This is a genomic window from Streptomyces sp. NPDC002324, from assembly GCF_053593335.1.
Window position 1 is genome coordinate 1 of record NZ_JBSFCF010000024.1, and the last position, 54,221, is coordinate 54,221.

58 protein-coding genes (1 of these 58 running past the window's edge) are annotated in these 54,221 nt (G+C 71.6%); 27 read left to right on the plus strand and 31 right to left on the minus strand.

Features of this window, described 5'->3' with window-relative positions; translation table 11 throughout:
- Window positions 1-519: 519 nt before the first annotated feature.
- Window positions 520-1,161: a DNA-3-methyladenine glycosylase gene (locus tag ACWCRJ_RS27560; RefSeq protein ID WP_450941835.1), complete on the minus strand. Its 642-nt coding sequence runs from the start codon at window positions 1,159-1,161 to the stop codon at window positions 520-522.
- Window positions 1,162-1,368: 207 nt separating this feature from the next.
- Between ACWCRJ_RS27560 and ACWCRJ_RS27565 the strand changes: the two genes are divergently transcribed.
- The 3 genes from ACWCRJ_RS27565 to ACWCRJ_RS27575 all read left to right on the plus strand — a co-directional run bounded on the left by ACWCRJ_RS27565 (window position 1,369) and on the right by ACWCRJ_RS27575 (window position 3,392).
- Window positions 1,369-2,151: a sporulation protein gene (locus tag ACWCRJ_RS27565; protein ID WP_450941836.1), complete on the plus strand. Its 783-nt coding sequence runs from the start codon at window positions 1,369-1,371 to the stop codon at window positions 2,149-2,151.
- A gap of 42 nt (window positions 2,152-2,193) precedes the next feature.
- Complete coding sequence (locus ACWCRJ_RS27570) at window positions 2,194-2,733, plus strand: YbhB/YbcL family Raf kinase inhibitor-like protein (RefSeq protein ID WP_450941837.1); 540 nt, start codon at window positions 2,194-2,196, stop codon at window positions 2,731-2,733.
- A gap of 152 nt (window positions 2,734-2,885) precedes the next feature.
- Window positions 2,886-3,392 (plus strand): HNH endonuclease, encoded by a 507-nt coding sequence (locus tag ACWCRJ_RS27575; protein ID WP_005477596.1) that lies wholly within the window; start codon window positions 2,886-2,888, stop codon window positions 3,390-3,392.
- 74 nt (window positions 3,393-3,466) lie between these two features.
- Here ACWCRJ_RS27575 and ACWCRJ_RS27580 read toward each other — a convergent pair whose 3' ends face one another.
- From ACWCRJ_RS27580 to ACWCRJ_RS27590, 3 genes are all read right to left on the minus strand, one after another.
- Entirely contained in the window at window positions 3,467-4,414 is a 948-nt protein-coding gene (locus ACWCRJ_RS27580) for an SPFH domain-containing protein (RefSeq protein WP_005477598.1), read from the minus strand.
- A gap of 158 nt (window positions 4,415-4,572) precedes the next feature.
- Window positions 4,573-5,004: an NfeD family protein gene (locus ACWCRJ_RS27585; RefSeq protein ID WP_450941838.1), complete on the minus strand. Its 432-nt coding sequence runs from the start codon at window positions 5,002-5,004 to the stop codon at window positions 4,573-4,575.
- Between the two features lie 145 nt (window positions 5,005-5,149).
- Window positions 5,150-5,941: an ABC transporter ATP-binding protein gene (locus tag ACWCRJ_RS27590; protein WP_046912565.1), complete on the minus strand. Its 792-nt coding sequence runs from the start codon at window positions 5,939-5,941 to the stop codon at window positions 5,150-5,152.
- Between the two features lie 150 nt (window positions 5,942-6,091).
- Here ACWCRJ_RS27590 and ACWCRJ_RS27595 point away from each other — a divergent pair, with 150 nt between their 5' ends.
- Window positions 6,092-6,877: a hypothetical protein gene (locus ACWCRJ_RS27595; protein WP_450941839.1), complete on the plus strand. Its 786-nt coding sequence runs from the start codon at window positions 6,092-6,094 to the stop codon at window positions 6,875-6,877.
- A 90-nt stretch (window positions 6,878-6,967) separates the two neighbouring features.
- On the opposite strand, the gene ACWCRJ_RS27600 is transcribed toward ACWCRJ_RS27595, so the two are convergent.
- The 4 genes from ACWCRJ_RS27600 to ACWCRJ_RS27615 form a co-directional block, all read right to left on the minus strand.
- Window positions 6,968-7,207, minus strand: a complete 240-nt coding sequence (locus ACWCRJ_RS27600) for a chaplin family protein (protein ID WP_450941840.1) — start codon at window positions 7,205-7,207, stop codon at window positions 6,968-6,970.
- 220 nt (window positions 7,208-7,427) lie between these two features.
- Entirely contained in the window at window positions 7,428-7,676 is a 249-nt protein-coding gene (gene chpE / locus ACWCRJ_RS27605) for a chaplin ChpE (protein ID WP_086805209.1), read from the minus strand.
- Between the two features lie 157 nt (window positions 7,677-7,833).
- Complete coding sequence (locus tag ACWCRJ_RS27610) at window positions 7,834-8,475, minus strand: response regulator (RefSeq protein WP_450941841.1); 642 nt, start codon at window positions 8,473-8,475, stop codon at window positions 7,834-7,836.
- Window positions 8,468-9,613, minus strand: a complete 1,146-nt coding sequence (locus ACWCRJ_RS27615; RefSeq protein ID WP_450941842.1) for a GAF domain-containing sensor histidine kinase — start codon at window positions 9,611-9,613, stop codon at window positions 8,468-8,470. Before ACWCRJ_RS27615 ends, ACWCRJ_RS27610 begins: the two co-directional genes overlap by 8 nt.
- 243 nt (window positions 9,614-9,856) lie before the next feature.
- On the opposite strand from ACWCRJ_RS27615, the gene ACWCRJ_RS27620 reads away from it, so the two are divergent.
- The 3 genes from ACWCRJ_RS27620 (at window position 9,857) to ACWCRJ_RS27630 (ending at window position 12,651) form a co-directional block, all read left to right on the plus strand.
- A complete protein-coding gene (locus ACWCRJ_RS27620; RefSeq protein WP_450941843.1) occupies window positions 9,857-10,552 on the plus strand; it encodes an SDR family NAD(P)-dependent oxidoreductase in 696 nt (231 codons plus the stop codon).
- On the plus strand, window positions 10,549-11,688 hold the full coding sequence (locus ACWCRJ_RS27625) for an S-adenosylmethionine:tRNA ribosyltransferase-isomerase (RefSeq protein WP_450941844.1): 1,140 nt from the start codon (window positions 10,549-10,551) through the stop codon (window positions 11,686-11,688). Before ACWCRJ_RS27620 ends, ACWCRJ_RS27625 begins: the two co-directional genes overlap by 4 nt.
- A 297-nt stretch (window positions 11,689-11,985) precedes the next feature.
- The gene (locus ACWCRJ_RS27630) at window positions 11,986-12,651 is read left to right on the plus strand and encodes a transglycosylase SLT domain-containing protein (protein ID WP_450941845.1); all 666 of its coding nucleotides are present in this window, start codon (window positions 11,986-11,988) and stop codon (window positions 12,649-12,651) included.
- Between the two features lie 91 nt (window positions 12,652-12,742).
- Here the strand turns inward: ACWCRJ_RS27630 and ACWCRJ_RS27635 are convergent, their stop codons facing one another.
- Window positions 12,743-15,244 carry an FHA domain-containing protein gene (locus ACWCRJ_RS27635; RefSeq protein WP_450941941.1) on the minus strand — a complete coding sequence of 834 codons (2,502 nt, stop codon included), beginning with the start codon at window positions 15,242-15,244 and terminating at the stop codon, window positions 12,743-12,745.
- A gap of 242 nt (window positions 15,245-15,486) precedes the next feature.
- Here ACWCRJ_RS27635 and ACWCRJ_RS27640 point away from each other — a divergent pair, with 242 nt between their 5' ends.
- Together ACWCRJ_RS27640 and serB are read left to right on the plus strand one after the other, a co-directional pair.
- On the plus strand, window positions 15,487-17,352 hold the full coding sequence (locus ACWCRJ_RS27640) for a streptophobe family protein (RefSeq protein ID WP_450941846.1): 1,866 nt from the start codon (window positions 15,487-15,489) through the stop codon (window positions 17,350-17,352).
- A 161-nt stretch (window positions 17,353-17,513) separates the two neighbouring features.
- Window positions 17,514-18,722 carry a phosphoserine phosphatase SerB gene (serB, locus tag ACWCRJ_RS27645; RefSeq protein WP_450941847.1) on the plus strand — a complete coding sequence of 403 codons (1,209 nt, stop codon included), beginning with the start codon at window positions 17,514-17,516 and terminating at the stop codon, window positions 18,720-18,722.
- 87 nt (window positions 18,723-18,809) lie between these two features.
- Here serB and ACWCRJ_RS27650 read toward each other — a convergent pair whose 3' ends face one another.
- The 4 genes from ACWCRJ_RS27650 to ACWCRJ_RS27665 form a co-directional block, all read right to left on the minus strand.
- Window positions 18,810-19,328: a SixA phosphatase family protein gene (locus tag ACWCRJ_RS27650; RefSeq protein WP_450941848.1), complete on the minus strand. Its 519-nt coding sequence runs from the start codon at window positions 19,326-19,328 to the stop codon at window positions 18,810-18,812.
- A 97-nt stretch (window positions 19,329-19,425) separates the two neighbouring features.
- Window positions 19,426-19,644 (minus strand): hypothetical protein, encoded by a 219-nt coding sequence (locus ACWCRJ_RS27655; RefSeq protein ID WP_450941849.1) that lies wholly within the window; start codon window positions 19,642-19,644, stop codon window positions 19,426-19,428.
- A gap of 179 nt (window positions 19,645-19,823) precedes the next feature.
- Window positions 19,824-19,940: an SGM_5486 family transporter-associated protein gene (locus ACWCRJ_RS27660; RefSeq protein ID WP_005477623.1), complete on the minus strand. Its 117-nt coding sequence runs from the start codon at window positions 19,938-19,940 to the stop codon at window positions 19,824-19,826.
- A gap of 92 nt (window positions 19,941-20,032) precedes the next feature.
- Entirely contained in the window at window positions 20,033-21,403 is a 1,371-nt protein-coding gene (locus ACWCRJ_RS27665; RefSeq protein WP_450941850.1) for a CynX/NimT family MFS transporter, read from the minus strand.
- A gap of 70 nt (window positions 21,404-21,473) precedes the next feature.
- On the opposite strand from ACWCRJ_RS27665, the gene ACWCRJ_RS27670 reads away from it, so the two are divergent.
- The gene (locus tag ACWCRJ_RS27670) at window positions 21,474-22,169 is read left to right on the plus strand and encodes a FadR/GntR family transcriptional regulator (RefSeq protein ID WP_450941851.1); all 696 of its coding nucleotides are present in this window, start codon (window positions 21,474-21,476) and stop codon (window positions 22,167-22,169) included.
- Here the strand turns inward: ACWCRJ_RS27670 and ACWCRJ_RS27675 are convergent.
- The 3 genes from ACWCRJ_RS27675 to fabG all read right to left on the minus strand — a co-directional run bounded on the left by ACWCRJ_RS27675 (window position 22,144) and on the right by fabG (window position 24,151).
- On the minus strand, window positions 22,144-22,494 hold the full coding sequence (locus ACWCRJ_RS27675) for a hypothetical protein (protein WP_450941852.1): 351 nt from the start codon (window positions 22,492-22,494) through the stop codon (window positions 22,144-22,146). The genes ACWCRJ_RS27670 and ACWCRJ_RS27675 overlap by 26 nt on opposite strands.
- A 179-nt stretch (window positions 22,495-22,673) precedes the next feature.
- Window positions 22,674-23,441 (minus strand): enoyl-ACP reductase FabI, encoded by a 768-nt coding sequence (gene fabI, locus ACWCRJ_RS27680; RefSeq protein WP_005477633.1) that lies wholly within the window; start codon window positions 23,439-23,441, stop codon window positions 22,674-22,676.
- Window positions 23,442-23,446: 5 nt separating this feature from the next.
- Window positions 23,447-24,151, minus strand: coding sequence for a 3-oxoacyl-[acyl-carrier-protein] reductase (gene fabG / locus ACWCRJ_RS27685; protein WP_450941853.1), 705 nt, complete (start codon window positions 24,149-24,151; stop codon window positions 23,447-23,449).
- Between the two features lie 252 nt (window positions 24,152-24,403).
- Here fabG and ACWCRJ_RS27690 point away from each other — a divergent pair, with 252 nt between their 5' ends.
- Genes ACWCRJ_RS27690 through tyrS form a run of 3 tightly spaced genes read left to right on the plus strand, consistent with a single transcriptional unit; the run spans window position 24,404 to window position 28,630 of the window.
- Window positions 24,404-25,927 carry a TldD/PmbA family protein gene (locus ACWCRJ_RS27690; RefSeq protein ID WP_450941854.1) on the plus strand — a complete coding sequence of 508 codons (1,524 nt, stop codon included), beginning with the start codon at window positions 24,404-24,406 and terminating at the stop codon, window positions 25,925-25,927.
- Entirely contained in the window at window positions 25,924-27,318 is a 1,395-nt protein-coding gene (locus ACWCRJ_RS27695; protein ID WP_450941855.1) for a metallopeptidase TldD-related protein, read from the plus strand. The genes ACWCRJ_RS27690 and ACWCRJ_RS27695 overlap by 4 nt, the downstream gene beginning before the upstream one ends.
- 43 nt (window positions 27,319-27,361) lie before the next feature.
- On the plus strand, window positions 27,362-28,630 hold the full coding sequence (gene tyrS / locus ACWCRJ_RS27700) for a tyrosine--tRNA ligase (protein ID WP_450941942.1): 1,269 nt from the start codon (window positions 27,362-27,364) through the stop codon (window positions 28,628-28,630).
- 87 nt (window positions 28,631-28,717) lie between these two features.
- Here tyrS and ACWCRJ_RS27705 read toward each other — a convergent pair whose 3' ends face one another.
- Window positions 28,718-28,996, minus strand: a complete 279-nt coding sequence (locus ACWCRJ_RS27705) for a GlsB/YeaQ/YmgE family stress response membrane protein (RefSeq protein ID WP_381198530.1) — start codon at window positions 28,994-28,996, stop codon at window positions 28,718-28,720.
- Window positions 28,997-29,241: 245 nt separating this feature from the next.
- Between ACWCRJ_RS27705 and ACWCRJ_RS27710 the strand changes: the two genes are divergently transcribed.
- On the plus strand, window positions 29,242-29,664 hold the full coding sequence (locus ACWCRJ_RS27710) for a DUF3099 domain-containing protein (protein ID WP_450941856.1): 423 nt from the start codon (window positions 29,242-29,244) through the stop codon (window positions 29,662-29,664).
- Between the two features lie 208 nt (window positions 29,665-29,872).
- A complete protein-coding gene (locus ACWCRJ_RS27715; protein ID WP_450941857.1) occupies window positions 29,873-30,112 on the plus strand; it encodes a hypothetical protein in 240 nt (79 codons plus the stop codon).
- An 18-nt stretch (window positions 30,113-30,130) separates the two neighbouring features.
- Here the strand turns inward: ACWCRJ_RS27715 and moaA are convergent, their stop codons facing one another.
- The 3 genes from moaA to ACWCRJ_RS27730 all read right to left on the minus strand — a co-directional run bounded on the left by moaA (window position 30,131) and on the right by ACWCRJ_RS27730 (window position 33,282).
- Window positions 30,131-31,120 carry a GTP 3',8-cyclase MoaA gene (gene moaA, locus ACWCRJ_RS27720; protein WP_450941858.1) on the minus strand — a complete coding sequence of 330 codons (990 nt, stop codon included), beginning with the start codon at window positions 31,118-31,120 and terminating at the stop codon, window positions 30,131-30,133.
- Between the two features lie 183 nt (window positions 31,121-31,303).
- Complete coding sequence (locus ACWCRJ_RS27725; RefSeq protein ID WP_450941859.1) at window positions 31,304-32,929, minus strand: solute symporter family protein; 1,626 nt, start codon at window positions 32,927-32,929, stop codon at window positions 31,304-31,306.
- Window positions 32,926-33,282 carry a DUF485 domain-containing protein gene (locus ACWCRJ_RS27730; protein ID WP_028796642.1) on the minus strand — a complete coding sequence of 119 codons (357 nt, stop codon included), beginning with the start codon at window positions 33,280-33,282 and terminating at the stop codon, window positions 32,926-32,928. The genes ACWCRJ_RS27725 and ACWCRJ_RS27730 overlap by 4 nt, the downstream gene beginning before the upstream one ends.
- A gap of 387 nt (window positions 33,283-33,669) precedes the next feature.
- On the opposite strand from ACWCRJ_RS27730, the gene ACWCRJ_RS27735 reads away from it, so the two are divergent.
- From ACWCRJ_RS27735 to ACWCRJ_RS27745, 3 genes are all read left to right on the plus strand, one after another.
- The gene (locus tag ACWCRJ_RS27735; RefSeq protein ID WP_450941860.1) at window positions 33,670-35,202 is read left to right on the plus strand and encodes a S8 family serine peptidase; all 1,533 of its coding nucleotides are present in this window, start codon (window positions 33,670-33,672) and stop codon (window positions 35,200-35,202) included.
- A 112-nt stretch (window positions 35,203-35,314) separates the two neighbouring features.
- Window positions 35,315-36,703, plus strand: coding sequence for a CoA transferase (locus tag ACWCRJ_RS27740; protein WP_450941861.1), 1,389 nt, complete (start codon window positions 35,315-35,317; stop codon window positions 36,701-36,703).
- 100 nt (window positions 36,704-36,803) lie between these two features.
- A complete protein-coding gene (locus tag ACWCRJ_RS27745) occupies window positions 36,804-37,853 on the plus strand; it encodes a CopD family protein (RefSeq protein WP_450941862.1) in 1,050 nt (349 codons plus the stop codon).
- A 57-nt stretch (window positions 37,854-37,910) separates the two neighbouring features.
- Here the strand turns inward: ACWCRJ_RS27745 and ACWCRJ_RS27750 are convergent, their stop codons facing one another.
- Together ACWCRJ_RS27750 and ACWCRJ_RS27755 are read right to left on the minus strand one after the other, a co-directional pair.
- On the minus strand, window positions 37,911-38,579 hold the full coding sequence (locus ACWCRJ_RS27750; protein ID WP_450941863.1) for a lysoplasmalogenase: 669 nt from the start codon (window positions 38,577-38,579) through the stop codon (window positions 37,911-37,913).
- Window positions 38,576-39,523: a sterol desaturase family protein gene (locus ACWCRJ_RS27755; protein ID WP_450941864.1), complete on the minus strand. Its 948-nt coding sequence runs from the start codon at window positions 39,521-39,523 to the stop codon at window positions 38,576-38,578. The genes ACWCRJ_RS27750 and ACWCRJ_RS27755 overlap by 4 nt, the downstream gene beginning before the upstream one ends.
- Window positions 39,524-39,799: 276 nt before the next feature.
- Between ACWCRJ_RS27755 and ACWCRJ_RS27760 the strand changes: the two genes are divergently transcribed.
- The 3 genes from ACWCRJ_RS27760 (at window position 39,800) to ACWCRJ_RS27770 (ending at window position 42,015) form a co-directional block, all read left to right on the plus strand.
- Entirely contained in the window at window positions 39,800-40,795 is a 996-nt protein-coding gene (locus ACWCRJ_RS27760; protein WP_450941865.1) for a DEDDh family exonuclease, read from the plus strand.
- Between the two features lie 104 nt (window positions 40,796-40,899).
- Complete coding sequence (locus ACWCRJ_RS27765) at window positions 40,900-41,133, plus strand: hypothetical protein (RefSeq protein WP_078531414.1); 234 nt, start codon at window positions 40,900-40,902, stop codon at window positions 41,131-41,133.
- Between the two features lie 81 nt (window positions 41,134-41,214).
- On the plus strand, window positions 41,215-42,015 hold the full coding sequence (locus ACWCRJ_RS27770; RefSeq protein WP_450941866.1) for an SURF1 family cytochrome oxidase biogenesis protein: 801 nt from the start codon (window positions 41,215-41,217) through the stop codon (window positions 42,013-42,015).
- A 24-nt stretch (window positions 42,016-42,039) separates the two neighbouring features.
- On the opposite strand, the gene ACWCRJ_RS27775 is transcribed toward ACWCRJ_RS27770, so the two are convergent.
- The 4 genes from ACWCRJ_RS27775 to ACWCRJ_RS27790 form a co-directional block, all read right to left on the minus strand.
- Entirely contained in the window at window positions 42,040-43,002 is a 963-nt protein-coding gene (locus tag ACWCRJ_RS27775) for a hypothetical protein (protein ID WP_450941867.1), read from the minus strand.
- A 351-nt stretch (window positions 43,003-43,353) separates the two neighbouring features.
- On the minus strand, window positions 43,354-43,542 hold the full coding sequence (locus tag ACWCRJ_RS27780; protein WP_450941868.1) for a YbdD/YjiX family protein: 189 nt from the start codon (window positions 43,540-43,542) through the stop codon (window positions 43,354-43,356).
- Window positions 43,539-45,689 (minus strand): carbon starvation CstA family protein, encoded by a 2,151-nt coding sequence (locus tag ACWCRJ_RS27785; RefSeq protein ID WP_450941869.1) that lies wholly within the window; start codon window positions 45,687-45,689, stop codon window positions 43,539-43,541. The genes ACWCRJ_RS27780 and ACWCRJ_RS27785 overlap by 4 nt, the downstream gene beginning before the upstream one ends.
- A gap of 55 nt (window positions 45,690-45,744) precedes the next feature.
- Complete coding sequence (locus ACWCRJ_RS27790; RefSeq protein ID WP_450941870.1) at window positions 45,745-46,002, minus strand: DUF3311 domain-containing protein; 258 nt, start codon at window positions 46,000-46,002, stop codon at window positions 45,745-45,747.
- A 167-nt stretch (window positions 46,003-46,169) separates the two neighbouring features.
- Between ACWCRJ_RS27790 and ACWCRJ_RS27795 the strand changes: the two genes are divergently transcribed.
- Genes ACWCRJ_RS27795 through ACWCRJ_RS27815 form a run of 5 tightly spaced genes read left to right on the plus strand, consistent with a single transcriptional unit; the run spans window position 46,170 to window position 51,299 of the window.
- A complete protein-coding gene (locus ACWCRJ_RS27795) occupies window positions 46,170-47,726 on the plus strand; it encodes a sodium:solute symporter family protein (RefSeq protein WP_450941871.1) in 1,557 nt (518 codons plus the stop codon).
- Window positions 47,723-48,388, plus strand: coding sequence for a sigma-70 family RNA polymerase sigma factor (locus ACWCRJ_RS27800; protein WP_450941872.1), 666 nt, complete (start codon window positions 47,723-47,725; stop codon window positions 48,386-48,388). Before ACWCRJ_RS27795 ends, ACWCRJ_RS27800 begins: the two co-directional genes overlap by 4 nt.
- A complete protein-coding gene (locus tag ACWCRJ_RS27805; protein WP_450941873.1) occupies window positions 48,385-48,678 on the plus strand; it encodes a hypothetical protein in 294 nt (97 codons plus the stop codon). The genes ACWCRJ_RS27800 and ACWCRJ_RS27805 overlap by 4 nt, the downstream gene beginning before the upstream one ends.
- Window positions 48,679-48,736: 58 nt before the next feature.
- Complete coding sequence (locus tag ACWCRJ_RS27810) at window positions 48,737-50,539, plus strand: glycoside hydrolase family 15 protein (RefSeq protein WP_450941874.1); 1,803 nt, start codon at window positions 48,737-48,739, stop codon at window positions 50,537-50,539.
- Window positions 50,540-50,543: 4 nt separating this feature from the next.
- Complete coding sequence (locus tag ACWCRJ_RS27815; RefSeq protein ID WP_450941875.1) at window positions 50,544-51,299, plus strand: SDR family oxidoreductase; 756 nt, start codon at window positions 50,544-50,546, stop codon at window positions 51,297-51,299.
- A gap of 58 nt (window positions 51,300-51,357) precedes the next feature.
- On the opposite strand, the gene amaP is transcribed toward ACWCRJ_RS27815, so the two are convergent.
- The 5 genes from amaP to ACWCRJ_RS27840 all read right to left on the minus strand — a co-directional run bounded on the left by amaP (window position 51,358) and on the right by ACWCRJ_RS27840 (window position 53,766).
- The gene (gene amaP, locus ACWCRJ_RS27820; protein ID WP_450941876.1) at window positions 51,358-51,936 is read right to left on the minus strand and encodes an alkaline shock response membrane anchor protein AmaP; all 579 of its coding nucleotides are present in this window, start codon (window positions 51,934-51,936) and stop codon (window positions 51,358-51,360) included.
- Between the two features lie 6 nt (window positions 51,937-51,942).
- Window positions 51,943-52,656 carry a DUF6286 domain-containing protein gene (locus tag ACWCRJ_RS27825; protein ID WP_450941877.1) on the minus strand — a complete coding sequence of 238 codons (714 nt, stop codon included), beginning with the start codon at window positions 52,654-52,656 and terminating at the stop codon, window positions 51,943-51,945.
- Window positions 52,653-53,027 (minus strand): hypothetical protein, encoded by a 375-nt coding sequence (locus ACWCRJ_RS27830; RefSeq protein WP_450941878.1) that lies wholly within the window; start codon window positions 53,025-53,027, stop codon window positions 52,653-52,655. The genes ACWCRJ_RS27825 and ACWCRJ_RS27830 overlap by 4 nt, the downstream gene beginning before the upstream one ends.
- Window positions 53,024-53,209, minus strand: a complete 186-nt coding sequence (locus ACWCRJ_RS27835) for a hypothetical protein (protein WP_450941879.1) — start codon at window positions 53,207-53,209, stop codon at window positions 53,024-53,026. Before ACWCRJ_RS27835 ends, ACWCRJ_RS27830 begins: the two co-directional genes overlap by 4 nt.
- A gap of 71 nt (window positions 53,210-53,280) precedes the next feature.
- On the minus strand, window positions 53,281-53,766 hold the full coding sequence (locus ACWCRJ_RS27840) for an Asp23/Gls24 family envelope stress response protein (protein ID WP_450941880.1): 486 nt from the start codon (window positions 53,764-53,766) through the stop codon (window positions 53,281-53,283).
- 86 nt (window positions 53,767-53,852) lie between these two features.
- Here ACWCRJ_RS27840 and ACWCRJ_RS27845 point away from each other — a divergent pair, with 86 nt between their 5' ends.
- Window positions 53,853-54,221, plus strand: partial view of a nucleopolyhedrovirus P10 family protein gene (locus tag ACWCRJ_RS27845; RefSeq protein WP_450941881.1) — the 5' portion only. 357 nt of this gene lie beyond the right edge of the window; the window shows 369 of its 726 coding nt (coding positions 1-369); the start codon lies at window positions 53,853-53,855; its stop codon lies off the right edge, out of view.

The window sequence follows — 54,221 nt, forward strand, 5'->3', positions numbered from 1 at the left end:
ACCACGAGAGCGGAACAGCCAGGCGGAATAAGCCCGGCCGTTCACAGCGTCCTCGCTGTGTTTGTTTCAAAGGAACCTCGACCACCGGAACACTGCCCGGCGGACGGGGTATCAACATATCTGGCGTTGATTTTTGGCACGCTGTTGAGTTCTCAAGGAACGGACGCTTCCTTTGTACTCACCCAAGCTACTCTCGGGCTTTCCTCCGGGCAGTTTCCCTTCGGTCTTGCGTTTCCGACTCTATCAGACCGTTTCCGGTTCCGATTCCCTGTCGGGGGGTTTTGCCTTTCGGCTGTCTTTCGGCCTCTCGGTTTCCCTTGCGGCCTTTCGACATTCACTACGTTAGCCGATTCCCTCGGCAACTCATAATTGAGTCCTGCGGGCTGGAATCAGGGCATGCCTGATTCGCCCCCGCTGAGGGGATGTCGTAGGTAGTGGGTTGGCCGCTCTCGGCTGCTGGCTGATCGCCGTAACCGGTTCAAGCGGCTCGGGCTACGTTACGGACCCCCCAGGGGCGAGTCAAGTTGAGCGCCGGCGGGGGGCATGGGCCCGATACGGGCTGACCGTCGGGTCGTCTGCGATCCAGAAACGCCAGGGGTGCACTCCGCCGTCCCCGGAGACGCCGGTGCGGGGGCCGTTGCGTACCTGGTCAGGACCAACAGGAGTACCGGTCAGGACCGTTATGGGCGCGGTGCCCGACGCGCAGGCGTCCGCACCGTCGAGGGCCCGGTCCACGTCCAGGGCGGTGGCCAGGCGGGCGGGTCCTTTGGCCAGTTCTTTGTCATCTCGGGCTGAGATTCGACGTTTGCGGGCGAGGTCGACGCCTTCGGTGATCTCGCCGGCCCGCAGCAGAACCCCGCTCGCCGTGCCCTCCGGACCGCACACCAGGTTCATGCAGTGCCACATGCCGTAGGTGAAGTAGACGTACACGTGACCGGGTGGACCGAACATCACGTCGTTGCGGGCGGTACGACCCCGATAGGCGTGGGAGCCGGGGTCGTTCGCGCCGTCGTAGGCCTCGACCTCCGTGAGGCGCAGTTCGATCGGTCCGTCCGGGGTGAGGCGTACGAGAACGCGTCCCAGGAGGTCCGGTGCCACCTCCAGTACGGGGCGGTCGAAGAACTCGCGGGCCAGGGGCGTACGGTCGGTGCTCGCGATCATGGCGTCCGAGCGTAGTCCAGACGGGTGCGTGCCGACGGGTGGCGAGAGGGCGTTCTCCTTGGAAGGGTGTGGAGCGGGAGGACGCGGAACCGGTCGACGCCTGTTTGCGTTTGTAGGGATCAAGGATCCACGCCACGCAGAGCGATCCACACCACAAGACACAGAACCACACAGATATGCAGGCATTGCCTGACGGGAGGAACAGACATGGGGTTCAAGCGGCTGCTCGCGAGCCTGGGAGCCGGCGGGGCTTCGGTCGAGACGGTGCTGACCGAGGTCAATGTCGTCCCGGGCGGCGTCGTCCAGGGTGAGGTGCGGATCCAGGGCGGCTCCGTGGACCAGCAGATCGAGGCGCTGTCCGTCGGTCTGCAGGCCAGGGTCGAGGTGGAGGGCCAGGACTCGGAGTACAAGCAGGACATGGTGTTCACCAAGCAGCGGCTCGGGGGTGTCTTCGAGCTGAAGGCCGGAGCGGTCCACACGGTGCCGTTCGGGCTGGAGATCCCGTGGGAGACGCCGATCACGACCATCCAGGGGCAGACCCTGCCGGGCATGAACATCGGCGTCACCACCGAGCTGGAGATCGCGCGTGCGGTCGACTCCGGTGACCTGGACCCGATCAACGTGCACCCGCTGCCGGCGCAGCAGGCCATCCTGGACGCCTTCATCCAGCTGGGCTTCCGCTTCAAGAACGCGGACCTCGAGCGCGGTCACATCCGTGGCACCCGGCAGAAGCTCCCCTTCTACCAGGAGGTCGAGTTCTACCCGCCGCAGCAGTACCACGGCCTCAACCAGGTCGAGTTGAGCTTCGTCGCCGACGACCGCGAGATGGACGTCGTGCTGGAGATGGACAAGAAGCCGGGTCTGTTCAGCGAGGGCAGCGACTCATTCCGTTCGTTCCGGGTAGGGCTGCACGACTACCAGAGCACGGACTGGGCCGCGTATCTGAACCAGTGGCTGTCCGAGGTCGGCAGCAAGCGCAGCTGGTTCTAGGCTCTGAGCACACCTACCCCGGATCCATCAGGAGGTATCGAGGTGACCGAGCCGAAGAGGCCGCCGCTCCCCCACGATTTCCACCCGGTCGTGCCGTCGTTCACCGTCACGAGCGAGGACGTCGAGGCGGGTGCGACGCTCAAGGACGCCCAGGTCTACGCGGAGGGGAACACCTCGCCGCAGCTGAGCTGGGAGGGCTTCCCGCCGGAGACCAAGAGTTTCGCCGTGACGTGCTACGACCCGGACGCCCCCACGGGCAGCGGGTTCTGGCACTGGGTGGTGTTCGACATCCCGGCGTCGGTGACGGAGTTGCCGACGGGCGCGGGCTCGGGGAAGTTCGAGGGACTGCCCGAGGGCGCCGTCCAGGTGCGCAACGACTACGGGACGAAGGACTTCGGCGGGGCCGCGCCGCCGCCCGGGGATCCCGCGCACCGCTATGTGTTCACGGTGTACGCCGTGGATCAGGAGAAGCTCGGTCCGGACTCGGACGCCTCACCCGCCGTGATCGGTTTCAACCTGCGGTTCCACACCCTGGCTCGTGCTCAACTCATCGGCGAGTACGCCGCTGAGGCGGAAAAGTAACGAAGCCGGACGTTCATTGAACGTTTGCCCGTCTCTGGTCTTGGAAGTGATCAGAGACGGGCATTTTTTATTGCGTTGTCCATCTCGGCGTGCCCGGCCAGAGTTGATCCAAGCCCGCCGGGGGGGTGGGCTGGCACAGGAGGTGGGCTGGGATGCGGGACACGCTGGTACTGAACGCGAGCTTCGAGCCGCTGTCGACGGTGACGCTCAACCGAGCCGTCGTGCTGGTACTGCAGGACAAGGCCGTCGTCGAGCAGACCCACCCCGAACTGCGCATGCGCGGAGCCGCGGTCGACATACCGGCGCCCCGGGTGATCAGACTCTGCAGATATGTCAGGGTGCCGTTCCGAAGACAAGCCCCGTGGTCGAGGCGGGGGGTCCTGGTACGGGACAGGCACAGGTGCGCGTACTGCGGTCGTCGGGCGACGACCGTCGACCACGTGGTGCCGCGGTCGCGGGGCGGTGGTGACACCTGGCTGAACACGGTCGCCTCCTGTGCCGAGGACAACCACCGCAAGGCCGACCGGACTCCGGAGCAGGCGGGTATGCCGCTGCTGCGGCAGCCGTTCGAGCCGACACCGGCCGACGCCATGCTGCTGTCGCTGGGACACGAGGACTACGACGCGCTTCCCGCGTGGCTCTCCCAGGGAGCCGCGTAGGGCTTCGCCGGCGCCCGAGACGCAGAAACCAGGGGCCCGCCTTCTCCCTCGAAGGCGGGCCCCTGGTCGTGTGCTCAGTCGATCGCCGGCTTCTCGCGGCGTTCGCCGTTGCCGTCCGCGGGCCTCGGGACCGACGGGCCGCCGCCCAGGTTGCCGAAGTTGCCCATGGCGCCGGAGAGGCCCTTGAGGGCGTCGCCGATCTCGCTGGGGACGATCCAGAGCTTGTTGGCGTCGCCCTCGGCGATCTTCGGGAGCATCTGGAGGTACTGGTAGGAGAGCAGCTTCTGGTCCGGGTCGCCGGCGTGGATGGCCTCGAAGACCGTACGCACGGCCTGGGCCTCGCCCTCGGCACGCAGGGCGGCGGCCTTGGCCTCACCCTCGGCGCGCAGGATCTGGGACTGCTTCTCGCCCTCGGCGGTGAGGATGGCCGCCTGGCGCGTACCTTCGGCGGTGAGGATCGCGGCGCGCTTGTCGCGGTCGGCGCGCATCTGCTTCTCCATCGAGTCCTGGATGGAGGTGGGCGGCTCGATCGCCTTCAGCTCGACGCGGTTGACGCGGATGCCCCACTTGCCGGTGGCCTCGTCGAGGACGCCGCGCAGGGCCGCGTTGATCTCCTCGCGGGAGGTCAGGGTGCGCTCCAGGTCCATGCCGCCGATGATGTTGCGCAGCGTGGTGACCGTGAGCTGCTCGATCGCCTGGATGTAGCTGGCGACCTCGTAGGTCGCGGCGCGGGCGTCGGTCACCTGGTAGTAGATGACCGTGTCGATGTTCACGACCAGGTTGTCCTGGGTGATCACCGGCTGGGGCGGGAACGGCACGACCTGTTCACGGAGATCGATGCGGTTGCGGATCGAGTCGATGAACGGGACGACGATGTTGAGACCCGCGTTGAGGGTGCGGGTGTAGCGGCCGAATCGCTCGACGATCGCCGCGCTGGCCTGTGGGATCACCTGGATGGTCTTGATCAGGGCGATGAAGACCAACACCACCAGAATGATCAGGACGATGATGATCGGTTCCATCGTTGCTCCCCGTGCCCTTCTCCGCCGTGGCGCTTCCGGAAGATCTTATGCCTGTTCGGACTGTTGAAGATCTTGCTGGTCGAGTCTGGCAGAACCCCGCCTGCCAGGTGGGTCGTTCAGGTCATTGCGTCATCGCCTCGTGACCCCGTCGTGCGAGGTCACATGACGATCGCCGTGGCTCCCTCGATCTCCACGACGTCCACTTCCTGACCCACCTCGTAGGCCTGGCCGGTGTCGAGCGCGCGGGCGGACCAGATCTCGCCGGCCAGCTTGATCCGCCCGCCCATGCCGTCGACCCGTTCCAGGACGACGGCCTGTTTGCCCTTCAACGCGTCGATGCCGGTCGCGAGTTGGGGTCGCTGGGACCGGTGCCTGACCGCGATGGGCCGTACGACGGCGATGAGCGCGACCGAGACGACCGCGAAGACGACGACCTGGAGCACGACACCCCCGCCCAGCCCCGCGGTCACGGCGCCGGCGACCGCGCCCAGGGCGAGCATTCCCAACTCGGGCATCGCGGTCACGACGAGGGCGATCCCGAGCCCGGCCGCGCCGATCAGCCACCACACCCATGCGTCGATGCTGTCCACATCGGCCATGGTAGAACCGCGATCGGGCCGCCGAACAGAGCGCACGGTCAAAGATCACGTACAGAGTGGGCCCAAGTCGGTTGCGCCTGGGACCGGTTGTGGTCCCAGGGCATTCGACTGGCGGGGAGCCAAGAGAAGTTGGAGGTCAGGTGAGCGGCAGACCGTGGGCGGTCCAGCGCTCGCCGAGCTGGTCGACGACGAGCGGGAGGCCGAAGCAGAGGGAGAGGTTGCGGGAGGTGAGTTCCAGCTCCAGCGGACCCGCGGCGAGGACCTTGCCCTGACGGATCATCAGGACGTGGGTGAAGCCCGGCGGGATCTCCTCGACATGGTGCGTGACCATGATCATGGAGGGGGCGATCGGGTCGCGGGCGAGGCGGCCGAGACGGCGTACGAGGTCCTCGCGGCCACCGAGGTCGAGGCCGGCTGCGGGCTCGTCGAGGAGCAGCAGCTCGGGGTCGGCCATCAGGGCGCGGGCGATGAGGGTGCGCTTGCGCTCGCCCTCGGAGAGGGTGCCGAACTTGCGGTCGACGTAGTCGGTCATGCCGAGGCGGTCGAGGAAGGCGCGGGCGCGCAGCTCGTCGATCTCCTCGTAGTCCTCGTTCCAGGTGGCCGTCATGCCGTACGCGGCGGTCAGCACGGTCTGCAGGACGGTCTGGCGCCTCGGGAGCTTCTCCGCCATGGCGATGCCGGCCATGCCGATGCGGGGGCGCAGCTCGAAGACGTCGACCTTGCCGAGGGTGTCGCCGAGGATCGTGGCGGTGCCCTTGCTGGGGTAGAGGTAGCTGGAGGCGATGTTGAGGAGGGTGGTCTTACCGGCGCCGTTCGGGCCGAGGATGGCCCAGCGCTCGCCCTCCTTGACCGACCAGGAGACCTGGTCCACCAGAGCCCGGCCCTCGCGGACCACGGATACGTCCTCCAGCTCCAGAACATCGCTCATGAGCGCGCTGTCTCCCCTTGCAGTGTCGGCCTGTCTCGGCTGTCGCGTACGCCTGTGGTCGGAGCCACCGCCGGGTGGGCGCAGCCCTCAGGGAAATCTACGCCACCGGTCGGGCCGTCCATCCCCTCGGTCGGTCCTTAGGGTGGGGGCATGCTTTCCGAACCACGTTCAGGGCGCCTCGCCTCATGGGGAAATGCCCTTCTTGCCGGACTTGTCTCGCCGGATGACGCGGTGCTCGCGATCGTCGGGGAGGACGCGGTGCATCGGGTGGAGGGGTTGCCCGGTGAGACGGGGCCCGTCGGACTGACGCTCGCGCTGGGGCGGTTGCGGGCGCTCGGGGTGAGCGGGCTGCGCATCGCGCTGCCGACGGCGGGGCATCCGCTGGGGCTGAGCGGGCCACCGGAGTTCAACAAGCGGGCGCTGGAGGCGGAGGAGGCGGTCGTCTGCCACGGGGGTGCGCTGGGGCTGGTGCCGGAGGTGTACGCGGCCGGGCCTACGGGCGACGAGCACGTGGAGGTCGTCTGGCACTGCCTGGAGGTGCGGGAGGCCCCGCCGGCCGACGTGCCGTCCCTCGGGGAGGCCGAGCGCGAGCTGGCGGAGGCGTTGCGGGACGCCACCGCCGTGCTGTCCCGGCTGGACGTCGCGGCGTCCGGGCCGGTGGCCGAGGCGGCGATCGACGCGTACCGGGCGCGGGCCGAGCGGGGGGGGGAGGTGTTGGCTCCCGGGTATCCGCCGCGTGCGGTACGGGTGCTGGAGCTGGCGCAGCGGGTGGGGCTGCTGGTCTCGGTGGCCTTCGAGCACGGGGACGGCGGGGCCGTGAGCGCCTCGGAGATGGCCTCGCGGGCGGACGCGCTGCGGCCGGTGGAGCGGACGGCTCGGCGGGCGCAGGTGGCGGCGTACAACGCGTTCGTGGAGGAGCGGGAGCGGGGGCGGTAGGCGGCCGGGCCCCGACCGGGTGGGGCGGCACAGCCGAAGGCCCCGCGAACCCGGCGGGTTCGCGGGGCCCCGGTGGGAGCGCGGGGGTGGTCAGGAGTCGGCCGCGACGTCGCCGAACGTCGGGTTGAGCGCGGCGACGAGGTCGGCACTGAGGCCGGTGACCGTGACGGGGACGTCGACGGGGACCTGGACGTCGAGGCCGGAGGCGACGCCAAGGGAACCGATGGCCGCGCTGTCGGCCGACGAGTCGGCTACGGCGGCGCCGGACGAGGAGCCCGCGGCGAGACCGGCGGCGGTCACGGTCAGGGCGGCCTTCTTCGCGACGTTCATGAGCTGCGTTCCTCCTGCGCCGTACGGGGCCGACCCGCGCACGGATCGCGCACTGGTCGACGCCGGGCGCGGGCACCCTGGCACGGACGGGTCTCGGGAACCGTCCGTTCGGCGCACCGAGACGGCAGAACGGCAGGGGAACAGGGTGGGACGGCAGCCTGACCGGCCTCCCAGGGGCGCCTGGAAGGCCGGTGGTCACTGGTGCTCCGGGGCGGGAACGTCAGTGGTTGACACCCAGGTTGCCGAAGGCCGGGTTCAGGATGCCGATGACGTTCACACTGTTGCCGACCGCGTTCACGGGGATGTGGACCGGGGCCTGGATGACGTTGCCCGAGACGACGCCCGGCGAGCCGATGGCCTTGCCGTCGGCGTGCGCCCCGCCGTCGGTGGCGGAGGCCATGCCGGCACCGGCGGCGACGAGGCCACCGGCCACCATCGTGACAGCCGCGGCCTTCTTCAGGTTCTTCACGTTGAGCCCTTCCTTGCGATCACTGCGGCGGTCGCACGCAGCACGCACTGAAGAACGGCGGGGCTGCCCCGAGGATGCGCCACCCGAGGGACATACACCCGACAGTATGAATCTCAGTCCGGAGTGGAACCCTCCATGTTGCCGGACAATCCGCACATCATCCGGTCACACCATGGCGTACCGCCCACAGTGCGGCCTGGGTGCGGTCCGCCAGGTCGAGTTTCATCAGGATGTTCGAGACGTGGGTCTTGACCGTCTTCTCGGAGAGGACCAGTGCGCGGGCGATCTCGCGGTTGGAGCGCCCGTCGGCTATCAGACCGAGCACCTCGCGCTCCCGCTCGGTGAGGGAACCGCCCCTGCCCTGGCCCGAGTGGGCCCCCTCCTGCGACAGCAGCGCGTCGGCGACCTCCGGCTGCAGGAGGATGTGCCCGGCGTGCACCGAGCGGATGGCGCCGGCGAGGGCGTCGGGGTCCACGTCCTTGTAGACGTACCCGGCGGCGCCGGCGCGCAGGGCCGGGACGACCGTGCGCTGCTCGGTGAAGCTGGTGACGATGAGCACGCGCGCGGGGTTGGCGAGTTCGCGGAGTTTGCGCAGGGCGTCCACGCCGTCCATGCCCGGCATCTTGACGTCCATGAGGACGACGTCGGGCCGGAGTTCCTCGGCGCGGGCGACTCCCTCGGCGCCGTCGGCGGCCTCTCCCACGACCTCTATGTCGTCCTGCACCTCCAGGAAGGTGCGCAGACCGCGTCGGACCACCTGGTGATCGTCGACGAGCAGCACCTTGATTGTCTCAGCCACCGGGGACCTCCATCTCGATCGTGGTGCCCTTTCCGGGCGCCGATTCCACGGTCAGCCGGCCGCCGACGCCGCTCGCCCGGTCGCGCATCGAGACCAGCCCGAGATGGCGTCCCGCGCGGCGCACGATCTGGGTGTCGAAGCCGACGCCGTCGTCCGTGACCCGGAGGACGGCCCCGCCGCCGCGCCGGTCGAGGGTGACGTCGACCCGCTCGGCTCCCGAGTGCCGCAGGGCGTTGTGCAGGGCCTCCTGGGCGACGCGCAGCATGGCCTCCTCCTGGGCGGCGGGCAGCGCGCGGGCGCCGCGGCCGGAGAAGGTGACACGGGCGCTGTGGGCGCGGTCCAGGACGTGGATCTGGGTGCGCAGGGTGGCGGCGAGGCCGTCCTCGTCGAGCCCGGCGGGGCGCAGCTCGACGACGGCGGCGCGCAGCTCGTCCACGGCCTCGGCGGCGAGCGCGGCGACCTGCTGCAGTTCGCCCTTGGCGCGGGAGGGGTCGCGGTCGACCAGGGCGGCGGCGGCCTGGGCGGTCAGGCGCAGGGAGAACAGCTTCTGGCTGACGGCGTCGTGGAGTTCGTGGGCGAGCCGGGAGCGCTCCTCGGCGATGGTCAGCTCGCGGCTGCGTTCGTAGAGGCGGGCGTTGGTCAGGGCGATCGCGGCGTGCTGGGCGAGGATCGACAGCAGGTCCTCGTCCTCCTCGGTGAAGCCGCAGCCGCCCTCGGGCCTCGGGCAGCGTTTGTTGGCGAGGAAGAGGGCGCCGATGACCTCCTCGCCGTCGCGGATGGGCAGGCCCAGGAAGTCGACGAGGTCGGGGTGCGCGCTCGGCCAGCCCTCGAAGCGGGGGTCCTCGCGGACGTCGGCGAGGCGCTCGGGGGTGGCCTCGTGGAGCATGGCGGCGAGGATGCCGTGCTGGCGCGGGAGGGGGCCGATGGCCTTCCACTGGGCGTCGCTGACGCCGTCGACGACGAACTGGGCGAAGCCGCCGTGGTCGTCGGGGACGCCGAGCGCCGCGTACTCCGCGTCGAGCAGCTCACGCGCGGAGGCGACGATCGTCTTGAGGACGTCGCGCACCTCCAGGTGCCTGCTCATGGCCAGCAGCGCGGAGCTGACCGCGGCGAGGCCGGACCGGGGACGGTGACTCATGAACTCACCGTACCGGCGGGGTCCGACACCGCGGATCGGGCCGGTGGGGGTCTCGTCCGGGCCCTCGGACCTAGGCCGGGGACCTACGACCGGACCTAGGACCGCGGGCCCGCCCGGCGGCCTAGGGCAAAGGGCCCCGGCGGTCTGCGGCCCGCGCACGAGGCGGCGGGGGCGGTCCCGTTCCTACGTTGGGATCACCGCCGCCCGGGTCGGGTGGCGGCCGAGGACGAGGGGACGGATGTCATGCCCGTAGTGATCATCACGGGGGCTTCGAAGGGGCTGGGCCGGGCACTGGGCGCGGCGCTGGCGGAGCGCGGGTGGGATCTGGTGCTGGACGCCAGGACCGCCGGGGCCCTGAAGGAGGCGGCGGCGGAGCTGTCGGCGTACGGAACCCGGGTGGAGGCGTTGCCGGGAGACGTCACGGACGCCGGGCACCGGGCCGCGCTGACGGCGGCGGCGCGGGGGCTGGGCGGGGTCGACCTGCTGGTGAACAACGCGAGCGCGCTGGGCGCCGAGCCGCTGGTACGGCTGGAGGAGCTGGCCCTGGACGGACTGCGGCGGGCCCTGGAGGTCAATGTGGTCGCGGCGCTGGGGCTGGTCCAGGAGGCGCTGCCGCTGCTGCGGGCCTCCGGGGCGGGCGCGGTGATCAACGTCAGCTCCGACGCGGCGGCCGAGGCGTACGGGACATGGGGCGGGTACGGGGCCTCGAAGGCGGCGCTGGACCAGATGTCGGCGGTGCTGGCCGAGGAGGAACCGGGGCTGCGGGTGTGGGCCGTCGATCCCGGGGACATGGGCACGGACCTGTACGCCGCGGCCGTACCGGACGACGACGAGCCGCGGCCCGGTCCGGGGAGCGTGGTCCCGGCGTTCCTGCGGTTGCTGGACGAGCGGCCGGTCAGTGGCCGGTACGGGGCGCGGTCCCTGCTGGAGGGGCGATGAGCACGGTGGCGGTGGGCGTCCCGGAGGAGCTGCACGCGCGCGTGCCCGCCGAGCAGCGCGGGCCGGGCCTGGACCGGGACGGCGTACGGCTGCTGGTCTCGTGCGGTACGAGGGTGTCGCACCACGCGTTCGCGGCGCTGCCGGGGCTGCTGAGGGCGGGAGACGTGCTGGTGGTCAACACCTCGCCGACGCTGGCGGCGGCGGTGGACGGGACGGTGGGGCACGCGCGCGTGGTGGTGCATTTCTCCACGCGGGGCGACGACGGGCGGTGGGCCGTCGAGCTGCGGGATCCGGACGGACTCGGCACCACGCGCGCGCGTGCGGGCGGGCCGTCGGGGACGGAGGTACGTCTGCCGGGGGGTGTCCGGCTGGTCCTGGAGGAGCCGCTGAGCGAGCGGGGCGAGCGGCTGTGGTGGGCCCGGGTGTCCGCACCGGACGTCGCGGGGGTGCTGCGGGAGCACGGGCGGCCCATCCGCTACTCCTACACGGAGCGGGACCAGCCGCTCTCGGTGTACCAGACGGTGTTCGCGCTGCCGTCGCGGGACGGGGCGGGGTCCGCGGAGATGCCGAGTGCGGGGCGGCCGTTCACGGCGCGGCTGGTGGCGGAGCTGGTGAGCCGGGGGGTGCAGTTCGCGCCGGTCACGCTGCACACCGGGGTGGCGTCGGCGGAGGCGCACGAGCCGCCGTACCCGGAGCGGTTCGCGGTGCCGGAGACGTCGGCGCGGCTGATCAACGCGGCGCGGGCGAATCGGGAAGGGCGCGAGGCGCTTCCTCGGAGGGGTGGTGGTGGGAGACGGGCGGGCGGGCGGGTGATCGCGGTGGGGACGACGGCGGTGCGGGCCGTGGAGTCGGCCACCGGGCCCGACGGTGTCGTACGGGCCCGGCGCGGCTGGACGGACCTGGTAGTGACTCCGGAGCGCGGGGTGCGGGTGGTGGAGGGGCTGCTGACGGGGCTGCACGAGCCGGAGGCCTCGCATCTGCTGATGCTGGAGGCGGTCGCGGGGCGGCCGGCGGTCGGCCGCGCGTACGAGGCGGCGGCCGAGGGGCGTTACCTGTGGCACGAGTTCGGGGACGTGCACCTCATCCTGCCGGAGGAGGCCCCTCACGCAGAGCATTGCGCCAGCAACTACCGGTGAGCTTGGTGCCCGGACCCTGTGAGCCCGCCCATAGGGTGCGCATCACGTACGAAGCTGCCTAGGAGAGGCATAAGGGTGGTTTGAGCGGGAAGGACGGGTTGTTCTGTCCCGTTTTGCCCTTTCCGGTTCAACTAAGCAGCATCGTACGTCACACCTTTGCCACACGATTTTGCGGCCGCTAAGAATTGCTGCTGTCGCTCGACGCCGCGGGTCGCCCCGCGGCGTTTGTGCTGGAACAGCAATGTCCCCACCCGGCACGAGAGCGACCTCCGCGCTATTCGAAGAGGTCCCTCACTCATGATCAAGAACGTCAAGAAGCCCGGCCACAGTCTCGCTCTGACCAAGACCCACAAGCTCTCGCTCGCCGGAGTGGCCGCCTTCGGCACCGCCGCCCTCGCGTTCTCGCTGGTGCCGGCCGAGGCTCAGACCGCCACGCAGACCGTGTCCGCGGCTCCGGCGGCGTTCAGCCAGAACCCGGCGCAGGCCGCGAAGGCCAGCGTCACGAACCAGGCCGCCGACGCCGACAAGAAGGCCGCCGCGGCCGCCGCGAAGAAGAAGGCCGACCAGGAGCGCGCCAAGAAGGAGGCCGCGAGCCGGTCCGCCCAGCGCGCGAAGATCGCCAAGGCCGCAGCGAAGTCCTACCCGAACAACCTCGACGGCTGGATCCGCGAGGCGCTCGACATCATGAAGAAGCACAAGATCCCGGGCACCTACAACGGCCTGCACAAGAACATCATGCGGGAGTCCTCGGGCAACCCGAACGCCATCAACGACTGGGACATCAACGCCATCAACGGCGTCCCGTCGATCGGTCTGCTGCAGGTCATCAAGCCGACCTTCGACGCCTACCACGTCCCGGGCACGGCGCACAGCCAGTACGACCCGGTCGCCAACCTGACGGCCGCCGCGAACTACGCCGCCGACCGCTACGGCTCGATCGACAACGTCAACAGCGCGTACTGAGGTCGGCGCGGACCTCTGAGAACGTGGAGGGGCGGCACCCGGTGCGGGTGCCGCCCCTCGTACGTCCGTGCCCGGCCCGTGGGCCCTGGGACTACTTGCGCATGACCTCCGGCTCGTGGCGGCGCAGGAAGCGGGCCACGAGGAAGCCGCAGATCACACCCAGCACGATCAGGGCGATCATGTCGAGGCTGTAGGCGCCTACCGTGTGGTCCCACAGCGGGTCGGTGTCGCCGGCCTCCTTGGGCGGGCTGATGTTGTTGAAGTCCAGCGTGGCACCGGCGGCGGCGACCGCCCAGCGCGACGGCATCAGGTACGAGAACTCGTTGACGCCGGGGCTGCCGTGCAGGGCGAAGAGGCAGCCGGTGAAGACGACCTGGACGATCGCGAACATCACCAGCAGCGGCATCGTCTTCTCGGCGGTCTTCACCAGCGAGGAGATGACGAGGCCGAACATCATGGAGGTGAAGCCGAGCCCCATGATCGGGATCGACAGTTCGAGCATGACGGCGACCTTGCCCTCGCCGAAGATCAGGGCCTCGTCCGGGATCGTCCGGCTGGAGAACCCGATCGCGCCGACCATGGCGCCCTGGAACACGGTGACCGCGCCCAGGACGATCACCTTGGACATCAGGTACGCCGAGCGTGACAGGCCGGTGGCCCGCTCCCGCTCGTAGATCACACGTTCCTTGATCAGCTCTCGGACCGAGTTGGCGGCGCCCGCGAAGCACGCGCCGACCGCGAGGATCAGCAGCACCGTGGTGGCCGTGCCGTTCGGGACGGGCAGGCCGGTCGCCTTGTTCACCCCCCGCACCAGCAGGTCCTTGTCCGGGTCGATGAGCAGGCTCACCGCGCCGAGCACGGCCGGCAGGATCACCGTCAGCGCCAGGAAGCCCTTGTCGGACACGATGACGGAGACATAGCGCCGGACCAGGGTGCCGAGCTGCGAGAGCCAGCCCTGCGGCTTCGGCGGGCGCATCGACTGCGGCGGCGGCATGTGCACCGACTGCGGGGCGACGGCGTCGATGTCCGCGGCGTACATCTGGTAGTGCTGCGAGCCCTTCCAGCGGCCCGCCCAGTCGTAGTCGCGGTAGTTCTCGAAGGCGGAGAAGACGTCGGCCCAGGTCTCGTAGCCGAAGAAGTTCAGGGCCTCCTCGGGCGGACCGAAGTACGCCACCGAACCGCCCGGCGCCATCACCAGGAGCTTGTCGCAGATCGCCAGCTCAGCGACCGAGTGGGTGACCACCAGGACCGTGCGGCCGTCGTCGGCGAGGCCGCGCAGCAGCTGCATGACGTCACGGTCCATGCCCGGGTCGAGGCCGGAGGTCGGCTCGTCCAGGAAGATCAGCGACGGCTTGGTCAGCAGCTCCAGGGCGACCGAGACGCGCTTGCGCTGGCCGCCGGAGAGCGAGGTGACCTTCTTGTCCTTGTGGATGTCGAGCTTCAGCTCGCGCAGCACCTCGTCGATGCGGGCGTCACGCTCGGCGGCCGTGGTGTCGGCCGGGAAGCGCAGCTTGGCCGCGTACTTGAGGGCCTTCTTGACGGTCAGCTCCTTGTGCAGGATGTCGTCCTGCGGGACCAGACCGATGCGCTGACGCAGCTCGGCGAACTGCTTGTACAGGTTCCGGTTGTCGTAGAGGACGTCGCCCTGGTTGGCCGGGCGGTAGCCCGTGAGCGCCTTCAGCAGGGTGGACTTGCCGGAGCCCGAGGGGCCGATGACCGCGATGAGCGACTTCTCCGGGACACCGAAGGAGACGTCCTTCAGGATCTGCTTGCCGCCGTCGACGGTGACCGTCAGATGGCGCGCGGAGAAGGAGACGTCACCGGTGTCGACGAACTCTTCCAGGCGGTCGCCGACGATACGGAACGTCGAGTGGCCGACGCCCACGATGTCGTTCGGGCCGAGGAGGGCCGTGCCGCCCTTGGCGATCGGCATACCGTTGACGAACGTGCCGTTGTGCGAGCCGAGGTCGCGGATCTCGAAGCGCCCGTCGGGCGTCGCGTGGAACTCGGCGTGGTTGCGCGAGACCTGGAGGTCGGAGACGACCAGTTCGTTCTCCAGGGCACGGCCGATGCGCATGACACGGCCGAGCGAGAGATGGTGGAACGTGGTCGGGCTGCGGTCGCCGTAGACCGGCGGCGCCCCCGCGCCACCACCGGGGCCCTGCTGGTGCGGGACCTGTGCCTGCGGCTGCTGCCAGCCCGCCTGCGGCGCCTGCGGCTGCGGGGCCTGCTGGCCGGCGTATCCGGCGTTCGCGCCCTGCGCCGCGTACGGCTGCTGCTGGGGCTGCGCGACGGACGCGGCACTGCCGGAGAGGTTGAGTCTCGGGCCGTCGGTCGCGTTGCCCAGGTGCACGGCCGAACCTGGACCGATCTCCAGCTGGTGGATCCGCTGCCCCTGCGCGAAGGTGCCGTTGGTGCTGCCGTGGTCCTCGATCACCCAACCACGGCCGCTGAAGCTGATCGTGGCGTGACGCCAGGACACCCTGGCGTCGTCGAACACGATGTCTCCCTGCGGATCACGTCCGAGGGTGTATGCCCTGGACGGATCGAGCGTCCAGGTTTGTCCGTTCAATTCCAGTACGAGTTCCGGCACTCCATGCCCCACTGAGTTGTCCCCCGATTTACCCCCATCACAGGGAGTCTAGGGATGTCGAACATCGGGGGGAACTATTTCAGGCTCGGCCCCCTGACCGAAAGTCGGGCCTTGTGAAGAGTGCGTACGGGGGTATCGGCCGGTCCCGTTGACGGGGTTGAAACCGGGCCGGAGAGTGGTAATCCCACGCGAGAGGGACATCGGCGGTGCAACGCCGCGATGCGGATCGGGGGGGTCCGACCATGAGCGACCGGAATCTCGGCCGAGGCGGCGGCGTGCCGTGGGGGGACGTCCTGTTCTCCGCGATCGCCGCCGTGAGTTGGGCGTTGATCGGAATGGCGGGTACGGCGGCGCTCGGCCTGCATCTGCTGGGGGCCGACTCGGCGGGCGAACTCGGTCCCATGACCGCGGCGGTCGTGGCGCTGGGGGCAGGTGGGACGGTGACCCCGTCCGGCGCTGTGTCCGCCTTCGGCCTGGAAGGAGCCCAGGCCACCACCGCCATCGACATCGCGCCACTGGGGGTCGGCCTGGTGGGAGCGCTTCTGCTGGCCTGGTTCTTCCTGCGGTCCCTGCGGGGCGCGGGACTTGTGATCTCCCCCGGCGAACTCCTCGCGCGGGCGGGCACGGTGCTCGCTCTCTTCGTGGCGCTGATGGGCGGGCTGGCCTGGGCCGGGAACGCCGTCGTCACCCTGGACGGAACCCGGCTGGGGCTCGACGGACAACTGCCCGGCGGCGGCGGTGCCCTCGACGACGTGGAGATCCCGGGGCTCGGTGACATCGGGGACATCGGCGGCGGTCTGCTGCCGGACCGGCTGGGCGACCTGGCCGACGCGCAGGCCGAGGTCGGCTTCACCGTCGACACCGTGCCGACGCTGCTCGGCGGCCTGGCCTGGTGCCTCGGCGTGCTGCTCATCGCCCTGCTGGCCTCGCGCCGCACCCCCCTGCCGCCCGCCCTGGACGCCCTGCACCGCGTCGTACGGCCCGCCGTGTCCGCCGTGGTCTCCGTGCTGCTGGTGGCGGTCCTGGCCGGGCTCGCGGCGGCGGCGTACGCGGCGATCGGCGACCCCCACCCCCGGCGGATCGCCGGCGCGGCCCTCCTCGGCGCGCCCAACGGCGTCTGGCTGGGCGTCCCCCTCGGCCTCCTCGTCCCCTGGGACGGCAGGGCCACCGGCGCGCTGGCCGACCTCCTGCCCGACCCGCTCGACGAGCTGCTGAGCATCGACACGAGCGAACCCGTCACGCTCGGCCGCCTCGCGGAACTCGACGGCAGAGTCTGGCTGTTGGGCCTCGCGGCGGCACTCATGATGGTGTACGCGGGGGTCCTGACCGCCGTACGTACGCCTTTCGTACGGCGGTCCGCTGCCGCCGCTGCCGGGGGCGGACCCGGTGCGGATGCACGGGGCGCGGGCGCGCTCGGCTTCGTGGGGCGCTGCGCTCTTCGGCTGGGCCTCGCGACGGCGGTGGCGCTGCCGCTGCTGGTACGGCTGACGGAGGTGTCGGTGGACGCCTCGCTCGGTCTGTTCGGCATCGACGCGTTCGACGCGGGCATCGAGCTGCGCGGGCGGGCGGCGACGGCCCTGCTGCTGGGCGCGCTGTGGGGGGCGGGCGCGGGGGCCGTCGGGGCGCTGCTGGCGTGCGGGACGCGGGCCGCCGGGCTGCGGGCCTCGCCGTGGGCACGGGGGGACGCGGACGGCCTCCGGGCGGCGCCCGCCGGGGCCCACACGACCACGGTCGCGGACTCCTCCTCGGGACCGTACACGCCGGGCATGCCGTACCGGCCGCCGAACCCGGACACCAATCCGTATCTGCGGCTGCCGGACGGGCTGCGAGGGGCGCAGCCGCCGGGGGCCCCGGACTCACGGGAGCCCCGGGGGGCACCGCCGCCGGATGTGTACGGCGCGCCGACGGTGGTGCGGCGGTTCACGCCTCCGCCGCGACGGCCGGGGCAGCAGCCCGGGTCGGGGTCCGGGTCGGGGTCGGGGTCCGGGTCGGGGTCCGGGTCGGGGTCGGGGTCGGGGTCGGGGTCGAGCGTCTGGCCGGCTCCGCCGCCGCCACCGGAGGAGGGGCCGCCGCCACCGCCGCCTCCGCGCGGGCCCCGGGGGCGTTGAGACACCGGGAACGGGGGTGGGCGGGGGTGTGATCCAGGGGTCTCTCCGGGGCGTCGTTCGCGGTCCGGGTGCGCTTCAGCCGCCGGTAACCCAGTGTTCTCCGTCCGCTGGGCGGACCTCAGGGGCGAAAGGCACGGGGCGCCGGATACGGTTGGCACATCATGAGCGCTTCGCAGACCTCCTCTGACGTCCCCACTCTCCTCGTCAAGATCTTCGGCAAGGACCGGCCGGGCATCACCGCCGGACTGTTCGACACCCTCGCCGCGTACTCCGTCGACGTGGTCGACATCGAGCAGGTCGTCACCCGTGGCCGGATCGTGCTGTGCGCGCTCGTGACCGAGCCGCCCGCCGGGCAGGAGGGCGACCTGCGGGCGACCGTCCACAGCTGGGCGGAGTCGATGAAGATGCAGGCGGAGATCATCTCCGGCAAGGGCGACAACCGGCCGCGCGGCCTCGGCCGCTCGCACGTGACCGTGCTGGGCCATCCGCTGACCGCCGAGTCCACCGCCCGCATCGCCGCCCGGATCACGGCGACCGGCGGCAACATCGACCGTATCTTCCGGCTCGCCAAGTACCCGGTGACGGCCGTCGAGTTCGCGGTCTCCGGTACGGAACCCGAGACCCTGCGGACCGCGCTGGTCACCGAGTCGGTCGCACTGGGCGTGGACGTCGCCGTGGTCGCGGCGGGGCTGCACCGGCGGGCGCAGCGGCTGGTGGTCATGGACGTGGACTCCACACTCATCCAGGACGAGGTGATCGAGCTCTTCGCCGCGCACGCCGGGTGCGAGAAGGAGGTCGCCGAGGTGACCGAGGCCGCGATGCGGGGCGAGCTGGACTTCGAGCAGTCGCTGCACGCGCGCGTGGCGCTGCTGGAGGGGCTCGACGCCTCGGTGGTGGAGAAGGTGCGCAGCGAGGTGCGGCTCACGCCGGGGGCGCGGACGCTGATCCGCACGCTGAAGCGGCTGGGCTTCCAAGTCGGTGTCGTCTCCGGCGGGTTCACGCAGGTCACGGACGACCTCAAGGAGCGGCTGGGGCTCGACTTCGCGCAGGCCAACACGCTGGAGATCGTCGACGGCAAGCTCACCGGCAGGGTGGTCGGCGAGATCGTGGACCGCGCGGGCAAGGCCCGGCTGCTGCGCCGGTTCGCCGCCGAGGCGGGGGTACCGCTGTCCCAGACCGTGGCGATCGGCGACGGCGCCAATGATCTCGACATGCTGAACGCGGCCGGTCTGGGCGTCGCCTTCAACGCCAAGCCGGTCGTCCGCCGGGCCGCGCACACCGCGGTGAACTTCCCCTTCCTCGACACCGTGCTGTACCTCCTCGGGGTGACCCGCGAAGAGGTCGAGGCGGCGGACACGCACGACGAGTAGCGGGGGCGTACACACGGCGAAGGCCCGGCACCGGAGCGGTGCCGGGCCTCGGTCGTGCCGGGTGCCGGTGGGGTCGCGCGGGCGGGGTTATTCCGTCGGCGCCCAGTACTCGGCCAGCGTGGTGGCGCCCGGCTCCAGGCTCTTCCAGACGCCCTCCAACGAAAGCACGGCGAAGGCGGCGGCCGGGAACCCGTGACGGTTCATACGCGCGCGGGTGTCGCCGTCGGCGCTGCCCGCGAGTATGTCGGCGAGGCCCTGGATCCCGGGGTTGTGCCCGATCAGGACGACGTTGCGCACGTCGTCCGGGGTCTCGTTGAGCAGGGCGATCAGCTCGCCGGGCGAGGCCTCGTAGATCCGCTCCTCATAGACCGTTTTCGGCCGCTCGGGCAGTTCGTGGACGGCCAGCTTCCAGGTCTCGCGGGTCCTGACGGCGGTGGAGCAGAGGGCAAGGTCGAGGGGGATACCGGAGTCGGCCAGCTTGCGCCCGGCGACGGCGGCGTCCATACGGCCCCGGTCGGCGAGCGGCCGCTCGTGGTCGGAGACCTGCGGCCAGTCGGCCTTCGCATGCCGGAAGAGAATGATCCTGCGGGGTTCTGCGACGCTCATGAGTCCCAGCTTCGCACGAAACAGGCCATGGGGCGCTGGGAGTTGAAGTGCGGATACCCGGCACCCGTACATGTGCTTCCGGTGGGCTGGTCACTCGTCACTGCGCGTGGCCCGGCAGCGCCTGCCGTATGAGCTCCAGGAGGTGGGTGATCGCGGGATCTCCGCCGGCCGCCCGGGCCTGAGCGGGGTCGAGAATCAGCAGCAGGAGGGTGACGAAGCCGAGCGCCGGCAGGGCGACCGCCCACCAGGGCAGCCGGATGTCGACACCGGCTGTGGGTGCCGCCGGGTGGGGCCGGGTGTGTGTACGGGCCGACATGCCGCCTCCGTGGTCCGAGAGTCCTCGTGGCCCGGTCCTCCGTGGGCCCTCGCGGGTCCCCTGCGGCCACATCTCGAAGTTACGGACCGCGGGCGCCCCGGCCCATCCGGTGATCCACCCACTTCACCCTGAGACCGACCCCCTAGGGGACGGGGGGTTCTCCCCACCCCTCGGCGGGGTCACGGTGACGCGATGGCCGCGATGATCCCGATGACGACGAAGATGGCGAGGAACGAGCCGAAGACCAGGAGCATCTTCTTCTGGCCGTTCTGGGGGTTCGGGTCGAGCACTGGCATGCTGCCAGTCTCGCACCCCCGCCCCCTGCCGGACTCGCCGGGGCCCTGCCGGCGCCGCCGGGGCCCATGCAGGAGCCGGTCCGGGGGGCGGGTCAGCGGGCCGCCTCGTCCTCGACCACCCGGTCCCGGCCCGCCAGGACGCCCACCGCCATCTGCGGGAGCATGAGGGCGGCCATGAGGCCGAGGGGCAGGCCCCAGCCGCCGCTGTGCTGGTAGAGGACGCCCACGAGGAGCGGGCCGGGGATCGAGATCAGGTACCCCGTGCTCTGCGCGAAGGCGGACAGCTCGGCCACGCCCGCACCGGTCCTGGCCCGCATGCCGACCATGGTGAGCGCGAGCGGGAAGGAGCAGTTGGCGATGCCGATCAGCACGGCCCAGGCCCAGGCCCCCTCGGCCGGGGCGGCATAGAGGCCGCCGTATCCGAGAAGTCCGCAGACGCCCAGGACGACCACGATGGGGCCCTGGCGGGGCAGCCGGGTGGCGAGCCGGGGGATCACGAAGGCCAGCGGCACGCCCATCACCATCGTGACCGCCAGCAGCAGCCCCGCCCTGCCGGCCGGGACCCCCGCGTCCCGGAAGATCTGGGCCATCCACCCCATGGTGATGTAGGCGGCGGTCGCCTGGAGGCCGAAGAACACGGCGAGCGCCCAGGCGGTACGGCTCCGGGTGATCCTCGGGGCCGGCCCCTCCTGGCGCGCGGGAGCGGGCCCGGCCGAGCGCGGGGCGCGGTCCCGGACGAAGGGCAGCCAGGGCAGCACGGCCGCCGCCGCGAGGCCCGCCCACACCGCGAGCCCGGTCTGCCAACTCCCGCCCAGGGCCGACGTCATGGGCACGGTGACGGCCGCGGCCGACGCGGTGCCGAGGGCGAGGGCCATGGAGTAGAGGCCCGTCATGGACCCGACCCGGTCCGGGAACCAGCGCTTGACGATGACCGGCATCAGGACGTTGCTGACGGCGATACCCATCAGGGCGAGGGCGCTCGCGGCCACGAATCCGGCCGTACCGCCGGCGTAGGGCCGCAGCAGCAACCCGCCGGCGATCGCGGCCATGCCGGCGCAGACGACGGCGGCCGGGCCGAACCGGCGGGCGAGCCGCGGTGCCATGACGCCGAAGGCGGCGAAGCAGAGCGGCGGCACGGAGGTGAGCAGTCCGGCGACGCTGCCGCTCATGCCGAGCCCGACGCGCACCTCTTCGAGCAGCGCGCCGAGGCTGGTGATGGCGGGGCGGAGGTTGAGGGCCGTGAGGACGATGCCCACGACGACCAGTCGCGTCGTCCACGCGCGCGTGCTCCGCGCCGGGCGTCCGGCCGCGGACCCTCCGGGCACGGAACTCTCGGACCGCACGGAACGCTCGGACCGCGCGGAACCCGTGGACCGCAGGGAACCCATGGACTGCTCGGACCGGGTTCGTCCACGTGTCGATGCCGGCGTCAAAGTCTCCTCGCTCACCATGACACCCATCATAGAATCATAGGATGATTGGTTGTCCAGGGCCCGGTCTCTCCCGGTCGGCCCGCACATGCGAAGGTGTGCCATGCCGCTGAGCCATCCCCGCCGATCGGTGCTGTCCGAACAGGTCATCGCCGCCCTGCGGAACCAGATCACCTCGGGCGAGTGGCCGGTCGGCTCCCGCATCCCCACCGAGCCCGAGCTGGTCGAGGAGCTGGGCGTCGCCCGGAACACGGTCCGCGAGGCCGTCCGCGCGCTCGCGCACAACGGTCTGCTCGACATCCGCCAGGGCTCCGGCACCTATGTCGTCGCGACCAGCGAACTCGCGGGCGTGATGCACCGCCGCTTCGCGGACGCCGACCCGGCCCACATCGCCGAGCTGCGCTCCGCCCTGGAGTCGAACGCCGCCAAACTGGCCGCCGAGCGGCGCACCGAGAAGGACCTCAAGCAGCTGGACGCGCTCCTCGCCCGCCGTGAGGAGGCGTGGGCGTCCGGCGACACGGAAGCCTTCGTGACCGCCGACGCGACCTTCCACATGGCGGTCGTGGCCGCGTCCCACAACGACGTCGTCACGGCGGTCTACGCGGACCTGGGCGAGGTGCTGCGGGACTGGCTGCGCGGTGACGTGGGCGAGGAGCTGACCCCGGAGACGTACATGGACCACGCCCGCCTGGTGGACGCGATCCGCGCGGGTGACGCCGGGACGGCGGCGGCTGAGGCGGCCGGCTATCCCTTCCACTGCCGCCCGGGCCGGGTCAGCCCTCCGCCCGCTGGTGGCTGAACCACACCGAGCGGACTTCCTTCCAGCAGCGCCCGGCGAGCCGTACGGTCTGCGCCGGTCCGGCCGCGACCGCGGCACTGTCGCTGTCGATGTCCCACCACCGCGCGCACTCGATGTGCAGCCGGACACGGTCGACGGCCACATAGGGGTTGTAGCAGTGCGCGATCACCCGGGAGCCGGTGACGGTGCTGCGGCAGGCCGCCCCGAAGGGGTCGGGCCGGTCGGCCGGACGCGCGTCGGCCGTGCTCGCGTCGGACGGGAGGGCGGGGACGAGGGCCAGGGCGAGGGCGAGGACCGCTGGGGCGATGCTGCGGGAGACGCGCACAAGGGGACCTCCTCAGGCCGAGCGGCTGAGCGGTGTACGTCCAGCGTGCGTGGCACCGGGCCCCGGCGCCCCGCCGGATGAGCCGAACGAGTGATCGTCCCCGCGAAGAGGAGTACGGCAAGGGCGCGCACCCGAATGGATGCGCGCCCTCATGCGCCGGTGGAGCCCAGGCGGCAGTGCTACGCGCCGATCGCGTGCAGTCCGCCGTCCACGTGGATGATCTCGCCGGTGGTCTTCGGGAACCAGTCGCTCAGCAGCGCGACGACACCGCGGCCGGCCGGCTCGGGGTCCTTGAGGTCCCACTCCAGCGGCGAACGGTCGTCCCACACCGCGGCCAGCTCGCCGAAGCCCGGGATGGACTTGGCGGCCATCGAGGCGAGGGGGCCGGCGGAGACGAGGTTGCAGCGGATGTTCTGCTTGCCCAGGTCACGGGCGACGTAACGGCTGGTGGCCTCCAGGGCGGCCTTGGCCGGGCCCATCCAGTCGTACTGCGGCCAGGCGAACTTGGCGTCGAAAGTGAGGCCGACGACCGAGCCGCCGTTCTGCATCAGCGGCAGGCAGGCCATGGTCAGCGACTTCAGGGAGTACGCCGAGACGTGCATCGCGGTGGCGACGGACTCGAACGGCGTGTTCAGGAAGTTGCCGCCGAGGGCGTCCTGCGGGGCGAAACCGATGGAGTGGACCACGCCGTCGAGGCCGCCCAGCTCCTCGCCGACGATGTCGGCCAGCCGCCCGAGGTGCTCGTCGTTGGTGACGTCCAGCTCGATGACCTTGGTGGGCTTGGGGAGCTTCCTGGCGATGCGCTCGGTCAGCGTGGGCCGCGGGAACGCGGTCAGGATGATCTCGGCGCCCTGCTCCTGGGCCAGCTTGGCGGTGTGGAAGGCGATGGAGGACTCCATCAGCACACCGGTGATCAGGACGCGCTTGCCTTCGAGGATTCCGCTCATGGTGATCAGTGACCCATTCCCAGTCCGCCGTCTACGGGGATGACGGCTCCAGTGATGTACGAGGCGTCGTCCGAGGCGAGGAACCGCACCGTCGCGGCGATCTCCTCGGGCTGCGCGTACCGGCCGAGCGGCACCTGCTTCACGATGCCCGCGCGCTGCTCGTCGGTGAGCACCTTGGTCATGTCGGTGTCGACGAAGCCGGGGGCGACGACGTTGAAGGTGATGTCGCGCGAACCCAGCTCACGGGCGAGGGAGCGCGCGAAGCCGACCAGGGCGGCCTTGGAGGCGGCGTAGTTGGCCTGCCCGGGCGAGCCGTAGAGGCCCACGACCGAGGAGATGAGGACGACGCGGCCCTTCTTGGCACGCAGCATGCCGCGGTTGGCGCGCTTGACGACGCGGAAGGTGCCCGTGAGGTTGGTGTCGATGACCGAGGTGAAGTCCTCCTCGGACATGCGCATCAGGAGCTGGTCCTTGGTGACGCCGGCGTTGGCGATCAGGACCTCCACGGGGCCGTGCTGGGCCTCGATCTCCTTGTAGGCCTGCTCCACCTGCTCGGAGTCGGTGATGTCGCACTTGACGGCCAGGAAGCCGGCCGGCGGCTCCCCCGAGCGGTACGTGACGGCGACCTTGTCGCCGGCGTCGGCGAACGCGCGGGCGATGGCGAGGCCGATGCCCCGGTTGCCTCCGGTGACGAGAACCGAGCGGCTCAACGGATCACCCTTTCCTTAGCGGTCGGAACGCCTGCCAGCATGGCTGGACGGTAGGCGCCTTCCCCGAAAACCTATCGGTCCGGTCCGCCGGGCGGGCATTCGAGCTGTGACAGTGGCTCGGGGACGGCGCTGTGGGGTCCCTACAGAATGTGCGGCGTCCGCAGGCGCAAAGATGTGGTCCACGTGCCCGCGGGCGCGACATGATCGGATCCGACAGGCCACGACAACCGCTCGGCAACAGGGAGACCCTCGGTGCCTCATTCCATCGACGAAGCCTTCACGGCACTACCGCTGAGGGCACTGGCCGACGCCGCGCTCGCCCGCGCGCGTGCCCTCGGCGCCGATCACGCGGACTTCCGGTTCGAGCGGGTGCGCAGCGCGTCCTGGCGGCTGCGGGACGCGAAGCCGGCCGGGTCGTCGGACACGACGGACCTCGGGTACGCGGTGCGGGTGGTGCACGGCGGGACCTGGGGGTTCGCCTCCGGGGTGGACCTGACGATGGACGCCGCCGCCAAGGTCGCCTCGCAGGCCGTGGCGATGGCCAAGCTGTCCGCGCAGGTCATCAAGGCAGCCGGGTCGGACGAGCGCGTGGAGCTGGCCGACGAGCCCGTGCACGCGGAGAAGACCTGGATCTCGTCGTACGGGATCGACCCCTTCACCGTCCCCGACGAGGAGAAGACCGCGCTGCTCACCGAGTGGAGCACGCGGCTGCTGGCGGCCGACGGGATCAACCACGTGGACGCCTCGCTGCTCACCGTGCACGAGAACAAGTTCTACGCCGACACCGCCGGGACCGTGACCACCCAGCAGCGCGTACGGCTGCACCCGTCGTTGACCGCCGTGTCGGTCGACGAGTCCAGCGGTGAGTTCGACTCGATGCGGACGCTGGCGCCGCCGGTCGGGCGCGGCTGGGAGTACCTGACGGGCACCGGCTGGGACTGGGACGACGAGCTGGCACGGATCCCGGAACTGCTCGCCGAGAAGATGCGGGCGCCGAGCGTCGAGTCGGGCGTGTACGACCTGGTCGTCGACCCCTCCAACCTGTGGCTGACCATCCACGAGTCCATCGGTCACGCCACCGAGCTGGACCGCGCGCTCGGCTACGAGGCCGCGTACGCCGGCACGTCCTTCGCCACCTTCGACAAGCTCGGCAAGCTGCGCTACGGCTCCGAGCTGATGAACGTCACCGGTGACCGCACCGCCGAGCACGGCCTGGCGACCATCGGGTACGACGACGAGGGCGTGGCGGGCCAGAGCTGGGACCTGGTGAGGGACGGCACCCTCGTCGGATACCAACTCGACCGGCGGATCGCCAGGTTGACCGGTCTCGGCCGCTCCAACGGCTGCGCGTACGCCGACTCCCCCGGACATGTGCCGGTGCAGCGCATGGCCAATGTGTCGCTGAAGCCGGACCCGGCCGGGATGTCCACCGAGGACCTGATCGGCGGGGTCGACCGGGGGATCTACGTCGTCGGGGACCGGTCGTGGTCCATCGACATGCAGCGGTACAACTTCCAGTTCACCGGGCAGCGGTTCTTCAGGATCGAGAACGGCCGGATCACCGGTCAGCTGCGGGACGTCGCGTACCAGGCGACGACGACCGACTTCTGGGGTTCCATGGCGGCCGTCGGCGGGCCGCAGACCTACGTCCTGGGCGGTGCCTTCAACTGTGGGAAGGCCCAGCCGGGCCAGGTCGCCGCGGTGTCGCACGGCTGCCCGTCGGCCCTCTTCAAGGGAGTCAACATTCTCAACACCACGCAGGAGGCCGGTCGATGAGCGCCCGTACCAGCAAGCCGCACGAGATCGTCGAGCGGGCCCTCGCGCTGTCCCGGGCCGACGGCTGTGTGGTGATCGCCGACGAGTACTCGACGGCGAACCTGCGGTGGGCGGGCAACGCGCTGACCACGAACGGGGTCACCCGGGGCCGGTCGGTGACCGTGATCGCCACCGTCGACGGCAAGGAGGGCACCGCCTCGGGAGTGGTGTCGCGGTCCGCCGTCACCGCCGAGGAGCTGGAGCCGCTGGTGCGGGCCGCCGAGGCCGCCGCGCGGGGCGCCGGGCCCGCCGAGGACGCCCAGCCGCTGGTCACGGGCGTGGCGCACTCCCCCGACTTCACGGACGCGCCCGCCGAGACCTCCTCCGCCGTGTTCGCCGACTTCGCGCCGGCACTCGGGGAGTCCTTCGCCCGCGCGCGTGCGGGCGGCCGGGAGCTGTACGGCTTCGCCAACCACGAGCTGGTGTCGAGCTACCTCGGAACGTCCACGGGGCTGCGTCTGCGCCACGACCAGCCGAACGGGACGCTGGAGCTGAACGCCAAGTCCCCGGACCGCAAGCGCTCGGCCTGGGCGGGGCGCTCCACCCGGGACTTCAAGGACGTCGACCCGGCGGCCCTGGACGCCGAGCTGGCCGTACGGCTGGGCTGGGCCGAGCGACGGGTGCCCCTGCCGGCCGGCCGGTACGAGACCCTGCTGCCGCCGACAGCCGTCTCCGACCTGCTGATCTACCAGATGTGGTCGGCGTCGGCGCGGGACGCGGCCGAGGGCAGGACGGTGTTCAGCAAGCCCGGTGGCGGCACGCGGATCGGCGAGCGGCTGACCGACCTGCCGCTGACCCTGCGCAGCGACCCCGGCGAGCCGGGCCTGGAGTCCGCGCCCTTCGTGCTGGCCCACTCCTCCGGCGGCGACAGCTCGGTGTTCGACAACGGCCTGCCGCTGCGGGAGACCGAGTGGATCAGCGGGGGTGAGATCGCGAACCTGCCGACCACCCGGCACAGCGCGGGCCTGACCGGGCTGCCGGTGGTGCCCACGATCGGCAACCTGATCCTGGACGGCGGCGAGGACCACTCCCTGGAGGAGATGGTCGCCGGCACCCGGCGCGGGCTGCTGCTGACCTGCCTGTGGTACATCCGCGAGGTGGACCCGGCGACGCTGCTGCTGACCGGGCTGACCCGGGACGGCGTCTACCTCGTGGAGAACGGCGAGGTCACGGGCGAGGTCAACAACTTCCGTTTCAACGAGTCGCCGGTGGACCTGCTCGGCCGGGCCACCGAGGCCGGGCGCACGGAGAAGACGCTGCCGCGCGAGTGGAGCGACTACTTCACCAGGGCCGCGATGCCCGCGCTGCGGGTGCCGGATTTCAATATGAGTTCTGTCAGCCAGGGCGTATAACCTCGTACCCGATGACCAGCTCAATCAAGGAGACATGAGAACCGTGACGGACATCGTCGACGAGCTGAAGTGGCGGGGGCTGTTCTCCCTGTCCACCGACGAGGACGCTTTGCGCAAGGCGCTCGCGGACGGTCCCGTCACGTTCTATTGCGGTTTCGACCCGACCGCGCCGTCCCTGCACGTCGGACACCTGGTGCAGGTGCTCACCGTGCGCCGGCTCCAGCAGGCCGGGCACCGGCCGCTGGCACTGGTCGGCGGGGCGACGGGCCTGATCGGCGACCCCCGCCCGACGGCGGAGCGCACGCTGAACGACCCGGAGACGGTCGCGGGCTGGGTCGGCAGGCTGCGTGCCCAGATCGAGCCGTTCCTCTCCTTCGAGGGTGAGAACGCGGCCGTCATGGTCAACAACCTCGACTGGACCGAGGGCCTGTCCGCCATCGAGTTCCTGCGGGACATCGGCAAGCACTTCCGCGTCAACAAGATGCTGGCGAAGGACTCCGTCGCCCGTCGGCTGCAGTCCGACCAGGGGATCAGCTACACCGAGTTCAGCTACCAGATCCTCCAGGGCATGGACTTCCTGCAGCTCTACCGCAGGTACGGCTGCACCCTCCAGCAGGGCGGCAGCGACCAGTGGGGCAACCTCACGGCCGGTCTGGACCTGATCCACCGGCTGGAGCCCGGCGTACAGGCGCACGCGCTGGCCACTCCGCTGATGACCAAGGCGGACGGCACCAAGTTCGGCAAGACCGAGGGCGGCGCCGTCTGGCTCGACCCGGAGATGACGACGCCGTACGCGTTCTACCAGTTCTGGCTGAACGTGGACGACCGGGACATCAGCGGGTACATGCGGATTCTGTCCTTCAAGTCCCGTGCGGAGTTGGAGGAGTTGGAGCGGCAGACCGAGGAGCGGCCGCAGGCGCGGGCCGCGCAGCGCGCGCTGGCCGAGGAGCTGACGACGCTGGTGCACGGGGCGGAGCAGACGGCCGCCGTGATCGCCGCGTCCCGTGCCCTCTTCGGGCAGGGCGAGCTGGCGGAGCTGAACGAGAAGACGCTGGCCGCGGCGCTGTCCGAGCTGCCGCACGCGAAGGTGCCCGAGCTGGCGCCGGTCGTGGATCTCCTCGTGGAGGTCGGTCTGGTGCCGAGCAAGTCCGCGGGGCGGCGGACCGTGAAGGAGGGCGGGGCCTACGTGAACAACGTGAAGGTCACCGCCGAGGACGCGGTGCCGGCGTCCGAGGATCTCCTTCACGGACGGTGGCTGGTGTTGCGTCGTGGGAAGAAGAACCTGGCCGCGGTCGAGGTGACCGGGGCCTAGGCGCCGTAGGGGCGTGGGGTGTCCGGCGAGTGCCGCTCGGTCGTGGTCGCTCGCGGATTCCTCGCGCCCCTTGTGGGTCCCTGGGGCTCAGGTCCGCTGCTTCCGCTTGCCCAGGGTCGCCATGTAGGCCATGTCGCCGAACGCCACGATGACGATCGCGGCGACCAGTTGGAAGATGTGGCGGCTCCAGTCGATCCCGGCGGTCTCCTCGACCCCGAAGCCGCGTGCGATCGCGTTGCCGATGACGGCGCCCAGCATGCCGAAGATCGTCGTCAGCCAGAGCGGGCTGTGCTGCTTGCCCGGCAGGATGGCCTTGGCCAGCAGGCCCAGGATGAATCCCACGATGATCGCCCACAACCAGCCCATGGCTGCCTCCTCGTACGGCTCGACGTGAGCAGTACGCCCAGTGTCGGCCCGCCCGCCATACGCCGCATGTCGGGCACGGTCGTACGCGCCGCGGCGCATCTCCTCCACTCCCCGCCCAGGGTGCCCCGGTCTCGTAGGCGTCGCAGTCGCGGCGTACCGTGGGACGTGTCCGGACCGCGTTCCGTGCGGCGGCGCGGGCGGGCACGGACCGGGGAGCGTCCGATACAGGCGGGTGGTGGAGCGTGATGCGGAAGCAGGGAAACGTCGAGGTCTTCCGGATCACGGGCGCCCGGCAGGGTCTCACCGACGACGTCCGCGCCCGGCAGCGTCGCTACATCATCTCGATGTCCGTCCGTACCCTCGCGGTGATCGCCGCCGCGGTGCTCTGGAACGTCGAACGGCACGTCGCGGTCGTCGCACTGGTGCTCGGCGGGGTGCTGCCGTACGTGGCCGTGGTGATCGCCAACGCGGGACGGGAGAACGCGCCCTCGCTGCCGTCCACCTTCGTCCACGCCCCGACACGTCCGATGATCACGCCGCCGCAGGAGACGGACGCCGCGTCCTCGGCCGGTTCCGGGGCCGGGGGGCGCTTCGCGCAATCCGCCCCGGAGGACGTCGCGGCCGATTCCGCGGGCGGCGTTCGCGGTGAGTCGCGCGAGCGGTTCTGAGCGCCGGGGAGCCGGAAGAAGCGGAATCCGGCCACCCGCCAAGCTCAAGAAATGCTCAGATCAATCATGAAGTTCCTGTGCCGGGCAGAGGCCCACCCGTGACATACTTCGTACGCGCTCCGCATCCCCCGTCGGAGCGACAGACCGACGCCGGGCAGCTCCCCCCGTGGCTGCTCGGCGTCGCCTTTTCTGCGGCTAGGGTCGACCTGTGAACATCCTCGACGTCCCCGGTTCCGATCCGTCCTCCCCCCTCTGTTCGGCCAAGGGCTGCCGGGCCGACGCGGTCTGGGTACTCGCCTGGAACAACCCGAAGCTGCACACGCCCGAGCGCCGCAAGACATGGCTCGCGTGCGACGAGCACCGGGAGCACCTCTCGCAGTTCCTGGGTGTGCGGGGGTTCCTGAAGGACGTCGTGAAGCTGGACGAGTGGGAGGAACCGGCGCCGTAGAGCGCGCGGTCCTCCCTGTCAGCCGCCGATCGCCGACATCGGCCGGTCCGGCTGCACGAACGACGGGTCGTCCAGGCCCGCGCCCGCCTTCTTGCCCCACATCGCCAGGCGCCAGATCCGGGCGATCTCCTCGTCGGGCGCGCCGGAGCGCAGCGCGGCACGCAGGTCGGTCTCCTCACGGGCGAACAGGCAGGTGCGGACCTGGCCGTCGGCGGTGAGGCGGGTGCGGTCGCAGGCCGAGCAGAACGGGCGGGTGACGGAGGCGATGACGCCGACGCGGTGGGGGCCGCCGTCGACCAGCCAGCGTTCCGCCGGGGCCGAGCCACGGATCTCGGAGCCCTCCGGGGTGAGGTCGAAGCGGGTGCGCAGGGAGGTGAGGATGTCGCCGGCCGTCACCATGCCGTCGCGCTTCCAGCCGTGCTGGGCGTCCAGGGGCATCTGCTCGATGAAGCGCAGCTCGTAGTCGTGTTCCACGGCCCAGGCCAGGAGGTCGGGGGCCTCGTCGTCGTTCAGGCCCGGCATCAGGACCGAGTTGACCTTGACGGGGGTCAGGCCGGCGTCGCGGGCGGCGGCCAGGCCTTCGAGGACGTCCTTGTGGCGGTCCCGGCGGGTGAGGGTCTTGAAGACGTCCGGGCGGATGGTGTCCAGGGAGACGTTCACCCGGTCCAGGCCGGCCGCCTTCAGGGCCGTCGCCGTGCGCTTGAGGCCGATGCCGTTGGTGGTGAGGGACATCTGGGGGCGGGGGGCGAGGGCCGCCACGCGCTCCACGATGCCGACCAGGCCGGGGCGCAGCAGCGGCTCGCCGCCGGTGAAGCGGACCTCCGTGATGCCCAGGGTGCGGACGGCTATGTCGATGAGGCGGACGATCTCGTCGTCGTCGAGCAGGTCGGGCTTGGCCAGCCACTGCAGGCCCTCCTCGGGCATGCAGTACGTGCAGCGCAGATTGCACCGGTCGGTCAGCGAGACCCTCAGGTCGGTGGCCACTCGGCCGTAGGTGTCGATGAGCACGTGGGCCCCCTCCCTCGTAGCGATCACAGGTTTGACGACACTTGCGAGCCTACGTGACACCGCTGACAACATCACCGGCCCGATCGCACGAGATGCGGCGCGGAATCGCCGTAGGTCCCTACGACCGGACACGGCGCGGGGCCGCCGTAGGGATCTACGACGGCCCCGGGCGGGGTGGCCGGATCAGTGCGCGCCGGTGCCCGTGAGGGACCGGACCTCCAGCTCGGCGTACTTGCCGGTGTCGGGCTTCTCCTTGGACAGGACGGTGCCGAGGAAGCCCATGAGGAAGCCGAACGGGATGGAGATGATGCCCGGGTTCTTCAGCGGGAACCAGTGGAAGTCGACGTCCGGGAACATCGCCTTCGGGTCGCCGGAGACGACGGGCGAGAACAGCACCAGGCCGACGGCGACGATGAGACCGCCGTAGATCGACCACAGCGCGCCCTGGGTGGTGAACTTCTTCCAGAAGAGGCTGTAGAGGATCGTCGGCAGGTTGGCGGAGGCCGCGACCGCGAAGGCGAGGGCGACGAGGCCGGCCACGTTCAGGTCGCGGGCGAGAGCGCCGAGGCCGATGGAGACGATGCCGATGAAGACGGTCGCCCAGCGGGCCGCGCGGACCTCCTCGGCGCCGGAGGCCTTCCCCTTGCGGATGACGTTGGCGTAGATGTCGTGCGCGAAGGAGGACGACGAGGCGAGGGTGAGGCCGGCGACCACGGCGAGGATCGTCGCGAAGGCCACCGCGGAGATGGTGGCCAGCAGGATCGCGCCCCAGGCCGAGTCGACGCCGCCCAGGTGCAGGGCGAGCAGCGGGGCCGCCGTGTTGCCCGACGGGTTGGAGGCGATGATCTCGTCCTGGGAGATCAGCGCGGCGGCGCCGAAGCCGAGGGCGATGGTCATCAGGTAGAAGCCGCCGATGATGCCGATGGCCCAGTTCACGGACTTACGGGCGGCCTTGGCGTTGGGCACCGTGTAGAAGCGGATCAGGATGTGCGGCAGGCCGGCGGTGCCGAGGACCAGGGCGATGCCGAGGGAGATGAAGTCCAGCTTGGAGGTGCCGGTCGCGCCGTACTGGAGGCCGGGCTCCAGGAAGGCGGCGCCCTTGCCGCTGTTCTCGGCGGCGGTGCCGAGCAGATCGGAGATGTTGAAGTTGAACTTCAGCAGCACCAGGAACGTGATGAGGATCGTGCCGCCGATGAGGAGGACGGCCTTGACCATCTGGACCCAGGTGGTGCCCTTCATGCCGCCGATGGAGACGTAGACGATCATGAGGATGCCGACGAGGGCGACGATGAGGATCTTGCCCGCGTCGGAGGTGATGCCGAGGAGCAGCGAGACGAGGACGCCCGCGCCGGCCATCTGGGCCAGCAGGTAGAAGATCGACACGACGATCGTGGAGGTACCGGCCGCGGTGCGGACGGGGCGCTGGCGCATGCGGTAGGCGAGGACGTCGCCCATCGTGTAGCGGCCGGAGTTGCGCAGCGGCTCGGCGACCAGCAGGAGGGCGACCAGCCAGGCGACCAGGAAGCCGATGGAGTAGAGGAAGCCGTCGTAGCCGAAGAGGGCGATGGCGCCGGCGATGCCGAGGAACGAGGCCGCCGACATGTAGTCGCCGGAGACCGCGAGGCCGTTCTGGAAGGCGCTGAACTGGCGGCCGCCCGCGTAGAAGTCGGCGGCGTCCTTGGTCTGGCGGCCGGCCCAGACGGTGATGGCGAGCGTCGCCAGGACGAACAGGCCGAAGAGGGTGATGATGAGCGGCCGGTGCTGGCTGGCCTCGTTGGCCGCGAGGAACGTCTGCTGTGCGGGGCTCATGCGCCGCCCTCCATCCGGGACTTGATCGCCTCGGCCTTGGGGTCGAGCTTCGCGGCGGCGTGCCGCGAGTACCACCAGGCGATGAGGAACGTGGTGACGAACTGGGCGATGCCGAGGACGAAGGCGATGTTGATGTTGCCGAAGAGCTTGGTGCCCATGAAGTCGCCCGCGTAGTTGGAGAGCAGGACGTACAGCAGGTACCAGGCGATGAACGCCACGGTCAGCGGGAAGGCGAACGAGCGGTAGGAGCGGCGCAGTTCGGCGAACTCGGCGCTCTCATGGACCGCGGCGAACTCCTCGGGTGAGGGGAGGTGATGCTCGGTCTTCGAGGGGGGCGGTGCGTCGGTTGCCACGGAGTCTCCTCGCGTCTGCGCCGCCGTCGCGACGGCGGACGGTGGCTTCTTCGCCGTCGGGTCGGGGGTCGGATGGGGTACGGACATGGGGTGGGCTCTGTTCCTTCGGTGGCGGGTGCACGATCGTGCTCGGGCTCCCTGCACAACGTCACGGCGGCGCGGTGGGACCGGTTCAACCGCGTGTGTTTCTTTCGAAAACCGATTCGGAAGCGGCCGGGACGTGCGGTGACTTCGAGGGTTACCCCTCTACTTCGGCCTCCCGCCCGTGAAGTCGTTGCTGGCCGACGACGACCAGGGATAGCTTCGGGCTGCACCACCAACGTCATGTACCTGCCCAGGCACACGTGTGCCCGGGGCCGGTTTCTTTGAAGCTGATGTGGAGATCCCATGGCTCATCTGCGCTCCAGACGACGGCTCGCTCTCGCGGTGCCGGTCGTCCTGTCGCTGACCGCCTCGCTCGGTTTCCTGCCGGGTGTCGCCACGGCGGCCCCGGTCGCGAAGTCCACCGCCGCGACCGCGGAGGGCCCGAACCTCTCGTACGTCGTGAACACGAAGCCGAACAAGCGCACGATAGCCGCCGTGCAGGAGGCGATAGCCGAGGCCGGCGGCAAGATCGTGATCACGTACGACGAGATCGGCGTGATCGTGGTCCACTCGACCGACCCGGCCTTCGGTGCGAAGATCCGCGCCGTGCGCGGTGTGCAGTCGGCCGGTGCCACCCGGACCTCGCCGCTGACGCCGGCCGGTACGACGGACGTGGGTGCCGTCGACTACCTGACGGCCGAAGAGGCCGCGAAGGTGAAGGCCGCCTCGGCGGACATGCCCGGCGCCGAGCCCCTCGAGGCCGACCAGTGGGACCTGCGGGCGATCGGCGCCGACAAGGCCGCGACGATCAACCCGGGGAGCAAGAACGTCACCGTCGCCGTGATCGACACCGGCGTCGACGACACCCACCCGGACCTCGCGCCGAACTTCTCCAAGTCCCAGTCGGCGAACTGCAACGGCGGTGTCGCGGACACCAGTGAGGGCGCCTGGCGTCCCTACACCGCGGGCGACTACCACGGCACGCACGTGGCCGGTGAGATCGCCGCGGCCCGCAACGGCGTCGGCGTCGCCGGTGTCGCGCCGGGCGTGAAGGTCTCCGGCATCAACGTGACCGACCGCGTCAGCGGCCTCTTCTACGCGGAGAGCGTCGTCTGCGCGTTCGTGTTCGCCGCCGACCACGGCGTGGAGATCACGAACAACAGCTACTACGTCGACCCCTGGCTCTACAACTGCATGGACGACCCGGACCAGCGGGCGATCGTCGACGCCGTCAACCGGGCGCAGGAGTACGCCACCAAGGAAGGCACGCTGAACCTGGCGTCGGCGGGCAACTCCAACCACGACCTCGCCTCCGACGCGATCGCGGACGCCTCCAGCCCCAACGACACCACTCCGGTCCCGCGCACCATCGACCCGAGCGAGTGCTTCGACATCCCGACCCAGCTGCCGGGTGTCGTCACGGTGAGCGCGACGGGCGTGAAGAACGAGAAGTCGTACTACTCCACCTACGGCAACGGTGTCGTCGACATCGCGGCCCCGGGCGGCGACGCCCGCTACCAGATCCCGGACACGCCGTCGAAGAACGGCCGCATCCTGTCCACGATGCCGAACGGCGCGTACGGCTTCCTCCAGGGCACCTCGATGGCGTCGCCGCACGCCGCCGGTGTCGCCGCGCTGCTGAAGTCCACGCACCCGGGCGCGAACCCCGGGCGGCTGCAGCGGCTGCTGAAGGCCGAGGCGGACAAGCACGCCTGCCCGACGTCGTACGACCAGAACGGTGACGGCACGCAGGACGCGGTGTGCCAGGGCACCCTGGACCTGAACGGCTTCTACGGCGCCGGCATCGTCAACGCCCTGAAGGCCGTCAAGAAGTAACCCTCCGCGAGGAGAGGGCACGGTCATGACGTGTACGGCCGGGCGGTGACCTCACCGCCCGGCCGTTTCCGTTGTCGCCCTCCGTCCCGGTCTTCGTTGCATAGTGCGGGTCATGACAGACATGAATCACGCGTGGGCGGCCCTGGGCGGCGATCCCGCGCTGCTGCCGAGGGTCTCGACCGTCGTACGGGACGGGGTGCTGCCAGCCCGGCTGCCGGTGCGGGAGCTGGCGCGGACCTGCGTCGGGGTGTGCGCGCTGGCGGCGGCCGAACTCGGGGCGCGACGGGCCGGGCTCGCGCAGGTGCCGCGGGTGCGGGTGGACGACGGGGCGGTCGGCACCACCTTCGTGAGTGAGCGTCATCTGCTGGTCGACGGACGGGCGCCGGTCAGCTTCGCGCCGCTGTCGCGGTTCTGGCGGACGGCGGACGGGTGGGTGCGTACGCACGCCAACTACCCGCACCACCGACGGCGGTTGCTGTCCGCATTGGGAGTGCCGGAGACCTCCCCCGACCCCGTCGCCGACGTCGAGGCCGTCCTCGCCGAGCGGGCGTCCCTGGAGGTCGAGGAGACGGTGTACGCGGCCGGGGGCCTGGCGGTCGCCCTGCGGACGGCCGGGCAGTGGGCGGCGCACGGGCAGGCGGGGGCGGTGGCGGCCCGGCCGCTGGTGGAGCACGAGCGGCTGGACACGGCGTACGCGCGCGTGCTCGCGCCGGTCGGGGGCGGGCCTCTGCTCCCCGCGGCCGGAGTACGTGTCCTGGACCTGACCCGGGTCATCGCGGGCCCGGTGGCCACCCGCACGCTCGCCCTGCTGGGCGCGGACGTGCTGCGCGTGGACCCGCCGGGGATGCCGGAGATCCCCGACCAGCACACCGACACCGGATCCGGGAAGCGGTCGACGACCCTCGACCTGGGCCGCACCGCCGACCGGCGGGCCTTCGAGGACCTGCTGGCCTCCGCGGACGTCGTCGTCACCGGCTACCGGCCGGGCTCCCTAGACCGCTTCGGACTGTCACCGGACGCGCTGGTCTCGCGGCGGTCCGGCGCGGTCGTGGCGCAGCTCTCGGCGTGGGGCGCGGACGGGCCGTGGGCCGGGCGACGGGGGTTCGACAGTCTGGTGCAGGTGGCGACGGGCATCGCGGCGATCGAGGGTACGGAGGAACGGCCGGGCGCGCTGCCGGCGCAGGCGCTCGACCACGGGACGGGGTACCTGATGGCGGCGGCCGTGCTGAGGGCGCTCACCGACCGGACGGAGCAGGGGTACAGCCGGGTCGTCCGGCTGTCGTTGGCCCGTACGGCGGCCTGGCTGACGGGCGGGATCGGGCAGGCCTCGGGCGAGGACGAGGGCGCGGCGTACGAAGGCCCGGAGGCGTGGCTCGCCGAGCGGGACAGCCGGCTCGGGCGGCTGCGGTACGCCCTGTCGCCGGTGTCGTTCGAGGGCGGGCCCGGCGACTGGGCTCGGCCGCCGGGGCCCTGGGGCGCGGACGGGCCGCGCTGGGACTGAGTCACCGGGGCCGCCCACCCGTACGTATGGGGGCAATGTCGAACTGCCAGTTGTTATCCGGCACTTGCATGGTTCTGGTGCGACTGGTGAACTTTTCGGGGTGAGCCTGACGAGTGGGACCGCTGAGGCGACGGAGGCGGGGGCGGACGAGCCGGAGCGCGGTGCCGGGCGACGGACCGGACCGCCCGGAGGCCGGGCCGGCAGGGCGGTCGCCGTCCTCGTCCTGGTGGGCGCGGGTGCGCTGATCCCCCTGCTCGGGCCGCGTGCCGCGCTGGACGGTACGGGTGAGGCCGGGGCGCCCGGGGCCGGGGGCGTCGCGCTGCTGCGGGCGGTGCTGCTGGCGGCGCTGTGTGTGCCGGTGGGCGAGCTGTTCGTGGGGTGGCTGGCACGACGGGTGCCGGGTGCCTCGCCGGAGGTGCCGCGCAGTTGGGCGCCCTGGGCGGCGGTGGCCGGGTTCGTGGCAGCGTCGGGGCTGGCCTCGGTGGTGGCCACGGGCAATCTGGTGCCGGACTCCCCCGCCGACCTGGACGTGGGCGGGCTGTACGCGACCCGGGACGGCAGACTCGCGCTGCTGGAGGTGAACGCCTTCGCGGCGGCCGGCCTGCTCGCGCTCTCCCGCAGGCCGGCCGCCCAGGCGCTGCCCCTGGCCGCGCTCGTCGTCGCGGAGGCACTGCGGGCGCACCCCGCCACGGAGTACGGCCCGCTCGTCGGCACCGGCCTGACCCTGGTGCATCTGACGTGTGCGGCGCTGTGGGCCGGCGGACTGCTCCACGTCCTGCGGACACTGCGCACACGCGCGTGGCGCTCGACGCGGGCGGGCACCGCGTTGCTGGGCCGCTACGCGCGCGTGGCCGCCCTCCTGCTGGCCGCCGTCACCGCCACCGGCGTGTGGAGCACGCTGCGCCGCATGCCACCGGGCACGGCCCTGGACCAGCTGACGGAAACGGCGTACGGACGCGCCCTGTTGGCCAAGGTGCTCCTGGTCACCGCCGTCGCCGCCCTCGCCCTGCGGGCCCGGCAGCGCCTGCGCCACCCGACCGGCGGCCGGCCCGACGCCGACGCCTTCGCCCGCGCCGAGGTGACCGTCCTGGGCGCGGTCGTCGCGGTGTCGGCCCTGCTGACGGCGCTGCCGGTGCCGATCCGCTGGTGAGCGGCGCCGGGTGTCCGCGGTGCGAAGGACGGTCGGTGGTCTCGTCGTTCGGTTCGGTCAGGCCGGGTTCGCCGTGTCGTACGCCGGGGTGGCCGGGTGCCGGTCGCCGGGGCTGCCGAGGACGCCACGGACCAGCAGGTACTGGGCCGCCAGATAGGTGAGCATGATCCACAGCTCGGGGCGGGGCGGCTGCGGCCAGTCGGCCACGCCGGTCGCGATGAGCATGTCCGACACCACGAAGAGCGCGCCGCCGAGCCCCGCGACGGGCCCGAGCCGTGCGGCGGCCCACGCCATCGTGGTCAACAGGGCGCTGTAGCCGGCGACGGGGAGCCGTAGGTCCGCCGGCAGACCGGGCCACAGGCTCGCGACGGCGGCGATCAGGGCGAGGCCGTACCCGACGGCGTACACGAGCCGCCCGGGCTTGTCGGACCTCCCGAACAGGACGAGATAGCAGACGTGGCCCGCGGCGAAAGCGGCCATCCCGGCGAGGAAGGCCGGTTCGGCGTCGGAGAGGAGCAGGACATCGCCGCCCCAGCCGAACAGCAGGGCCGCGAGCAGCGGTCGTGGGGCACCGCGCGTGTACGCGTACGCCGCGAGCAACGGCATCAGCAGGGGCTTGGCGACGGTGTGCCCGGGGGTGAGGCCGAGGGTGAGGGCACCGAGGTCGACCACGGCGGCGGTCCCGAAGGCGACGAGGAGGGCGGTTGCCCTGTCCGGTCGTCTCACGCGGCGGTCTCCCCGACGGTGGCCGCGCCCTGGCCGGCCGCCGCGTCCTGCCCGGCCGCCGCGTCCTGCCCGGCCGCCGCGTCCTGCCCGGCCGCCGTGGCGTGCTCGGGCGGCCGTGCGGGCTGCCAGCCCGGCCCGCGGAAGACCCGGCCCGCCCGCTCGCCCCAACCGCCGGCCCGCTGCAGGTCCCTGGCGATGGAGACGTACTCGTGGGTGGCGACCCGCAGCGGGTTGTAGGTGTCGATGTTCTTCGTCAGCCCGTACACCGGCCGCTCGGTCTCCTCCACGAAGGACCCGAAGAGCCGGTCCCAGACGATGAGGATGCCGCCGAAGTTACGGTCCAGGTAACCGCCCTGGGAGGCGTGGTGGACCCGGTGGTGCGAGGGCGTGTTGAACACGAACTCGAACGCACGGGGCAGCTTCCCGATCCGCTCGGTGTGGATCCAGAACTGGTAGACGAGGTTGGCGGAGGAGCAGAAGGCGAGCGCGGCCGGGTGCACGCCGAGGGCGACGAGCGGGACGTAGAAGGGCCAGACGGTCAGCGTCGTCCAGGGCTGCCGCAGGGCGGTGGTCAGGTTGAACCTGCGGCTGGAGTGGTGGACCACGTGACAGGCCCAGAGGATCCGGATCACGTGGTGGCCGCGGTGCGACCAGTAGTAGAAGAAGTCCTGCGCGAGCAGCATCAGCGGGATCGTCCACCACAGGACCGGGACGCGCAGCGGGGTCAACTCGTGGACGGCCGTGTAGATCGCGACGATCGGGATCTTCCAGAGGAAGTCGAAGGCGAGGCTCCCGAGCCCCATGCCGACACTGGTCGCGGCGTCCTTCGTGTCGTACCCGGCGGCATCGTCGTCCGGATGGATCCGGACACTGATCACCTCGATCACGGTGAGCAGCACGAAGGCGGGTATCGACCACAGCACGACATCGGGCAGGTTCGGCATGTGGGCACGGTAGATCCGCTGGTCGGCGGCGGCTAGACGTTGTTACTGACAAGTATTTCCGGTGGTACGCGCTTGCTTCTTGGCGCCCTCCACCAATACGGGAACGCGGGGCGCACGGTCGGCGGGCGCCCCGGCCCGCGACGCGAGCGATGGCGGGCGCCGACACCGGAGGCGACTGCCGCGTGCCCGTACGGAGTTGTACGACGCCGCGCCCGACCTGCCGCGTCCGCCGACGCGGTAACAGGCTGTCAGTCGCGGCCCGTATCCTCAGGGACCATGCTCGAAGACCACACGACCGCAGCGTCGCAGGCGCCTTGGCCGGCCGCGTATCCGCAGGGGTACGCGGTCGTCGACGTGGAGACGACCGGACTGTCCCGGGACGACCGGATAATCTCCGCGGCCGTGTACAGACTGGACGCGCGGGGCGAGGTCGAGGACCACTGGTACACACTGGTGAATCCCGAGCGGGACCCGGGCCCTGTGTGGATCCACGGACTGACGAGTGACGTGCTCGAAGGGGCGCCGCTCTTCCGGGAGATCGCGCAGGAGTTCTCGGCGCGGCTCGCCGACCGTGTACTCGTCGCGCACAACGCGGTGTTCGACTGGTCGATGATCGCCCGCGAGTACGCGCGCGCGGAGACCGAGGCGCCCGTGCGGCAGCGGCTGTGCACGATCGCGCTGTCGAAGGAGCTGGGTCTGCCGCTGCCCAACCACAAACTGGAGTCGCTCGCGGCGCACTTCGGGGTGGTCCAGCAGCGGGCGCACCACGCTCTGGACGACGCGCGGGTGCTGGCGGAGGCGTTCCGGCCGAGCCTGCGGGTCGCCGCCGCGGGCAACGTACGGCTCCCGCTGCACGAGTGCCGGCCGCTGACCGAGTGGCGGGACAGCCCCGCCGCGCCCCGGATCGGACAGCAGGCGGGCCCCGGTGGCTACGGCGGCTACCGGCCCACCAGTTGGCGGCCCGCCCGGAAGCGGCCCGCCTGCCCCCACCCCAACCCCGGGCGTTACGAAGACGGCAAACCGCTCAAGCAGGGCATGCGGGTCGCCTTCTCCGGGGACACGTCGATCGAGCGCGATCTGCTGGAGGACCGGGCGATCGAGGCCGGGCTGCACGTGGCGACCAGCCTGTCCCGGGTGACCAGCCTGCTCGTCACCAACGACCCGGACTCGAACACGTCGAAGGTCGTCAAGGCCCGGCAGTACGGGACGCCGGTCGTGGACGAGGCGGCGTTCGGACAGCTGCTGCGCGATGTCGAGCCCGCCGACGACTGAGCGGCGGGACGGCCCGCGGCGGCGGCCGTACGGATGGGTGATTGCCGCGCGACTCGCCCGCCGCCCGCTCGCCCGCGCGGTGGTGACGGCTCACCCTGTGGCGCATGGCGAGATGCGAAGTTTGCGGCAATGACTACGGCATGACCTTCGAGATCCACGCACAGGGCGCGGTGCACGTCTTCGACTGCTTCTCCTGCGCGATCCACCGCATGGCCCCCATCTGCGAGCACTGCCGGGTGCAGATCATCGGCCAGGGCGTCGAGGTCGAGGGCCACTGGTACTGCGGCGCCCACTGCGCGCGGGCCGAGGGGAAGGCGGGCATCGTCGACAAGGTCTGACCACGCCCCCCGCGGGGCCCCACGAGGTCCGAGCGCCCACCCGCCCGAACACACCCCACGACCGAGTTGTACGGTCGTGGGGTGTACCGCTTCCTGTTGTCCCGGCAGTGGGTGATCCTCACGCTGCTCTCGCTCGTCCTGATCCCGACCATGGTCAGGCTGGGCATCTGGCAGATGCATCGCTACGAGGAGCGCAGCGCCCGGAATCAGCTCGTCGCCGACGCGCTGGCCGCGAAGCCGGTGCCCGTGGAGCGGCTGACCTCCCCCGGGCACACCGTCACCAGCGCCGAGCGCTACCGCACGGTGACCGCGAAGGGCCGCTTCGACACCGACGACGAGGTCGTCGTCCGCCGCCGCGTCAACGCCGACGACGAGGTCGGCTTCCACGTCCTGACCCCGTTCGTGCTCGACGACGGCAAGGTGCTGCTCGTCAACCGGGGCTGGATCCCGGCCGACGGCCCGAGCCAGACCGCCTTCCCGAAGATCCCGGCGCCGGCCGCCGGTGAGATCACCGTCACGGGACGGCTGATGCCGGACGAGACGACCGAGGCGAGCGGGATCAAGGATCTCCAGGGCCTGCCGGACCGGCAGATCATGCTGATCGACAGCGAGCGGGAGGCGGACCGTCTCGGCGTCCAGGTGCTCGGCGGCTACCTCGCGCAGACGGCGCCCGAGCCGAAGGGCGACACCCCGGAGCAGCTCGGCAGTCCCGGCGACGAGAACGCCGCGCTGAACTACGCCTACGCGCTGCAGTGGTGGCTCTTCGCCCTCGGTGTCCCGATCGGTTTCGTCATCCTCGTCCGCCGGGAGCTGCGCGACCGTGCGGAGGCCGCGTCCGCCGCGGCGGATGAGGAGAAGGAGACGGCGTCCGCTCCGGCGTAGGCGCTCGCGGTCCCGGCGCGGGTCTCAGGTCCGGCCCCGGCCACCGCTCGCTCTCTCCCGCCAGTACGCGAACGTGCGTTCCGGTTCGGGCAGCAGGTCCCACGGGTGACGTGTCATGTGGCGGCCGAGGCGCTGGAAGACGGGGGCGGCCTCCACGGGACGGCGGGCCCGGGTCAGGGCGAACGCGAGGATGTTGAGGTCGGTGACCGCCTCGGCATGGGGTGCGGTCCCGGCGTCGAACCAGCTCTCGAGCGCCAGGTTCAGTTCGTGGGCGGACCGGGGCTCGTGCCAGTTCCCGCCGCCCGAGCCGAGGGCGTCGAACGGAGTCCCCTCCTGGCGGTGCGCCATGAGTTCGACGCGGGCCGCCACGGGGAGCAGCGCGAGCGGTGAGCCGTGGGGTGCGCGGGCGGCGGCCTGCCAGGCGAAGTCCATCATGTCGGGGACCGTGCCGTGTCCGCGCGGCGACAGGTAGCGCAGGAGCCGGTGGTAGGCCGTCCGGAGCCAGGGGGCCCGGTCGACGGCCTCCGTCCAGGCGGGGACGGCCTCCCCGACCGGTACGGCGCAGGTGTCCATCAGCGACAGCAGCGCCAGCCAGGGTGTGGGGTCCTCGGGGCCGGCCTCGGCCGCGCGCAGGCAGGCGTGTTCGGCGTGGCGGACGGCCGCGCGGTCGGTGGCGGGAGTGCGGTGCGCCGCGACGCAGGCGTGCAGGGTGAGGGCGTCGCCGTCGCCCGGGCGGTCGGCGGTCCAGCGCTGCGGGATCGCCGCGGGCAGGTGCCGGGCCAGTACGGCGATGCGGTGGGTGCGGCGGTCCCAGTCGCGGCCCGTGGCGCGGAGGAGGTCGGCCACGGGTTCCCATACGGGGCGGGTGCGGCCCGCGCCGAGACCGTGGAGCTGCTGGGCGGGGCGGAGTTCGGTGAGGGTCCTGTGCAGGGGGTCGTCGTCGAGTTCGGGGCGGATCAGGAGGGAGGGTCGGCGGCGTCTCAGCATCTTTGGATCCGGGGTCGGGGGTGGGGTTGGGGTGGGTTCGGGTGCCTTGCCGGGTGCGGGTCCGGTGGCGGCTGGTCGCGCAGTTCCCCGCGCCCCTGAGCCCAGGCCCTGCGGGCCTGCAGGGCCAAGGCCCCGCGGGCCTGGAAACCGGCGGCTCTGCGGGCCTGGAAACCGGCGGCTCTGCAAGCCTGAACCGGCGGCTCCGCGGGCCTGGAAAGCATGGGGCGCAGCCCCTGCTGTTCAGGGGCGCGGGGAACCGCGCGAGAAGCCCCACCGGACCCGCGCCCGACCACGCCCCCCGGCCGGCACGACTGCCCGCGGCCGGGCCGGCTCAGGGGGTGGCCGCAGCCCTCAGCAGCAGCGGCCCTCCGGGTGTTCCTCTCGGTGCCGGGTCCGTAGGGCGTCGTACTCCCGTCGGGTCGGGAGCGGGGCCTTCGGGTGGTGACGGCGGTGGCGGTCGCAGTAGCGGTCGTACTCCGCTTCTCCGGTCAGTTCCCGCAGGTACCAGCGGACGGACCGTACCCAGTGGCGGGCGGTCACCGGTCGGCCCCCACCAACCGCTTCTCGGGGTCCTCCGCGTCGATGCGCGACTCGACGTACGGCGTCTCCGTGGAGGGCAGCGGGACCGCGGAGCGTACGGCGCGGACGCACACCACGGCGCAGTTGACCAGGACCGTGAGGACCAGGAGCAGGAAGATCGCCATGATCACGCCGTCGACCGTGTTGTTGAGGACGATCGTGTGCATGTCGTCCATGTCCGTGGCGCCGGGCAGGAGTTCGCCCTTGTCGATGGCCGCCGCGTACTTGTCCCGCAGGGCGAAGAAGCCGATCGCGGGGTTGTCCGAGAAGATCTTCTGCCAGCCGGCGGTGAAGGTGACGGCCACGTCCCAGGCGAGCGGGATGCCGGTGACCCAGGCCCAGCGCAGCTTGCCCGACTTGATGAGCACGGTGGTGGTGACGGCCAGGGCGACGGCGGCGAGCAGTTGGTTGGCGATGCCGAAGAGGGGGAACAGCTGCTTGATCCCGCCGAGGGGGTCGGTGACACCGGCGTACAGGAAGTAGCCCCACGCGCCGACGACCAGGGCGCTGGTGATCCAGATGCCCGGCTTCCAGGTGACGCGCCCGATCGGCTTCCAGACGTTGCCGAGCATGTCCTGGAGCATGAAGCGGCCCACACGGGTGCCGGCGTCCACCGTGGTGAGGATGAACAGGGCCTCGAACATGATCGCGAAGTGGTACCAGAAGGCCTTCATCCCGGCGCCGCCGAAGACCCCGGCGAAGATCTCCGACATGCCGACGGCCAGGGTGGGCGCGCCGCCGGAGCGGCCGACGAGGGTCTCCTCCTCGACCGCCTTGGCCGCCGCGGTGAGCTGTTCCGGGGTGATGGTGAAGCCGAGGTTCTTGACCGCCTCGGCGGCGGTGTCGACGGTCGGGCCGAGCAGCGCGGCCGGGGAGTTCATGGCGTAGAAGAGGCCGGGTTCGAGGACACAGGCGGCGATGAGGGCCATGACGGCGACGAAGGACTCCGTGAGCATGGAGCCGTAGCCGATCAGCCGGACCTGCGACTCCTTCTGGATCAGCTTCGGCGTGGTGCCGGAGGAGACCAGGGCGTGGAAGCCGGACAGGGCGCCGCAGGCGATGGTGATGAACAGGAAGGGGAAGAGGGAGCCGGCGAAGACCGGTCCGGCGCCGGTGCGGGCGAACTCGGTGACCGGCTCGGCGCGGAGGTTCGGGGCGGCGATGACGACACCGACGGCCATCAGGGCGATGGTGCCGACCTTCATGAAGGTGGAGAGGTAGTCGCGCGGGGCCAGCAGCATCCAGACGGGGAGCACGGAGGCGACGAAGCCGTAGCCGACCAGGCAGAAGACCAGGGTCTCGGGGCTCCAGACGAAGTACTCGGCGAGCGAGGAGTCCTGGATCCAGCCGCCGCCGAGGATGGCGAGCAACAGCAGGGCGACGCCGATGAAGCTGGTCTCCACGACCCGGCCGGGGCGCAGGTAGCGCAGGTAGAAGCCCATGAAGAGGGCGATCGGGATGGTCATGGCCACCGAGAAGGTGCCCCAGGCGGACTCGGCGAGGGCGTTGACGACGACCATCGCGAGGACCGCGAGCAGGATGATCATGATGGCGAAGACACCGATCAGCGCGGCGGCCCCGCCGACCTTGCCGATCTCGTCCCGGGCCATCTGGCCGAGGCTCTTGCCGTCCCGGCGCATGGAGAGGAAGAGGACGATCATGTCCTGCACCGCACCGGCGAAGATCACGCCCGCGATGATCCAGATCGTGCCCGGCAGATAGCCCATCTGGGCCGACAGCACCGGCCCGACCAGCGGACCCGCGCCGGCGATGGCCGCGAAGTGGTGGCCGAACAGCACCCGCTTGTCGGTGGGGTGGTAGTCGACGCCGTCCTCCAGGCGTTCGGCCGGCGTGGCCCGGGTGTCGTCGACCTTCAGGACCCGGCGGGCGATGAACCGCGAGTAGAAGCGGTAGCCGATCGCGTACGAACCGAGGGCCGCCATGAGCAGCCAGACCGCCGAGATCTCCTCGCCCCGGGACAGCGCGAGCACGGCCCAGCCGATGGCGCCGACGAGGGCCACGGATATCCACAGCGCGATCGATCTGGGGGTCATACGGGATTTATCCGGCGTCTCGGGGCCGGATTCGGGCATGGCTGAGGTGGACATGGCGGCTCCTGATGTCAAGGGGTGTGCGGCAGGGAGGAGAGCGGGGCGGTGCGGCTCAGGGATGTCGGTCGGAGCGCTGTCCGTCCGAGCGGTGTCCTCGCGGACGACGGCGGTCGGTCAGCGCGTACGCGGCGAGCAGGCACAGGCCGCATCCCGGGACCCAGGCGAGCTGGTACCAGTAGAAGAACGGCGTGCCCGCGAGCCGGGGCTCCGCGCCGGCGTACCAGGGCACCCACAGCAGTCCCGCGGCCGGGGCGAGGAGCAGGACGGCGGTCGCGACGCGCCGTAGCCGCTGGTGAGCGTGGGGTTCCATGGGCTGTGCTCCTCTCCCGATCGCTGTGGGTCTGTGCAAGAGTTGCCCACCCGCCGGATCCGGTTGACACCGAATTTCCAGAAGATTTCCCGCCGCTTCGTGTCCTCCGAACCGGCCGTCCGCGCAACCAACACGCGAGGGCCCAGGCACACCAAGGACGGTGACCCATGGCGGACGCTGCCATGACCGCGACGTTCCTCGCCGTGATCGGCGGAGCGTCGCTGCTCGCCGTCACCGCGCGCCGGCTGCGCCCCACCGGCCGGCTGCCCTCGCTGGAGGGCTGGGCGCTGGCCGACCGGAGCCTCGGCCCGGTGTGGACCTGGCTGCTGCTGGGCGGCACGATCTTCACCGCGTACACCTTCACCGCCGTGCCGGGCCTCGCGTACGGCAACGGGGCGCCCGCGTTCTTCGCGGTGCCGTACACGGTGATCGTCTGCCCGCTGGCCTTCGTGCTGTTGACCCGGCTGTGGGAGGTGGCCCGGCGGCACGGCTATGTGACGGCCGGGGACTTCGTGCGCGGGCGGTACGGTTCGGCGCCGCTCGCCCTGGTGGTGGCGCTGACCGGGATCCTCGCGACGATGCCGTACCTGGCGTTGCAGCTGCTCGGCATCAGGGCCGTGCTGACGGCCGGGGGCGTCTATCCGAAGGGCGCGGCCGGTGATCTCGTGATGGTCGCGCTGTTCGCGGGGCTCGCGGTGGCGACGTACCGGCACGGGCTGCGGGCGCCCGCCGTGATCTCGGCGCTGAAGGCGGTGGCCGTCTTCGTGTCGCTGACCGCCGTGTGCTGGCTGGTGCTGGAACGGTTCGGCGGTCCGGGCGCGGTCTTCGAGGGCGCGGCCCGGCGGCTCGGCGGCACCGGTGTCGAGGGGTCCGCCCTCCTGCTGGCCCCCGAACAGCAGCCCGCCTACGCCACCCTCGCGCTCGGCTCGGCGCTGGCGCTGCTGATGTACCCGCACGTCCTCACCGCCGGGTTCGCCGCCGACGGGCCGCGCACGGTCCGCAAGGTCGCGGTGGCACTGCCCGCCTGGACGGGGCTGCTGGCCCTCTTCGGCTTCCTCGGGATCGCGGCGCTCGCGTCCGGGGTGCGGGCGCCCGAGGGCGGCGCGGAGGCGGCCGTGCCGATGCTGGTGGACCGGCTGATGCCGGGGCCGCTGGCCGGACTGGTGTTCGGCGCGATCACCGTGGGCGCGCTGGTCCCGGCGGCGGTGATGTCGATCGCGGCCGCCACGGGCTTCGTCCGCAATGTGTACGTCGAGTACTTCCAGCCCACCGCCACACCCAAGCGCCAGGTGCGCATCGCCAAGGTGGTGTCGCTGACCGCGAAGGTGGGGGCGGTGGCGTTCGTGTTCGGACTGCGCGACCAGGACGCCATCAACCTCCAGCTCCTCGGCGGGGTGTGGATCCTGCAGATCTTCCCGGCGGTGGCGGTCGGCCTCTTCACCGGGCGGCTGCACCCCCGGGCGCTGCTCGCCGGATGGGGCGTGGGCATGGTCACCGGCACGTTCCTGGTGGTGCGCGAGGGGTTCTCGTCCATCGTGCTCCTGGGCGGCGGCTCGCTGGAGATCTACGCCGGCCTGCTCGCGCTCCTGCTCAATCTGACCGTCGCCGTCGTCGGCACCGCGGTCCTCGAACGGCTCGGTGTCCCGCGCGGCGCCGACGCGACCGACCTACCGTCCCGCCTGACCGTCAGGCGGCGCCCCGAGACGGGAGCGAGCAACCCGTGAGACGCAGACAGCACCTACGTGTGCCGGTGCCCCCGGCCGCTTCCGCACCCGTGACCGCCGCCGGCCCCCGGAGCCCGGTGTCGGCCCCGGCCGCCGAGCCCCTGATACCGCGGCAGGGCCGGGTCCCGAACCCCGCCCTGCCGCCGGGCGCCCTCGGTGATCCCGCCGACGTGGAGCGCGAGGCGGGCGTCGCCCGGCTGTTCGAGCTGCACTACTCCTCGATGCTGCGGCTCGCGGTGCTGCTGGGCGCCGACGACCCCGAGAACGTGGTGGCCGAGGCGTACTACCAGATCTACCGCAAGTGGCGGCGCCTCAGGGACGCCGAGGCTGCGGAGGCGTATCTGCGGTCGACGGTCTGCAATCTGACCCGGATGCGGATACGGCACCTCCAGGTCGCCCGCAGACATGTCGAGACGCCCGCCGCCGAGGAGCCGGTCGCCTCCGCCGAGAGCACCGCACTGCTCCACGACGACCAGCGGGTGCTGATCGGCGCGCTCCAGCAGTTGCCCGCCCGGCAGCGGGAGGCGCTCGTGCTGCGCCACTGGCTGGGGCTGAAGGAGAGCGAGATCGCGGCCGCGATGGGGATCTCCTGCGGCTCGGTCAAGACCCACACCGCACGCGGCCTCGCCGCCCTGACCCAGGCGATGGAGGCCCGGCGATGAACGACACCACCGGCAACGACACCGGCCGGGACCGCACCGAGCGGGAGCTGGCCGAGGCGCTCGCCGCACTGGCGGGCGGGGTCCACGCCGCGCCGGACGCCTACCGCACGGCCCGCGGCGACTGGCTCCGCCGCGAACGCCGCCGTCGCCTCGTCCTCGCGGTCCTCGTCCTCGTGGTCTTCACCCTCGCCACCCTGCTCGGCCTGTGGGTCCTCAACCAGGCCCCCTCCGGCTCCGGGGTGATCTTCTCCGGGGTGGGAGGGACCACGGCGGGGCCGGGACCGGGCTGACTCTCCCCTTCCGGATCCCGCCTGATTGATCACCCCCGGGCCCGGGAACCCGCACCCCGTGCACCCCCGCATCGAGGACTACGCGCTGATCGGCGACCACCAGACGGCCGCGCTGGTGAACCGCCAGGGTTCCGTCGACTGGCTCTGCCTGCCCCGCTTCGACTCGGCCGCCTGCTTCGCGGCCCTGCTCGGCGACCAGGAGAACGGGCACTGGACGATGGCGCCCCGAGGAGGCGGAACCTGCGCGCGCCGGGCGTACCGGCACGACTCGCTCGTCCTCGACACCGAGTGGGAGACCGACGAGGGCGCGGTACGGGTCACCGACCTGATGCCGCAGCGCGACCGCTCCCCCGACGTCGTACGGATCGTGGAGGGCCTCTCCGGCCGGGTGACCATGCGCAGCACCGTGCGCCTGCGCTTCGACTACGGCTCGGCCGTGCCGTGGATGCGCAGGTCGGACGGTCACCGAGTGGCCGTCGCCGGCCCGGACGCGGTGTGGCTGCGCAGCGAACCCGGGGTGCGGTCGTGGAGCGAGGACCGCGCCACGTACGCGGAGTTCACGGTCGGACCGGGCGAGAGGGTCGCGTTCGTGCTGACCTGGCACCCCTCGCACGAGCCCCGGCCCCGCCTCGTCGACCCGTACAAGTCGCTGGAGACGAGCCTGCACGACTGGCGGGCCTGGGCGGCGCGCTGCCGGTACACCGGCCCGCACCGGGACACCGTGGTCCGCTCCCTGATCACCCTCAAGGCCCTCACCTACGCCCCGACCGGCGGGATCGTCGCGGCCGCCACCACCTCCCTGCCCGAGGAGATCGGCGGCGTCCGCAACTGGGACTACCGCCACTGCTGGCTGCGCGACTCCGCCCTCACCCTCGGCGCGCTGCTGTCCTGCGGCTACCAGGAGGAGGCCGAGGCATGGCGCGACTGGCTGCTCCGCGCGGTGGCGGGCGACCCGGCCGACCTGCAGATCATGTACGGCCTGGCCGGTGAGCGCCGCATCCCCGAGTACGACCTGCCCTGGCTCTCCGGCTACGAGGACTCGCGTCCGGTCCGGGTCGGCAACGACGCCGTACGGCAGTTGCAGCTGGACGTGTACGGCGAGGTCATCGACTCCCTGTTCGTGTCCCGGCGTTCGGGTCTGCCCGACAAGCCGGACATGTGGCGGATGCAGTGCGCGCTGATGGAGTACCTGCGCTCGGCCTGGCGCAAGCCGGACGAGGGGCTGTGGGAGGTGCGCGGGCCGCGCCGCCACTTCACGCACTCCAAGGTCATGTGCTGGGTGGCCGCCGACCGGGCCGTGCGCACCCTGGAGGACGACCCGACGCTGACCGGCGGCGACCTCGACGGCTGGCGGGCCCTGCGCGACGAGATCCACCGCGAGGTCTGCGACCGCGGCTTCGACCCCGACCGGGGCACCTTCACCCAGTCGTACGGCTCCCGCGAACTCGACGCCTCACTGCTGCTCATCCCCCTCATGGGCTTCCTGCCGCCGGACGACCCCCGGGTCATCGGGACCGTCGACGCGATCCGTGCCGAGCTGAGCCACGAGGGGCTGGTCCGCCGCTACGGACTCGACCGGCACACGGCCACGACCACCTCCGTCGACGGCCTGCCGGGCGGCGAGGGCGCGTTCCTCGTGTGCTCGTTCTGGCTGGCGGACGCGCTGCATCTCACCGGCCGCACGGCCGAGGCGCGCGAGCTGTTCGAACGGCTCGTGGGGCTGGTCAACGACGTGGGACTGCTGGCGGAGGAGTACGACCCCGTCGCAGGCCGGCAGCTCGGGAACTTCCCCCAGGCGTTCAGCCACGTCGGTCTCGTGGGCACCGCCCTCGCCCTCTTCGACGGGAAGGAGGCAGGATAGGGCCATGGATCTTGGGCTGATGGACCGTGTCTACATCGTCACCGGAGCGACCCGCGGACTGGGTCACGCGGTCGCGCGGGAACTCGTCGCCGACGGCGCGAAGGTGGTCGTCACGGGCCGCGAGGAGGAGAGCGTCGAGGCGGCGGTGGCCGCGCTCGGGGCGAACGCGGCGGGGGTCGCCGTGGACAACGCCGACCCCGGCGCCGCCGGGCTGCTGATCGCCGCCGCGCGCGAACGCTTCGGGCGCTTCGACGGCATCCTGGTCAGCGTGGGCGGGCCGGCGCCCGGGTTCGTCGCCGACAACACGGACGAGCAGTGGACCGCCGCGTTCGAGTCGGTCTTCCTGGGGGCGGTCCGGCTGGCGCGGGCCGCGGCCGAGGAGCTGGGTGAGGGCGGTGTCATCGGGTTCGTGCTGTCCGGGTCCGTGCACGAGCCGATCCCCGGGCTGACCATCTCGAACGGGCTGCGGCCGGGGCTGGCCGGATTCGCCAAGTCGCTCTCCGACGAGCTGGGGCCGCGGGGCATCCGGGTCGTGGGTCTGCTCCCGGCGCGCATCGACACGGACCGGGTGCGTGAGCTGGACGGGCTGTCGGCGGATCCGGAGGCGACGCGGGCCGCGCACGAGTCGCGGATCCCGCTGCGGCGGTACGGGCGGCCGGAGGAGTTCGGGCGTGCGGGCGCCTTCCTGCTGTCCCCGGCCGCGTCCTATCTGACGGGGATCATGCTGCCGGTGGACGGCGGGATGCGGCACGGGTTCTGACGGCCCCGCGGGTACCGGCCGCCGGCTCGTAGGCGAGAGCCGACCGCGAGGCGGGTGATCAACTCACCCTCTCCGCACGGTGCCTGGCCGCGCGCAGCCTGACCTCCGCCGGGAGCGCGGCCAGTCCGGCCGAGTCCTCGGCGTGGGTCAGGGCCTGGGACGTCAGGGTGCTCAGGGCGTCGCCCGGGTTCACATGGGGCTGGAGGAGGAGGCGGACCCGGGCCTCGGGGGCGTTGCGGCGCCCCGTCAGGCGGGTGTGGGCCCGTTCGACGCCCTCCGCCTCGGCGGCCTCGGTGGTGAGCACGCCCTCCAGTGCCCGTCCGCGCAGCAACGCGCCCTCGCCGTCGCCGGTGTCGACGAGCACCTCGGCGAGGCGGTGGCGCCGCAGGACCGCCGTCAGCCACCACAGGGCGAGCAGGACGAGAACGGCGAGCACGGCGATGACAGTGGGCCACCACCAGCCGGAGTCGTGCCACCGGGTGCGGTCGGCGTCGCTGAGCAGGATGTCCTTCTCGCCGTCGTGCGGCCACCACGAGGGCGGGTCCACACCCAGTCCGACGGCGAGGACGGCACCGCCGACCACCACCAGCACGAGCCCGACGACTCCGAGCAGCACCCGGTTGACGGTCCTCGGCATCGCGCCTCACCCCTTCCTGCCGGGCCGGCGGACATGCACCGACAGAGCGGGCGGCCGGGACAGGCCGAGCCCCCGGATGCCGTCGGCGAGCATGAGGTCCAGGTCGGCCCGTACCTCGTCGAGTTCCCGGAAGTGGGACACCGCGCGGACATCGACCCGCTTGCGGCCCGCCCTGACCCGTACGGACTGCACCCCGGACACCTCCATGGCCCGGTCGCGCAGGGCCAGCGCGGCGGCGTCCCGGTGCAGTCCGGCCCGTACCCGGGGGTGGACGCGCCGCATCGGCAGGACGTCACGCAGTCCGGGGGTCGCGGCGAGCACCAGCAGCCAGAGGCCGAGGAGCACGGCGACCGAGGCGCCGACGAGCACCCAGGTGTCGTCGAGGGGGCGCTCGGCGAGTTCCCGGGCCAGCGAACGGCGCCACGCCATGGCGGGCCGGCCGGCGCGGACGGCGACGACGTCGTACAGCAGCAGGCCGAGACCCGCGAGGAGCACGGCGGCGAGGATGCCCGCGGGGATTCTGCGCGCGGACCAGAAGCGTTTCTCCCCGCCGTTCTCGCCGTCGCGGACCGGCGGTGGGTCGTACGCGGCGGCGGACGCGGACTGCTCCGGCTCGCGGTCGGCGGTCCTCCCGTCCCCGCCCGTGCCGTCGGTGTCGTCGGCCTTCTCGATGACGGGTAGTCGTCGCGTGGTGCCTTCGGAGCGCTCGGGTTCGCTCATCGCGTCCTCGCCTGTGCCACGTCGTGTGCATGCGCCGGGTGCAGCCGTTCGACGTGGACGGCCACCTCCGACACGTGCATTCCCGCCAACGTCCCTACCCGCTCGACGACATGACGACGCACAGCGGCGCACTGGCCCCCGATGTCCGAGGGGTAGGGGAGCCCGAGACCGACCGTCACGCGCGCGGTCTCGTGACGGACGAGGACGGTGGCGTTCGGGGGCGCGGAGTCCGGCGTCGGCGCCACCAGTGCCTCGCGCGCCGCCTGCGCGGCGATCTTCGCGACCACCCGGTCGGCGATCCGGGTCGCCCCGCGCTCACCGGGCTCGACGGCCCCGCGCTCCGCGGGACGGCCGCTGTCAGGCGGGTTCATCGGCGTCGGTCGTCACGTGGGCGGAAGAAGTCGCCCAGTTCCAGGTCCCCCTCCAGGAACCGGCCGACGACGAAGCCGACGGCTCCCAGTGCGGCCACCAGCAGGAAGGCGCCGAATCCGCCGAAGTACCCGGCGAAGCCCAGCGCCATGCCGGTGATCATGCCGATCATGGCCAAGCTCATCCTGCGCTCCTAGACACTCCAAGAACTGCTGACGTACGTGGTGGGCCGGGTGCTCGACGGCCGGGCCCCGCTCACTGCAGCCGGGACTCGGGCTCCTCGTCCTCCTCGTCCGGCAGCTTCACATCGCTGACCGCGATGTTGACCTCGACGACCTCCAGCCCGGTCATCCGCTCGACGGCCGCGACGACGTTCTCGCGCACATCGCGGGCCACGTCACCGATGGACACCCCGTAGTCGACGACGATCTCCAGGTCCAGCGCCGTCTGCACCTCGCCGACCTCGACCTTCACACCCCGGCTCACGGACTTGTCCCCGCCGGGCACCCGGTCCCGCACGGCCCCGAAGGTCCGTGACAGTCCGCTGCCCATGGCATGGACGCCCACGACCTCCCGCGCGGCGAGTCCGGCGATCTTCTCCACGACGCCGTCGGCGACGGTCGTACGCCCCCGGCCCGCGGGATCTCCGCCGCCGCGCCGGGTGGTCCTCCGCCCGACCTGTGGCGACTCCTTGGTGGTGTCGGGCCCTTCCGTCCGGTTCCGCTCCGTCATGTCAGTCATGCCGTACGTCCCTTCCGGTCATCCCCCTCAGCCCACAGTAAGCGGGGTCGCGGCGCCGCGCGCCGGGGATGGGGCAGGCTGGAGGAATGACGGCGGACAGATGGACGAAGGCGGTTCGCCGGCACCTCGGGACGGGCCGCGTGCTCCCCCTGGGCGGCCCGCAGGACGGCGCGTGGATCACGGAACGGGCCGTGGAATCGGTGCTGCGCGGCGCGGCCACGGCGCTGCGGGGGCTGAGGCTCGGCCCGCTGCGCGTCTCGTCGGCCGACGTCGACGGGAGCGAGGCGGCCGTGCCCCCGCCGCCGAGCGCGCTCCCCTGCGGACCGCTGCGCGTCACAGCCGATTTCGCGGCCCTGGCGGGCAGGGCCGCCGAGCCGTTCCCCGTGACGGCGGCCCGTCTGCGGACCGTCCTCGCCACCACCGCCCGGGAACGCGTCGGCCTGCGGGTGGCGGAG

Coding starts and splice junctions, on each gene's coding strand:
- ACWCRJ_RS27795 (WP_450941871.1), top strand. CDS start 46,170: ATGGCGGACGCTGCCATGACCGCGACGTTCCTCGCCGTGATCGGCGGA.
- ACWCRJ_RS27665 (WP_450941850.1), bottom strand. CDS start 21,403: ATGATGGGTGTCATGGTGAGCGAGGAGACTTTGACGCCGGCATCGACA.
- ACWCRJ_RS27765 (WP_078531414.1), top strand. CDS start 40,900: ATGGCGAGATGCGAAGTTTGCGGCAATGACTACGGCATGACCTTCGAG.
- serB (WP_450941847.1), top strand. CDS start 17,514: ATGAGCGCTTCGCAGACCTCCTCTGACGTCCCCACTCTCCTCGTCAAG.
- ACWCRJ_RS27785 (WP_450941869.1), bottom strand. CDS start 45,689: ATGTCCACCTCAGCCATGCCCGAATCCGGCCCCGAGACGCCGGATAAA.
- ACWCRJ_RS27575 (WP_005477596.1), top strand. CDS start 2,886: ATGCGGGACACGCTGGTACTGAACGCGAGCTTCGAGCCGCTGTCGACG.
- ACWCRJ_RS27740 (WP_450941861.1), top strand. CDS start 35,315: ATGACAGACATGAATCACGCGTGGGCGGCCCTGGGCGGCGATCCCGCG.
- ACWCRJ_RS27835 (WP_450941879.1), bottom strand. CDS start 53,209: ATGAGCTTGGCCATGATCGGCATGATCACCGGCATGGCGCTGGGCTTC.
- ACWCRJ_RS27710 (WP_450941856.1), top strand. CDS start 29,242: ATGCGGAAGCAGGGAAACGTCGAGGTCTTCCGGATCACGGGCGCCCGG.
- ACWCRJ_RS27755 (WP_450941864.1), bottom strand. CDS start 39,523: ATGCCGAACCTGCCCGATGTCGTGCTGTGGTCGATACCCGCCTTCGTG.
- ACWCRJ_RS27565 (WP_450941836.1), top strand. CDS start 1,369: ATGGGGTTCAAGCGGCTGCTCGCGAGCCTGGGAGCCGGCGGGGCTTCG.
- ACWCRJ_RS27735 (WP_450941860.1), top strand. CDS start 33,670: ATGGCTCATCTGCGCTCCAGACGACGGCTCGCTCTCGCGGTGCCGGTC.
- ACWCRJ_RS27640 (WP_450941846.1), top strand. CDS start 15,487: ATGAGCGACCGGAATCTCGGCCGAGGCGGCGGCGTGCCGTGGGGGGAC.
- ACWCRJ_RS27655 (WP_450941849.1), bottom strand. CDS start 19,644: ATGTCGGCCCGTACACACACCCGGCCCCACCCGGCGGCACCCACAGCC.
- ACWCRJ_RS27660 (WP_005477623.1), bottom strand. CDS start 19,940: ATGCCAGTGCTCGACCCGAACCCCCAGAACGGCCAGAAGAAGATGCTC.
- ACWCRJ_RS27650 (WP_450941848.1), bottom strand. CDS start 19,328: ATGAGCGTCGCAGAACCCCGCAGGATCATTCTCTTCCGGCATGCGAAG.
- ACWCRJ_RS27805 (WP_450941873.1), top strand. CDS start 48,385: ATGAACGACACCACCGGCAACGACACCGGCCGGGACCGCACCGAGCGG.
- ACWCRJ_RS27625 (WP_450941844.1), top strand. CDS start 10,549: ATGAGCACGGTGGCGGTGGGCGTCCCGGAGGAGCTGCACGCGCGCGTG.
- ACWCRJ_RS27815 (WP_450941875.1), top strand. CDS start 50,544: ATGGATCTTGGGCTGATGGACCGTGTCTACATCGTCACCGGAGCGACC.
- ACWCRJ_RS27630 (WP_450941845.1), top strand. CDS start 11,986: ATGATCAAGAACGTCAAGAAGCCCGGCCACAGTCTCGCTCTGACCAAG.
- ACWCRJ_RS27620 (WP_450941843.1), top strand. CDS start 9,857: ATGCCCGTAGTGATCATCACGGGGGCTTCGAAGGGGCTGGGCCGGGCA.
- ACWCRJ_RS27560 (WP_450941835.1), bottom strand. CDS start 1,161: ATGATCGCGAGCACCGACCGTACGCCCCTGGCCCGCGAGTTCTTCGAC.
- ACWCRJ_RS27760 (WP_450941865.1), top strand. CDS start 39,800: ATGCTCGAAGACCACACGACCGCAGCGTCGCAGGCGCCTTGGCCGGCC.
- ACWCRJ_RS27595 (WP_450941839.1), top strand. CDS start 6,092: ATGCTTTCCGAACCACGTTCAGGGCGCCTCGCCTCATGGGGAAATGCC.
- ACWCRJ_RS27590 (WP_046912565.1), bottom strand. CDS start 5,941: ATGAGCGATGTTCTGGAGCTGGAGGACGTATCCGTGGTCCGCGAGGGC.
- ACWCRJ_RS27695 (WP_450941855.1), top strand. CDS start 25,924: ATGAGCGCCCGTACCAGCAAGCCGCACGAGATCGTCGAGCGGGCCCTC.
- amaP (WP_450941876.1), bottom strand. CDS start 51,936: ATGCCGAGGACCGTCAACCGGGTGCTGCTCGGAGTCGTCGGGCTCGTG.
- fabI (WP_005477633.1), bottom strand. CDS start 23,441: ATGAGCGGAATCCTCGAAGGCAAGCGCGTCCTGATCACCGGTGTGCTG.
- ACWCRJ_RS27580 (WP_005477598.1), bottom strand. CDS start 4,414: ATGGAACCGATCATCATCGTCCTGATCATTCTGGTGGTGTTGGTCTTC.
- ACWCRJ_RS27840 (WP_450941880.1), bottom strand. CDS start 53,766: ATGACTGACATGACGGAGCGGAACCGGACGGAAGGGCCCGACACCACC.
- ACWCRJ_RS27825 (WP_450941877.1), bottom strand. CDS start 52,656: ATGAGCGAACCCGAGCGCTCCGAAGGCACCACGCGACGACTACCCGTC.
- ACWCRJ_RS27615 (WP_450941842.1), bottom strand. CDS start 9,613: ATGAGTCACCGTCCCCGGTCCGGCCTCGCCGCGGTCAGCTCCGCGCTG.
- ACWCRJ_RS27705 (WP_381198530.1), bottom strand. CDS start 28,996: ATGGGCTGGTTGTGGGCGATCATCGTGGGATTCATCCTGGGCCTGCTG.
- ACWCRJ_RS27670 (WP_450941851.1), top strand. CDS start 21,474: ATGCCGCTGAGCCATCCCCGCCGATCGGTGCTGTCCGAACAGGTCATC.
- ACWCRJ_RS27790 (WP_450941870.1), bottom strand. CDS start 46,002: ATGGAACCCCACGCTCACCAGCGGCTACGGCGCGTCGCGACCGCCGTC.
- ACWCRJ_RS27830 (WP_450941878.1), bottom strand. CDS start 53,027: ATGAACCCGCCTGACAGCGGCCGTCCCGCGGAGCGCGGGGCCGTCGAG.
- ACWCRJ_RS27600 (WP_450941840.1), bottom strand. CDS start 7,207: ATGAACGTCGCGAAGAAGGCCGCCCTGACCGTGACCGCCGCCGGTCTC.
- ACWCRJ_RS27725 (WP_450941859.1), bottom strand. CDS start 32,929: ATGAGCCCCGCACAGCAGACGTTCCTCGCGGCCAACGAGGCCAGCCAG.
- ACWCRJ_RS27775 (WP_450941867.1), bottom strand. CDS start 43,002: ATGCTGAGACGCCGCCGACCCTCCCTCCTGATCCGCCCCGAACTCGAC.